General features: G+C 41.5%; 52 protein-coding genes, 6 tRNA genes, 1 other RNA gene, 3 pseudogenes and 1 riboswitch (2 of these 63 running past the window's edge). Of the genes and pseudogenes, 32 read left to right on the top strand and 30 right to left on the bottom strand.

Annotation, left to right across the window (positions count from 1 at the left end; all coding sequences use genetic code 11):
* The 4 genes from serS to WAE57_RS02300 all read left to right on the top strand — a co-directional run.
* Window positions 1-781, top strand: the 3' portion of a protein-coding gene (gene serS, locus WAE57_RS02315; protein WP_237786693.1) for a serine--tRNA ligase. 491 nt of this gene lie to the left of the window's left edge; 781 of the gene's 1,272 nt are visible here — the last part of the coding sequence; its start codon lies beyond the left edge, outside the window; it ends in the stop codon at window positions 779-781.
* Between the two features lie 90 nt (window positions 782-871).
* Complete coding sequence (gene cysG, locus WAE57_RS02310) at window positions 872-2,248, top strand: siroheme synthase CysG (RefSeq protein ID WP_337707857.1); 1,377 nt, start codon at window positions 872-874, stop codon at window positions 2,246-2,248.
* 37 nt (window positions 2,249-2,285) lie between these two features.
* Entirely contained in the window at window positions 2,286-2,765 is a 480-nt protein-coding gene (locus WAE57_RS02305) for a tRNA (cytidine(34)-2'-O)-methyltransferase (protein ID WP_337707855.1), read from the top strand.
* 198 nt (window positions 2,766-2,963) lie between these two features.
* A complete protein-coding gene (locus WAE57_RS02300; protein ID WP_337707853.1) occupies window positions 2,964-3,356 on the top strand; it encodes a hypothetical protein in 393 nt (130 codons plus the stop codon).
* 128 nt (window positions 3,357-3,484) lie between these two features.
* Here the strand turns inward: WAE57_RS02300 and WAE57_RS02295 are convergent, their stop codons facing one another.
* The 6 genes from WAE57_RS02295 to rpoD form a co-directional block, all read right to left on the bottom strand.
* The gene (locus tag WAE57_RS02295; RefSeq protein WP_337707852.1) at window positions 3,485-4,909 is read right to left on the bottom strand and encodes an APC family permease; all 1,425 of its coding nucleotides are present in this window, start codon (window positions 4,907-4,909) and stop codon (window positions 3,485-3,487) included.
* 267 nt (window positions 4,910-5,176) lie between these two features.
* Window positions 5,177-6,361, bottom strand: a complete 1,185-nt coding sequence (locus tag WAE57_RS02290) for an iron-containing alcohol dehydrogenase (RefSeq protein ID WP_337707849.1) — start codon at window positions 6,359-6,361, stop codon at window positions 5,177-5,179.
* A gap of 1 nt (window position 6,362) precedes the next feature.
* On the bottom strand, window positions 6,363-6,896 hold the full coding sequence (locus tag WAE57_RS02285; RefSeq protein ID WP_237786698.1) for a hypothetical protein: 534 nt from the start codon (window positions 6,894-6,896) through the stop codon (window positions 6,363-6,365).
* Window positions 6,897-6,973: 77 nt separating this feature from the next.
* The gene (gene lipB, locus WAE57_RS02280) at window positions 6,974-7,633 is read right to left on the bottom strand and encodes a lipoyl(octanoyl) transferase LipB (RefSeq protein ID WP_237786699.1); all 660 of its coding nucleotides are present in this window, start codon (window positions 7,631-7,633) and stop codon (window positions 6,974-6,976) included.
* 165 nt (window positions 7,634-7,798) lie between these two features.
* Window positions 7,799-8,086 (bottom strand): DUF493 domain-containing protein, encoded by a 288-nt coding sequence (locus WAE57_RS02275; RefSeq protein ID WP_237786812.1) that lies wholly within the window; start codon window positions 8,084-8,086, stop codon window positions 7,799-7,801.
* Window positions 8,087-8,200: 114 nt separating this feature from the next.
* Window positions 8,201-10,087, bottom strand: coding sequence for an RNA polymerase sigma factor RpoD (gene rpoD, locus WAE57_RS02270; protein ID WP_086176284.1), 1,887 nt, complete (start codon window positions 10,085-10,087; stop codon window positions 8,201-8,203).
* A gap of 374 nt (window positions 10,088-10,461) precedes the next feature.
* Between rpoD and WAE57_RS02265 the strand changes: the two genes are divergently transcribed.
* Together WAE57_RS02265 and WAE57_RS02260 are read left to right on the top strand one after the other, a co-directional pair.
* Window positions 10,462-10,671 (top strand): hypothetical protein, encoded by a 210-nt coding sequence (locus WAE57_RS02265; protein WP_086176283.1) that lies wholly within the window; start codon window positions 10,462-10,464, stop codon window positions 10,669-10,671.
* A 69-nt stretch (window positions 10,672-10,740) separates the two neighbouring features.
* Window positions 10,741-11,265 carry a YecA family protein gene (locus WAE57_RS02260; RefSeq protein WP_086176282.1) on the top strand — a complete coding sequence of 175 codons (525 nt, stop codon included), beginning with the start codon at window positions 10,741-10,743 and terminating at the stop codon, window positions 11,263-11,265.
* A 141-nt stretch (window positions 11,266-11,406) separates the two neighbouring features.
* On the opposite strand, the gene WAE57_RS02255 is transcribed toward WAE57_RS02260, so the two are convergent.
* The 4 genes from WAE57_RS02255 to WAE57_RS02240 form a co-directional block, all read right to left on the bottom strand.
* Window positions 11,407-11,820, bottom strand: coding sequence for an ABZJ_00895 family protein (locus tag WAE57_RS02255; protein ID WP_337707840.1), 414 nt, complete (start codon window positions 11,818-11,820; stop codon window positions 11,407-11,409).
* Between the two features lie 29 nt (window positions 11,821-11,849).
* Entirely contained in the window at window positions 11,850-12,467 is a 618-nt protein-coding gene (locus WAE57_RS02250) for a DedA family protein (RefSeq protein ID WP_337707838.1), read from the bottom strand.
* A gap of 83 nt (window positions 12,468-12,550) precedes the next feature.
* Window positions 12,551-12,835 carry an FUSC family protein gene (locus WAE57_RS02245; protein ID WP_337707835.1) on the bottom strand — a complete coding sequence of 95 codons (285 nt, stop codon included), beginning with the start codon at window positions 12,833-12,835 and terminating at the stop codon, window positions 12,551-12,553.
* A gap of 194 nt (window positions 12,836-13,029) precedes the next feature.
* Window positions 13,030-13,962 carry a rhodanese-related sulfurtransferase gene (locus WAE57_RS02240; RefSeq protein ID WP_086176278.1) on the bottom strand — a complete coding sequence of 311 codons (933 nt, stop codon included), beginning with the start codon at window positions 13,960-13,962 and terminating at the stop codon, window positions 13,030-13,032.
* Window positions 13,963-14,167: 205 nt separating this feature from the next.
* Here WAE57_RS02240 and WAE57_RS02235 point away from each other — a divergent pair, with 205 nt between their 5' ends.
* Both WAE57_RS02235 and WAE57_RS02230 read left to right on the top strand, forming a co-directional pair.
* Window positions 14,168-14,656: a DUF1289 domain-containing protein gene (locus WAE57_RS02235; protein ID WP_337707833.1), complete on the top strand. Its 489-nt coding sequence runs from the start codon at window positions 14,168-14,170 to the stop codon at window positions 14,654-14,656.
* A 58-nt stretch (window positions 14,657-14,714) separates the two neighbouring features.
* A pseudogene (locus WAE57_RS02230) lies at window positions 14,715-15,326 on the top strand (LysE family translocator).
* 53 nt (window positions 15,327-15,379) lie between these two features.
* Here WAE57_RS02230 and ribB read toward each other — a convergent pair.
* From ribB to WAE57_RS02170, 12 genes are all read right to left on the bottom strand, one after another.
* Window positions 15,380-16,039 carry a 3,4-dihydroxy-2-butanone-4-phosphate synthase gene (gene ribB, locus WAE57_RS02225; protein WP_337707831.1) on the bottom strand — a complete coding sequence of 220 codons (660 nt, stop codon included), beginning with the start codon at window positions 16,037-16,039 and terminating at the stop codon, window positions 15,380-15,382.
* A gap of 94 nt (window positions 16,040-16,133) precedes the next feature.
* Window positions 16,134-16,294, bottom strand: a riboswitch (FMN riboswitch).
* Window positions 16,295-16,443: 149 nt separating this feature from the next.
* A complete protein-coding gene (gene panD / locus WAE57_RS02220) occupies window positions 16,444-16,824 on the bottom strand; it encodes an aspartate 1-decarboxylase (protein ID WP_086176275.1) in 381 nt (126 codons plus the stop codon).
* A 143-nt stretch (window positions 16,825-16,967) separates the two neighbouring features.
* Window positions 16,968-17,549, bottom strand: a complete 582-nt coding sequence (gene pth, locus WAE57_RS02215; RefSeq protein ID WP_086176274.1) for an aminoacyl-tRNA hydrolase — start codon at window positions 17,547-17,549, stop codon at window positions 16,968-16,970.
* Between the two features lie 19 nt (window positions 17,550-17,568).
* A complete protein-coding gene (rplY, locus tag WAE57_RS02210) occupies window positions 17,569-17,862 on the bottom strand; it encodes a 50S ribosomal protein L25 (RefSeq protein WP_237786708.1) in 294 nt (97 codons plus the stop codon).
* 100 nt (window positions 17,863-17,962) lie between these two features.
* Complete coding sequence (locus tag WAE57_RS02205) at window positions 17,963-18,916, bottom strand: ribose-phosphate pyrophosphokinase (RefSeq protein ID WP_086176272.1); 954 nt, start codon at window positions 18,914-18,916, stop codon at window positions 17,963-17,965.
* A gap of 36 nt (window positions 18,917-18,952) precedes the next feature.
* Window positions 18,953-19,027, bottom strand: a tRNA-Gln gene (locus WAE57_RS02200).
* A gap of 91 nt (window positions 19,028-19,118) precedes the next feature.
* Window positions 19,119-19,193, bottom strand: a tRNA-Gln gene (locus WAE57_RS02195).
* A 41-nt stretch (window positions 19,194-19,234) separates the two neighbouring features.
* Window positions 19,235-19,309: transfer RNA gene (locus tag WAE57_RS02190), tRNA-Gln, on the bottom strand.
* A 27-nt stretch (window positions 19,310-19,336) separates the two neighbouring features.
* Window positions 19,337-19,411 (bottom strand) — tRNA-Gln (locus tag WAE57_RS02185).
* 1 nt (window position 19,412) lies between these two features.
* Entirely contained in the window at window positions 19,413-20,243 is an 831-nt protein-coding gene (ispE, locus tag WAE57_RS02180) for a 4-(cytidine 5'-diphospho)-2-C-methyl-D-erythritol kinase (protein WP_237786709.1), read from the bottom strand.
* Between the two features lie 25 nt (window positions 20,244-20,268).
* Window positions 20,269-20,850 carry a lipoprotein insertase outer membrane protein LolB gene (gene lolB / locus WAE57_RS02175; RefSeq protein ID WP_337707823.1) on the bottom strand — a complete coding sequence of 194 codons (582 nt, stop codon included), beginning with the start codon at window positions 20,848-20,850 and terminating at the stop codon, window positions 20,269-20,271.
* Window positions 20,851-20,858: 8 nt separating this feature from the next.
* Complete coding sequence (locus WAE57_RS02170; RefSeq protein WP_337707821.1) at window positions 20,859-22,571, bottom strand: tetratricopeptide repeat protein; 1,713 nt, start codon at window positions 22,569-22,571, stop codon at window positions 20,859-20,861.
* A gap of 78 nt (window positions 22,572-22,649) precedes the next feature.
* On the opposite strand from WAE57_RS02170, the gene hemA reads away from it, so the two are divergent.
* Window positions 22,650-23,939 carry a glutamyl-tRNA reductase gene (gene hemA / locus WAE57_RS02165; protein WP_337707818.1) on the top strand — a complete coding sequence of 430 codons (1,290 nt, stop codon included), beginning with the start codon at window positions 22,650-22,652 and terminating at the stop codon, window positions 23,937-23,939.
* 22 nt (window positions 23,940-23,961) lie between these two features.
* On the opposite strand, the gene WAE57_RS02160 is transcribed toward hemA, so the two are convergent.
* Window positions 23,962-25,869, bottom strand: coding sequence for a CHC2 zinc finger domain-containing protein (locus tag WAE57_RS02160; protein WP_337707816.1), 1,908 nt, complete (start codon window positions 25,867-25,869; stop codon window positions 23,962-23,964).
* A 201-nt stretch (window positions 25,870-26,070) separates the two neighbouring features.
* On the bottom strand, window positions 26,071-27,090 hold the full coding sequence (locus WAE57_RS02155; protein WP_337707814.1) for an outer membrane protein assembly factor BamD: 1,020 nt from the start codon (window positions 27,088-27,090) through the stop codon (window positions 26,071-26,073).
* A gap of 71 nt (window positions 27,091-27,161) precedes the next feature.
* On the opposite strand from WAE57_RS02155, the gene rluD reads away from it, so the two are divergent.
* The 3 genes from rluD to WAE57_RS02140 are packed head-to-tail and all read left to right on the top strand — an operon-like array spanning window position 27,162 to window position 29,597.
* The gene (gene rluD / locus WAE57_RS02150) at window positions 27,162-28,214 is read left to right on the top strand and encodes a 23S rRNA pseudouridine(1911/1915/1917) synthase RluD (protein WP_086176266.1); all 1,053 of its coding nucleotides are present in this window, start codon (window positions 27,162-27,164) and stop codon (window positions 28,212-28,214) included.
* A gap of 51 nt (window positions 28,215-28,265) precedes the next feature.
* The gene (pgeF, locus tag WAE57_RS02145; RefSeq protein WP_337707810.1) at window positions 28,266-29,006 is read left to right on the top strand and encodes a peptidoglycan editing factor PgeF; all 741 of its coding nucleotides are present in this window, start codon (window positions 28,266-28,268) and stop codon (window positions 29,004-29,006) included.
* Between the two features lie 39 nt (window positions 29,007-29,045).
* Entirely contained in the window at window positions 29,046-29,597 is a 552-nt protein-coding gene (locus tag WAE57_RS02140; RefSeq protein WP_337707808.1) for a flavodoxin family protein, read from the top strand.
* A gap of 60 nt (window positions 29,598-29,657) precedes the next feature.
* Here WAE57_RS02140 and smpB read toward each other — a convergent pair whose 3' ends face one another.
* The gene (smpB, locus tag WAE57_RS02135) at window positions 29,658-30,137 is read right to left on the bottom strand and encodes an SsrA-binding protein SmpB (RefSeq protein WP_131288808.1); all 480 of its coding nucleotides are present in this window, start codon (window positions 30,135-30,137) and stop codon (window positions 29,658-29,660) included.
* A gap of 138 nt (window positions 30,138-30,275) precedes the next feature.
* On the opposite strand from smpB, the gene coaD reads away from it, so the two are divergent.
* From coaD to WAE57_RS02115, 4 genes are all read left to right on the top strand, one after another.
* Window positions 30,276-30,767 carry a pantetheine-phosphate adenylyltransferase gene (gene coaD, locus WAE57_RS02130; protein ID WP_237786718.1) on the top strand — a complete coding sequence of 164 codons (492 nt, stop codon included), beginning with the start codon at window positions 30,276-30,278 and terminating at the stop codon, window positions 30,765-30,767.
* Between the two features lies 1 nt (window position 30,768).
* Window positions 30,769-31,032: a YfhL family 4Fe-4S dicluster ferredoxin gene (locus tag WAE57_RS02125; RefSeq protein ID WP_237786719.1), complete on the top strand. Its 264-nt coding sequence runs from the start codon at window positions 30,769-30,771 to the stop codon at window positions 31,030-31,032.
* 26 nt (window positions 31,033-31,058) lie between these two features.
* Window positions 31,059-31,442: RNase P RNA component class A (gene rnpB, locus WAE57_RS02120), an RNA gene on the top strand.
* Window positions 31,443-31,515: 73 nt separating this feature from the next.
* Window positions 31,516-31,592, top strand: a tRNA-Met gene (locus WAE57_RS02115).
* Between the two features lie 66 nt (window positions 31,593-31,658).
* On the opposite strand, the pseudogene WAE57_RS02110 reads toward WAE57_RS02115, so the two are convergent.
* Window positions 31,659-32,066 (bottom strand): annotated as a pseudogene (locus WAE57_RS02110) (hypothetical protein).
* Window positions 32,067-32,243: 177 nt separating this feature from the next.
* Here WAE57_RS02110 and WAE57_RS02105 point away from each other — a divergent pair.
* Window positions 32,244-32,320 (top strand) — tRNA-Met (locus WAE57_RS02105).
* 89 nt (window positions 32,321-32,409) lie between these two features.
* Here the strand turns inward: WAE57_RS02105 and WAE57_RS02100 are convergent.
* Both WAE57_RS02100 and WAE57_RS02095 read right to left on the bottom strand, forming a co-directional pair.
* Window positions 32,410-33,435: a hypothetical protein gene (locus WAE57_RS02100; RefSeq protein WP_337707803.1), complete on the bottom strand. Its 1,026-nt coding sequence runs from the start codon at window positions 33,433-33,435 to the stop codon at window positions 32,410-32,412.
* Window positions 33,428-35,053, bottom strand: a complete 1,626-nt coding sequence (locus WAE57_RS02095) for an NAD+ synthase (RefSeq protein ID WP_237786722.1) — start codon at window positions 35,051-35,053, stop codon at window positions 33,428-33,430. The genes WAE57_RS02100 and WAE57_RS02095 overlap by 8 nt, the downstream gene beginning before the upstream one ends.
* A 263-nt stretch (window positions 35,054-35,316) precedes the next feature.
* On the opposite strand from WAE57_RS02095, the gene WAE57_RS02090 reads away from it, so the two are divergent.
* Window positions 35,317-35,790 (top strand): type IV secretion protein Rhs, encoded by a 474-nt coding sequence (locus WAE57_RS02090; RefSeq protein WP_337707800.1) that lies wholly within the window; start codon window positions 35,317-35,319, stop codon window positions 35,788-35,790.
* 108 nt (window positions 35,791-35,898) lie between these two features.
* On the opposite strand, the gene gltA is transcribed toward WAE57_RS02090, so the two are convergent.
* On the bottom strand, window positions 35,899-37,176 hold the full coding sequence (gene gltA / locus WAE57_RS02085; protein WP_086176257.1) for a citrate synthase: 1,278 nt from the start codon (window positions 37,174-37,176) through the stop codon (window positions 35,899-35,901).
* A 1,016-nt stretch (window positions 37,177-38,192) separates the two neighbouring features.
* Here gltA and sdhC point away from each other — a divergent pair.
* The 14 genes and pseudogenes from sdhC to pgaD all read left to right on the top strand — a co-directional run bounded on the left by sdhC (window position 38,193) and on the right by pgaD (window position 56,683).
* On the top strand, window positions 38,193-38,591 hold the full coding sequence (gene sdhC, locus WAE57_RS02080; protein ID WP_143223892.1) for a succinate dehydrogenase, cytochrome b556 subunit: 399 nt from the start codon (window positions 38,193-38,195) through the stop codon (window positions 38,589-38,591).
* Window positions 38,591-38,956, top strand: a complete 366-nt coding sequence (sdhD, locus tag WAE57_RS02075; RefSeq protein ID WP_086176256.1) for a succinate dehydrogenase, hydrophobic membrane anchor protein — start codon at window positions 38,591-38,593, stop codon at window positions 38,954-38,956. Before sdhC ends, sdhD begins: the two co-directional genes overlap by 1 nt.
* A 12-nt stretch (window positions 38,957-38,968) precedes the next feature.
* Entirely contained in the window at window positions 38,969-40,867 is a 1,899-nt protein-coding gene (gene sdhA / locus WAE57_RS02070) for a succinate dehydrogenase flavoprotein subunit (RefSeq protein WP_237786724.1), read from the top strand.
* A 14-nt stretch (window positions 40,868-40,881) separates the two neighbouring features.
* Window positions 40,882-41,592: a succinate dehydrogenase iron-sulfur subunit gene (locus WAE57_RS02065; protein ID WP_086176254.1), complete on the top strand. Its 711-nt coding sequence runs from the start codon at window positions 40,882-40,884 to the stop codon at window positions 41,590-41,592.
* 586 nt (window positions 41,593-42,178) lie between these two features.
* Window positions 42,179-42,269: pseudogene (locus WAE57_RS02060) on the top strand (hypothetical protein); the annotation flags it as partial.
* 153 nt (window positions 42,270-42,422) lie between these two features.
* Window positions 42,423-45,263: a 2-oxoglutarate dehydrogenase E1 component gene (locus WAE57_RS02055; RefSeq protein ID WP_237786814.1), complete on the top strand. Its 2,841-nt coding sequence runs from the start codon at window positions 42,423-42,425 to the stop codon at window positions 45,261-45,263.
* Window positions 45,263-46,480, top strand: coding sequence for a 2-oxoglutarate dehydrogenase complex dihydrolipoyllysine-residue succinyltransferase (gene odhB, locus WAE57_RS02050; RefSeq protein ID WP_337707793.1), 1,218 nt, complete (start codon window positions 45,263-45,265; stop codon window positions 46,478-46,480). The genes WAE57_RS02055 and odhB overlap by 1 nt, the downstream gene beginning before the upstream one ends.
* Window positions 46,481-46,541: 61 nt before the next feature.
* Window positions 46,542-47,975, top strand: a complete 1,434-nt coding sequence (lpdA, locus tag WAE57_RS02045) for a dihydrolipoyl dehydrogenase (protein WP_086176251.1) — start codon at window positions 46,542-46,544, stop codon at window positions 47,973-47,975.
* Between the two features lie 184 nt (window positions 47,976-48,159).
* Complete coding sequence (sucC, locus tag WAE57_RS02040; protein WP_337707790.1) at window positions 48,160-49,326, top strand: ADP-forming succinate--CoA ligase subunit beta; 1,167 nt, start codon at window positions 48,160-48,162, stop codon at window positions 49,324-49,326.
* Window positions 49,327-49,339: 13 nt separating this feature from the next.
* Window positions 49,340-50,230: a succinate--CoA ligase subunit alpha gene (gene sucD, locus WAE57_RS02035; RefSeq protein WP_086176249.1), complete on the top strand. Its 891-nt coding sequence runs from the start codon at window positions 49,340-49,342 to the stop codon at window positions 50,228-50,230.
* A 373-nt stretch (window positions 50,231-50,603) separates the two neighbouring features.
* Window positions 50,604-53,081 carry a poly-beta-1,6 N-acetyl-D-glucosamine export porin PgaA gene (pgaA, locus tag WAE57_RS02030; protein WP_337707787.1) on the top strand — a complete coding sequence of 826 codons (2,478 nt, stop codon included), beginning with the start codon at window positions 50,604-50,606 and terminating at the stop codon, window positions 53,079-53,081.
* Window positions 53,081-54,913, top strand: coding sequence for a poly-beta-1,6-N-acetyl-D-glucosamine N-deacetylase PgaB (gene pgaB, locus WAE57_RS02025; protein WP_337707785.1), 1,833 nt, complete (start codon window positions 53,081-53,083; stop codon window positions 54,911-54,913). Before pgaA ends, pgaB (WAE57_RS02025) begins: the two co-directional genes overlap by 1 nt.
* A 2-nt stretch (window positions 54,914-54,915) precedes the next feature.
* A complete protein-coding gene (gene pgaC, locus WAE57_RS02020) occupies window positions 54,916-56,184 on the top strand; it encodes a poly-beta-1,6-N-acetyl-D-glucosamine synthase (protein ID WP_337707784.1) in 1,269 nt (422 codons plus the stop codon).
* The gene (gene pgaD, locus WAE57_RS02015; RefSeq protein WP_237786730.1) at window positions 56,177-56,683 is read left to right on the top strand and encodes a poly-beta-1,6-N-acetyl-D-glucosamine biosynthesis protein PgaD; all 507 of its coding nucleotides are present in this window, start codon (window positions 56,177-56,179) and stop codon (window positions 56,681-56,683) included. The genes pgaC and pgaD overlap by 8 nt, the downstream gene beginning before the upstream one ends.
* On the opposite strand, the gene pgaB (WAE57_RS02010) is transcribed toward pgaD, so the two are convergent.
* Window positions 56,649-57,671, bottom strand: the 3' portion of a protein-coding gene (pgaB, locus tag WAE57_RS02010; protein WP_337707780.1) for a poly-beta-1,6-N-acetyl-D-glucosamine N-deacetylase PgaB. 135 nt of this gene lie beyond the right edge of the window; the window shows 1,023 of its 1,158 coding nt (coding positions 136-1,158); the start codon falls outside the window, past its right edge — the gene reads right to left on this strand; it ends in the stop codon at window positions 56,649-56,651. The genes pgaD and pgaB (WAE57_RS02010) overlap by 35 nt on opposite strands.

Below are 57,671 nucleotides of genomic sequence, written 5' to 3'. Positions count from 1 at the left end.
TCTTAAAGGTCCATTGGCGCGTTTACAACGTGCGTTAACCCAATTCATGCTGGATACCCATACGCTTAAAAATGGTTATACTGAAGCGTATGTGCCTTATTTGGTGAATGCGGATTCTTTGCGTGGTACAGGTCAGTTGCCTAAATTTGAAGAAGATTTATTCAAATTGCAGGGTGAAAAAGAGTATTACCTGATTCCGACTGCCGAAGTGCCAGTGACCAATTTCGTGCGTGATGAAATTGTTGATCCAGACCGTTTACCACTAAAATATGCCGCGCATACGCCATGTTTCCGTAGTGAAGCAGGTTCATATGGCCGTGATACCCGTGGTTTAATCCGTCAACACCAGTTCGACAAAGTTGAGATGGTGCAGATTGTAAAACCTGAAGACTCTATGCAGGCTTTGGAAGAATTGACCGGTCATGCTGAAGGCATTTTGCAAGCCTTAGGTCTGCCATATCGTAAAATCATTCTTTGTGGTGGCGATATGGGCTTTGGCGCCATCAAGACTTACGATTTGGAAGTTTGGGTGCCGAGTCAAAATACTTACCGTGAAATTTCAAGCTGTTCATGCATGGGTGATTTCCAGGCACGCCGTATGAAAGCACGTTATCGTGTAGACCAAAAGAAAACTGAATTTGTGCATACTTTGAATGGTTCAGGTTTGGCAGTCGGTCGTACCTTGCTTGCCGTGATGGAAAATTATCAACGTGCAGACGGTTCGATTGAGATTCCTGAAGCACTTCGTCCATACATGGGTGGTGCAGAATTTATTGATTAATCCTCGGATTGATCAATAAATTGATAAACGGCACAGTTTTGTGCATAAAAATTGCTTAAGACAGTCAGATCTAAAATACTGAGGTAGTTCGTGGATATCTTTCCAATCTCTTTAAAGTTGCAACAGCAACCTTGTCTGATTGTCGGTGGTGGACATATTGCCTACCGGAAGGCAGTCCTTTTGGCAAAAGCAGGCGCAGTTATTCACGTGATTGCACCTGAAATTGAAAGTAATTTACTTGAGATTGTTGAATCAAGCCAAGGGCAATATGTCCAAGCCCCTTTTAGCCCAGATATTCCATTACGCCATTACCGTTTGGTGATTGCGGCAACCAATGATAAAGCGACCAATATCCAAGTTTTTGAAGCTTGTGAAGCTGAAAAAATTCTGGTGAATAGTGTCGATGATCCACCGCATTGTCGTTTTATGGTTCCTGCGATTATTGACCGTTCACCCTTGATGGTATCCATTGCCACCAATGGCACCTCACCCGTGTTATCACGTCAAATCCGAACCCAGCTGGAAGCTGCTATTCCTCATGGAATGGGTAAACTGGCAGATTTTTCTGGAAAATGGCGTGCTGCGGTGAAGGCAAAAATTGAAAATCCAGATGAGCGCCGTATTTTTTGGGAAGACTTATATGCCAGTCCGCTCAAAGAGCAGGTGTTTAATGACAACATTGCGGAAGCTGACCGTTTAATTGAACGAGCTTTAATGGAGTGGAAAGCGCCTAAAGGTGAAGTCTATTTGGTGGGTGCGGGGCCAGGTGATCCTGAGTTATTGACATTAAAAGCATTACGCTTGATGCAACAGGCAGATGTGATTATTTACGACCGTTTGGTTTCTCCTGCGATTATGGACTTGTGCCGCCGTGATGCAGAAAAGATTTATGTGGGTAAAGCCCGTTCCAATCATAGTGTTCCTCAAGAAGGGATTAATGCACTATTGGTGGAATACGCAGCGCAAGGTAAGCGTGTCTGCCGTTTAAAAGGCGGTGATCCATTTATCTTTGGTCGTGGTGGTGAAGAAATTCAGGAACTGTTTGCTGCCGGTGTGGCTTTTCAGGTGGTGCCGGGGATTACCGCTGCTTCTGGCTGTTCAGCCTATGCCGGTATTCCTTTAACCCATCGTGATTATGCTCAAAGTGTCCGTTTCCTTACTGGACATTTGAAGGAAGGTTCACCTGAGTTGCCTTGGAGTGAACTGGTTTATGAAAACCAGACCTTGGTGCTGTATATGGGCCTGGTTGGATTGGAAAAAATATGTGCGCAGCTGATTGCACATGGCCAGCGTCCAGATATGCCGGTTGCACTGATTTCTAAAGGTACTACACCAGAGCAAAAAGTGGTGGTGGGAACTTTAGCCGATATTGCATCGAAAGTGGCAGAACATCACATTCAAGCGCCGACCCTGACCATTATTGGTGAAGTGGTAAAATTGCGCGAACAATTACAGTGGCAAGGCTAATTCAGGCCTTGTTGCGTTGAAAGAGTAGAGAAATCCTGTGATTCATGTTGTTTTGTATGAGCCTGAAATTCCTGCAAATACTGGGAATATCATCCGTTTATGTGCCAATACCGGTGCGCAGTTGCACTTGGTAAAACCGCTTGGTTTTGAGCTGGATGACAAGAAGCTCAGACGTGCGGGTCTGGATTATCATGAATGGGCACATATGAAAGTGTGGGAAAACTTTACAGAATGTCTGGCGCATTTAAAGGAACAGGGGATTGAAAGTGATGCAATTTATCCTTTAACCACCAAAGGTTTTGAAACTCCGCATACTTCAGATTTAAACCGTCCGGTTGCCTTGTTGATGGGGCCAGAAACCCGAGGTTTGCCTGAAGATGTGCGCATGATGTTCCCGAAAGAACATTGGATTCGTTTACCGATGGCAGCAAATTCACGCAGTTTGAACTTATCCAATGCTACAGCAGTTATTTTGTATGAAGCTTGGCGCCAACAAGGCTTCCAAGAATTAAAATAAAGATTGAACTGATCATTAAAAACCACCTGAGGGTGGTTTTTTTTATGTAAGTTTGACTCATTTTATCTTCTCCATTTCATCAATTTTAGTTATAAAAAGAGAATAAATAAGAACTAAAGTGAGTACACTTTGAACCTGAGAAAGAAATATACATTTTTTATTACTGGGCTGATTGCTCTTGCAGTCGTTACAGTTATTATGCCAGCAACTTCTTTTGCAGAATCTCTAGTTGCTCATCAGGCAGCAACGGAAACAGTAAAACCGATTACTCAAGCCGAAATTCAGCAAGGCTTAAAAGACATGCAGCAACGAATGAATCAGCAAATTGAAGCATGGGGCAAGACTTTAACGAGTGATGATTTTGAATGGAGTTGGACTGGGCGGCAGCTTAAAAAAGAAAAACGTCAGCAAGTGTGTGGTATCTATCAAAATATCATTAATGACATCTATGGTCTGGCCGTTGAAAATAAAGCACGTTTGAGCGAGCAAGAGCAAAAACTGTTGCAGGATCGCAATGCCTTTATTCAGGCATTGGGTTATCAGGACAATCTTGTAGATAGCAAGATGGGATTTAATTGCCGGCTCAGATAGATTTGCGCTATACAAATGACTTGATGAATAGGTATAAAAGGGGGGAAGCCTAAAAAACTCCTGAAAAAAAATCAATGACCATAAAAAAGACGCATTAAGCGTCTTTTTTATTAAATCAAAACATTTATTTAGTGGTGAGTATCATCAAATTCATTATGTTGTGGAGCTGGGTGCTTAAAGCCTTTGGTTTTATACGCTAAATATGCAACTCCAATAACAGCCCAAGCCAATCCAAGTTTAAGAGCCATCTCATCAATTTCTAACCACATGAGGAATACGCTGGCAAAACCAAGAGTAGGGATAATTACATAGTTCATCACGTCTTTTAATGATTTAGTTCTTCCATCACGTAATGCATAACGTGAAATCACAGAAAAGTTAACAAAACTGAAAGCTGTTAAAGCACCAAAACTGATCAAATTGACAATATGTTCTAGATCGAGGAAGCCGGCAGTCAATGCAACTACACCAACAATCAAAATATTGTAGGTTGGTGTATAAAGTTTAGGGCTAATATGACTAAAAATTTTCTTATTGATTACACCATCACGCCCCATTACATACATCAAACGTGAAACACCTGCATGTGCTGAAATACCAGACGCAAGTACGGCAACAACTGCAAAATAAAGCACTAAATTTTTAAAAGCTAATCCAGTTATTGCAGTTAAAATAGTGGTAGTACCCAGAGCTTCTAACATTACTGGTTGAGATTCATCTAGTGGGTTGAAGTATAAGTTGGCATCGCTCGGGAAGAATAGTTGAATGAAGTAGGTGCTGAAAATAAAGATAATACCTGCAATTAATGCTGTCAGGAAGATGGCCTTTGGCAGTGTTTTTTCGGCATCTTTCGTTTCTTCTGCCAAAGAAGATAGGGCATCAAAACCTGTAAATGAGAAACATAAAATGGTCGCCCCACCAATCAAAGCGCTAATTGAAGTCATTTCATTCCAAAAAGGAGCAAGTGACCAAAGTTCGGCTTTGTCTGGATTTAGTGTACCGTTTGAATAGATGCCTTGTGTGAGAAGTAAATAAACTTCATAAATAAAATAAAAGATTACACCCAACTGTACAACGACAATCGTGCTGTTGAAACGTGCGACAAATCTTGAACCAAATAGATTGATTACAGTCATAATAACTGTAAGGCCAATGACCCAAATCCAATTGTTTACACCAGGAAAGAGGGCTCTTAAATAAATATCTGCCAAAATGATATTCACCAATGGCGATAATAAATAATCCAGCCAAGATGACCAGCCCACCATAAAACCGACATTCGGATGAATTGATTTTTGCGCATAAGTATAAGCAGAACCTGAAGATGGGTAACGCTTAATCATATGTCCATAGCTAATCGATGTTAGAAGAATAGCAACAAGTGCAAAAATATATGAAGTTGGAACATGTCCGTGACTTCCGTCTGATACTAAACCAAACGTATCGAATAATGTAAGTGGCTGAATATAGGCCAAACCAATAATGATGATATGCCACAATACAAGATTTTTCTTTAGTTTTGCTGTGGATGGAGTCCCAGAGATATTTGTCAACGGCGTTATCCTCTTATCGTTGATCAAGGATCAGTCATGTTTACAAGGATCGTTTGAGACGAACGATCCCCCCTAAATGAATAAAACAAAAGTGCGCCAATCTACTCTAGTTTGGTACGTTTTGCCAATATCTTTGTGAGTTTTTAATGCAGAAAATATGCCACTTGATATAAAAGACTCGCTTTAATTTTCTGTATAAAAGTAAAAGCCTGATGCTTAAAAAAACATCAGGCTAATTTTTAGCTATATTCGCTTAATTTTCAATACTTACCAAGCTTTTTCTAAAATCGCTTTTAAATCACTAAACGTGGCTTCTTTAGGATTATAAATAATGGAACCATCATTTAATGCTTTATCTGCTACTTCATCCAATTGTGCTTCTGAAACTTTGCTAGTTTCACGTAAAGTACGCGGCAATTTGGTTAATGCATATAAGCGATCACGCATGGTTAGAATAGTAGCAATAGCTTTGTCAGCACGTAAATGTGCAGGCGTTTGTGCATAAATATCCGCACCGGCCAAAGGCAGCAATAATTCTGCAATTTTGTCACCATTGACTTCCTTATTGTACTCAAGCACATAAGGCAGGAACAGGTTCATGCATAGACCATGGGGCAAATGAGCCACCGCACCTAAAGCATGCCCGAGCGAGTGTACCAAGCCAACCATGGAGTTAGAGAATGCAATGCCGGCCATAGTCGAAGCTTGTGCCAATTCCAGGCGGCCAAATTCATCTGTTGGATTATCCAGAACATTGAACAGGCTGTTGCTAACTTTTTTAATGGCAGCTGTAGCATAAGCATCACTGATTGGATTTGCTGCCATGCAGGTATAGGCTTCAACCGCGTGGGTCAATGCGTCCATAGCCGTCATGGCAGTTAAATGTGGCGGCAAAGTTTGCGTCATGCGCGGATCAAGAATCGCAGCATGCGGCATCAGGTAATACGATGCAAACGGCATTTTGACATTTTTTTCAAGGTCAGAAACCACAGCAACCATAGTCACTTCTGAACCTGTACCTGAGGTAGTCGGAATAACGAAGAATGGTTTTAATGGTTTTGGCAGGTTATGTGCGCCTGAATATTTAAGCAGGTCATCACCACCTTCAGTCACCAGGATATTGGTTGCTTTAGAGGTATCGATCACTGAACCACCACCCACGGCAATAATTGCATCACAACCATTGTCGCGGTAGGCTTGTGCTGCCTTACGTACGGTTTCTACGCTTGAATCGGGTGGAACATCATCAAAAATAGCACCAATCACCGCCTCTGTAGATTCAAAAGCAGCTTCAATTGGAGCAAGCAGGTTATTGCTGCGTACGCCTTTATCGGTAATGATCAGTGGACGTTTTGCACCTAAAGTGGCAAGTTCAAAAGGAATGTGCTCTAACGCGGCATGACCTGCGATCACTTTTACCGGACAGAAAAATTCGTAATAAGGCTTAGCCATGTTATGCACTCCGTTTAAAATATGATTGAGCTAGTTTCAAATAAATATTTGCAGCTCCAGTAAGTTTTTCTTTTAGGCTTAATTCTGTTGGATATTGTTTTACAGCAAGCTCAGCCAGGAGTTTAGGTAAAATGAGCGCTTCCATTTTGTTTAAGCAACGTACCAGACGAATGGCAAATGAAATATCTCCATCAGCAATCATGCGGTCGTGAGCAAAAGCCTGTGCCGTGCTTTCCTGAAAAGAAAACACTAAAAAAGCATGAGTTAAGTGCTTAAAAGTAATGGTAAGGTCAGGCTTGCTGTTTACAGATTGAAGTAATTGTAATTGATGGTCTTCCGTGACTTTTGCAATAAAAGCTGGGCCATTGGGAAATACTTTCATCGTTAGAACGAAACCCACCGGGAATTTTGCCACTTCCTGTTTGACTTCGGCGTCGACTTGACTCGCCATTACCAGACCTCTGCCAATCACATCCATCATGAGTTTGACGTAGGTCAGTTGTAAAGCGGGCTTAACGGATTTGGTTGAAATCACTCGTGTATCCCTTATCTAAAAAATATTTTATTAGTTTAGAGTAAATACTCTAATTTATTTTTATGTCAAAAGCAAAGTTATTGTTGCATGACTTGAACTTCATTAAAGTAACCGCTGTTGTGTAAAGTTTCAATGATATCGACGCATAAGTTCTCGAATTTAGGGTAGTCCTGCACTAAATCCTGAATGCGGACCATTTCCAGACCGGCATAACCACATGGATTAATGGTGTGGAAACCAAACAGGTCACAATCAATATTCAGTGCCAAACCATGATAGCTGCGCCCTTTACGGATTTTAAAGCCTAAAGACCCAATTTTGCGCTCGGCTACATAAACACCCGGTGCATCCGGCTTGGCATAGGCTTCAATGTCGTATTTTTTCAGCAGTCCAATCATTAAATTTTCAGCATAGGACACTAAAGTACGTACATTCCAGCCCAAACGGTTTAAATCAAACATGAAATAGGCCACCAGCTGACCAGGGCCATGCCATGTCACTTGTCCACCGCGGTCTGTTTGCACGACTGGAATATTACTCGGCAGCAGAATATGTTCCGGTTTACCTGCCTGTCCCTGGGTCAGTACATCATGATGCTGTAAAATCCACAGTTCATCCGGCGTGTTTTCATCGCGGTTTTCAGTTAGGTTTTTCATGTCCTGAAAACGGTCGAGGTAGGGAGTAAGCTGGTTAAATTGATGAATAATCAGTTTGGGTTTTAGAACAGCATCAGTCACGTGAAGTGCGTCCTTAAAAATTTTCAACAGGATAGAATGATTATAATGAAATCATACTGGGATAGGGGATGATCGCTGGACGATTTAAAGTTTTTTGCAGATTTAGTCATATTTTTATTGTTATATAAATAAAAAAAACACGCCTGAAGCGTGTTTTTTATGTTATTAAAGTGCTGTTTTAATCAATGGGCAGGCTGCCAAGTCAGCATATAATGCATGAACCTGTTCCAGCTCCACAAAGACAATCTGAGCAGTCAAAGAATGATATTTTCCGGTACGTGAAGGTTGTACCTTAATACTGGTACCATCGAAGTCGGGAAAATGTTTTACCAGGATTTCTACAACGGCAATATGTAATTCTGTGCTGGCTTCACCAATCAGTTTAATTGGATAATCCATTGGGAAGACCCATAGATCTTCTCGGAGTTCGCGAGATGGCGTACGGTCTAACATGGTCATAGTAGTCCCCTTATATCAAACGCCTGCATGAATGCAGGCGTTATATGTCTTGAATACTAGATGGAGATACTTGGCTGTTTTTCAAGTCTCCATCGGTATCACAATGGCTTAGTCATTTTCCAGGAATGAACGTAAGTGTTCAGAGCGGGAAGGGTGACGTAATTTGCGTAATGCTTTGGCTTCAATCTGACGGATACGTTCACGTGTTACGTCAAACTGTTTACCGACTTCTTCCAGAGTATGGTCAGTTGGCATATCAATACCAAAACGCATTTTCAAGACTTTCGCTTCACGTTCAGTCAAGTTTTCCAGTACTTCTCGAGTCGCTTCTTTTAAGCCTTCTGAGGTTGCAGCATCAATCGGAGAGGTGATGTTGCCATCTTCAATGAAGTCACCCAAATGCGAATCTTCATCATCACCAATCGGCGTTTCCATAGAAATCGGTTCTTTGGCAATTTTAAGCACTTTACGTACTTTGACTTCGTCCATTTCCAGACGTTCGCCCAATTCTTCAGGCGTCGGTTCACGCCCCATTTCTTGAAGCAATTGACGTGATACACGGTTGATCTTGTTAATGGTTTCGATCATGTGTACTGGAATACGAATGGTACGTGCCTGATCCGCAATTGATCGGGTAATCGCCTGACGAATCCACCAAGTTGCATAAGTCGAGAATTTATAACCACGACGGTATTCAAACTTGTCCACGGCTTTCATCAAGCCGATGTTACCTTCTTGAATCAAGTCAAGGAATTGCAAACCACGGTTGGTGTATTTTTTCGCAATCGAAATTACCAGACGCAAGTTGGCTTCAACCATTTCTTTTTTCGCACGACGGGCTTTTGCTTCACCAATCGACATACGTTTAGAAATGTCTTTAATGTCCTTAACATTCAAGCCCAATTCTTTTTCGATGTCGGCAATCTTTTGCTGGAATGCCAGTACATCTGGACGTACTTTTTCTAAATAAGCTTTTTGCTCGGCAGGTGCTTTGGCAATTTGCTCATCTAACCAGGCTGGATTCGACTCCTGACCCGGGAAAGAAGTACGGAACTGGGTACGGTCCATACGGCCACGACGTACCGCATACCGCATAACTTCACGTTCAGAAGTACGGATCTGTTCATGTGTACCACGAATCATTTCAGAAATAATGTCAAATAAACGCGGAGTAAATTTGAACATCATAAACACGGTTGCCAATGCTTGCAGTGCTTCTTCTGCCTGCTTGCTATTACGGCCATGCTTTTCAATTGCAGCTTTAGTTAGTTTCCATGCATCTTCCAATTCGGTGAAACGAATACGGGCAATTTCTGGATCAGGACCTGACTCGCCTTCAGAATCATCATCACTTTCAGACTCTTCTTCGTCATCATCGTCCAGTTTTACATCTTTGGTTGTTTTAGAACTTGCTTCTTCATCTTCATCGATTTCAGCTTCCTCTTCTAAAACTTCTGGAATTTCTTCATCAGATTCCGGGTCTAAATAACCCGATAAAATATCAGCAAGACGACGTTCACCTTCAGTGACATCGTTATATTCTTTTAATACAACTTCAACTGCATTTGGCCAATACGCAATAGAATGAAGAACGTCACGAATACCTTCTTCAATGCGTTTAGCAATGCTGATTTCACCTTCACGCGTTAATAGTTCAACCGTTCCCATTTCACGCATGTACATACGTACTGGATCGGTCGTGCGACCAGGTTCGCTTTCAACTGACGCAAGAACAGCGGCCGCTTCTTCTTCAGCAACTTCATCGGTTGTTTCAGTATTCGAGCCATCGAACATGGTGTCATCAGATTCAGGCGCACGTTCATGCACTGGAATGCCGACGTCTTGAAGCATCTGAATAATGTCTTCAATCTGTTCGCTTTCCGTGATCGAGTCCGGGAGATGATCGTTAACCTCAGCGTAAGTTAAGTAACCTTGCTCTTTGCCTCGGCTAATCAGAGCCGCTACTTGCGAAGTAGGGGAAGTCATATCGCTCATCTTTGCTTACTCTTCGTTGAATCTGTGGCAGTGAAAAACCGTGCATGATAGCACAATTCGATTAAAATTGTTTTGAATATTGATTGCTCAAGTCTCATTTAAAAAATATGAATTTGATTTAACAATTGTTTTCAATATGGGGCTGGAATTTTTTTTTTCAAGGCCGGGTGAGGGATCGCCTACAAAATATTTTGAGTTTGCTTTATCCGGCGTAATAAAAATTCTCAGCGTTCATAAATACACAATTTTAGAGGTAAAAAACAAGATAAAATGGTGTTTCTAAGATAAAAAAATAAAAATACTTGACAAAATGACATGGGTACGATAAATAGCGCCTAGGCCCATTCACTTTTTTTCACCATGAGGTAGTTTTAGTGTCTTCTACAGATTTTGAACTAGATGATAGCTACAGTGATGATGATGTTAGTTTTGATGAAGTATCAAGCAAAATTAGTGCTAAAGAGTCGTTAGAAAAACGTCGTCTCATTGATGACCTTCTCGCACAACGTCGTTTAGAGCGTGAACTGAAAGATTTTGATTATGATCTTGATGACGACGACGATTTTGATGATGAAGAAGACTAAAATAGGATTCTGCACAGCCAGCTAAAATGCTATGCTATGCGGTAGTTATTTTACAAACCTGGATTTTAAATGAGTGCTTTAGATTTAGACCTTTTGAGCGATTATCTAGATGGCGACCAAAATGAATATGGTCTGGATTTTGCGGCAACTCATGGTTTTCTGTGTGCAATTGCAGTTGGCCCTGCTTTTGATAAGTGGCTCGATGAACTCTTTGACAACAATCAAAAGAAAGTTCCGAGTGAAATTATTGCACAAGTAAAAGCCTGGTTAGAATCGATTCGTCAAAATTTGGCGAACGAAGAGGGAATTGAATTTCCTTTTGAAATTGAAGAAGCAGATGTGGATTCAAGTTTAGGCGACTGGAGCGTTGGTTTTGTCGATGCCATGTTCTTAAACGAAGATGCTTGGTTTACACCAGAACATGAAGAGCAACTGGTAGATTTAACTTTACCGATGATGGTCTTCAGTGGTGTAGATGAAGAAGATCCACAAATGGAATCTTTCCGCCGCAATGGTCAGCTCATGGATGAAATTGCTGAAGAAATTCCAGATAACTTGAATGAATTATATTTAATGTACCATACGCCAGCGTGATGGTGCGCCTTGCGCCGTTCCAATCGCGGCTTATGTATCACACAGCAAATTAATTCGTTAAATAAAAAAGCACCTTGGGGTGCTTTTTTTAGGCGCGAATTTCCATTTTTATAGTGGATAGAGAAAATTTCTCAGCAAAAGTTATTTATATTTATTCAAAGTGTATCGGGCATAACCATTATAAGCGATATGAAAGATCAGCCCATGTAAAGCAATGGCACCCGCCACCAGCAATGAATTGCGGGCTCTCCCAGCATAACCCATGGTCATGAGAATTTCCTCAGCACGTGGATGCATAAAAATCAAAATAAACATCACGATAAAGCCCATGGTCATGGCGATGATTGTTGATCCCCAAACCAGGGTATTTTTTTCTTTGGCATTCGGTAAGCGCTGTTCTTTTTTGACAAAATGTCTGGCGCTCAGAAAAGCAGAAGCGATCAAGCCAGGCAGCAGGGTGATGACACCGAGCTTTAGTGCATAAATCAAGATGCTGACCAACAGGATTAAGACAATACTATAAACGGCTGCAAAATATTTAAGATAATGCGACATCGTTTTAGTCTCCCTCGGGTAACCTTTGTTCAGGATGGGCGATTTTTACGCTGCTGTCTACGGTATACAATCCAGCCAATAATGATCACTACAATGACAATAATCACATCACTGACTTTACTGAAAATTTGCTGCATGAGCTGCTGATTTTCACCGAAGTAAAATCCGACACAGGCCAGAAAAGTGGTCCAGATGATGGTACCCAAGCTGCTATAAAACATAAATTTCCAAAAGGGCATGTGGCTCATGCCCGCTGGAATACTAATCAGGGAACGTACGGCGGGAATCATGCGGCCAAAGAATACGATGCGATGTCCATAATGCTCAAACCAGCCCAGTGACTTTTTCACATCTTCAGATTTGATAAACAGATATTTGCCATAACGGTCTATAAATCGAAAAATGCCTTCATGCTTGAACTGATAGCCAATCCAATATAGAAAAGCTGCAGCGAGCAGTGAACCGAAACAGCCTGCGATAATGACACCAAGGAGTATGAGCTGACCTTGTGAGGCTGAGTAACCTGCGGAAGGCATAATAATTTCAGAAGGAATCGGAGGAAATACATTGTCGAGAAACATGAGCAGGGCAATACCGAGGTAGCCCAGTTGTTCCATAATGGAAATAATCCACTCAGTCAGATTCATATGGTTATAAAAATAATAATGATATTTCAACCATCCTAAATATTATTCGGCTCAGGGTAAAGTATCCTTCTAAATACAGCAGATTATTCTTGGCTATGAATTAAGGTATGGATATAAACTTTTCTTAAACTATAGGCTAGTGCAAAAGGAACCGCACTGAGCAGGGCGTATTCTATAAAATTAGGTGTAAGGTGATAGGCGATGAATATAGACAAGATACTGCCGATCATGGCACCTAATACCACAATAAAAAGATGTGATTCTTGCTCTAAAATCTGTTTTTGTTGTTCTATTTTTAGGTGATTTTTTTCCCGAATCTGGTGAAAACGACGGGTATAATCAATTGAACGGCTAATTGCTCTAGGCATAATTTTTATCCTTTTTCACGTTAAATATGAATAAGTTAGCTCTTATTGTGTGTTGCAGTTCTCAGATTAACAGATTATTGATGATTATATATACATTATTTGTGTGTCTTGGTATCTTTTTTTATCTTTTGTTTTTTAGTAAATAAAAAAAGTCCTCTAAAGAGAACTTTTTTAAAAGATTTTCTTGGTTTGAATTACAGACGTTTACGTTTAGCCGCTGCAATCTGCGATTGACGCATACGGAATCCGGCTTTCTGCTGTTCTGTGGTTTTGTCAATGCAGTATTTGCATGATACGCCATGTTCATAACTTGGAAGTTCAACTTCTTGAGGAAGTAGAGGCCAACCACAAGCATGACACTTAACGTTCTGACCTTCTTCTACACCGTGGGTAACTGCGGTACGGCCATCAAATACGAAACATTCACCTTCCCACAGACTTTCTTCAGCAGGGGTTTCTTCCAGGTATTTTAAGATACCGCCTTTTAAATGATAGACCTCATTAAAACCTTCTTGCAGTAATAATGAAGTTGATTTTTCACAGCGAATCCCACCGGTACAGAACATGGCAATTTTCTTGTCTTTGTGCTGTTCAAGGTTCTGTTTGACGTATTCCGGAAATTCACGGAAAGTTTCAGTTTTAGGATCAACCGCGCCTTTAAACGTACCTGCTTTATATTCGTAGTCGTTACGCGTATCAATCAAGATCACGTCATCACGTGCAATCAGTTCATTCCATTCTTTAGGATCAAGATAGTGACCGACTAAGTCGCGTGGTTTAACTTCCACACCCAAAGTCACAATTTCAGTTTTTAGTTTAATTTTCATTTTACGGAATGGTTTGTCAGAGCTGTGAGACTCTTTGTATTCCATTGCGTTAAAACCTTCATTCAGTAGAAATTGATGGATGGTATCAATCGCTGCACGGTCGCCCGCTACAGTTCCGTTAATGCCTTCACCAGCCACAATTAGAGTTCCACAAAGATTGATGGTTTTTACCAAATCAAGTAAGCGTTGTTGAAGATCGGCAGGATCTTGAACTTCTTTGAATTGATAAAGTGCTGCAACAACCCATTCAGTGGTCGCTTGCTGTTCTACAGGTGCAAGCTGTTCTACAGTAGCGTTCATGGAATACTCCAAATGTATTTAAGATAGGACAAAATTTAAGGCGCGTATTCTAACGTGAATTGCCTAAATTTGCGAGAAAACCATGTATGAAATATGGTTTTTAATTTGCTGTTTGGAGATGTATTATGCCTGTGCAAATTGAATGTTAAATATAAAGTGGTCTTCATCTGTCAGACCTGAATATTATTGAATTTCGGAGTTTATTTTGAATACTGATCGTCGAATTGCCTCTTTGACTCCATGTGCAGGGCGCTGCTCTACGGTGTTTGGTGATTCGGTATGTCGTGGTTGCCGTCGTTTTAATCATGAAGTGATTAAATGGAATACTTATACAGCAGAACAGCAAACGGCTGTTTGGAAACGTCTTGATGTTCAGCTGGATCAAATTTTAGTGCCGATGTTGCCATTTGCCGATATTCGGCATGTCGAAGGCTTTGTATTATCTAAACGGGTTCGTTTGCGTGATGATGCCTCGAAGGGTCGTAAGCTGTATCACGCTTTAAAAATCTGTGAAAAGAATCGACATTTTACTGATGATAGTGGTTTAGGCATTCATTACAAAGATGTACGTCCTTTGTGGCAGGAGTTTGAGCGTCGTGTACTGGCGCTGGCGACAGCAAGCTACGATTTTGCCTTTTTACGTGCCGATGGGATTAGTCATCACTTATTGCGTGAAGTGGAAGAGGATGACTAAGTCCTTTTTGTTATGTGGGTTTAAAAATAATAAAAGATCAAATCAAGCGAGTTAGCCCATGAATATTGGAGAATTCCTGCTGTATGTTGTTGCAGTCATTATTATGATTGCAACCCCAAGGCCGGTAAATGTTACGGGTAAGCAAGTGCTGGATTAAAAGGCGGCTATCGCAAAGCATTAAAAACCATTTTTGGAACCAATTTCGCTTCATTGATCCTGATCACTATTTCTATTTTAATATTAAAAGGTTTTCTGGAGCTTAATCAGCAATGGTTTAACAGCATTAAAATTTTAGGCTGTATTTATATTGCTTATCTGGGTTTTCAGATTTTAAAAGAAGCCTTCTCAAACTCAGTTAAGGGTTATTCAGCACAATTAAAAGCAGCGGATGGCGGTTTTAAACGGGGTTTTCTGTGGGCATTTCCAATCTAAAAGACATTCTTTTCTTGGCTGCATTTTCCCTCAATTTATACAGATCACTCCTGATTTAGATATTAGTCTGGGGATTCTAACTTTGAGTTGGATTATTCTAGATTTTGCCACTTTATCATTGGTTTATTTGAGTTTTAATCGGTTATCTCGGTCCAAGATTTACAGTCAATTACTGGGGGCGTGTGGTGCAATACTAATTTTAATAGCCGGATATGGTCTGTATTCCAGCTTGTTCTAAATATTCCGAATAATAAAAAAGCCCCGACTTTAGGGGCTTTTATTTTTTTAATCTTAAAGATTATGCGCTAAGCGATATTGCACAATTTCTTCAATGGTAATCACGGTTAATTGATGGGTTTGCGCATAAGACAACACCTGAATGCCTGAAGCCATAGTGCCATCCGGATTGGTCAATTCACATAAAACACCAGCAGGTTTAAGGCCGGCTAAACGTGCTAAATCAATTGTACCTTCAGTATGGCCGCGACGAGTCAAGACACCACCTTCACGAGCACGCAAGGGGAACACATGGCCTGGGCGATTGAGGTCGCTGGCTACGGCACCTTCTTTAATTGCTGCTTTAATGGTAGTTGTGCGGTCTTTGGCTGAAACACCGGTAGTTACGCCTTCCGCAGCTTCAATCGTCACCGTAAAGGCGGTTTTAAACTGGCTTGAGTTATCAGCCACCATCGGAGGAAGTTCTAGATGATTAGCCAATTCATCGGTTAGACATAAACAGACAATACCTGAACCATCACGAATCATGCGTGCCATGGTTTCTACCGTTAATGTGTCTGCAGCTACAATCAGGTCAGCTTCATTTTCACGGTCAAAGTCATCCATGACCAAAACAGGTTTGCCTTGGCGGATATCTTCTAATGCTTTTTGAATACGTTGTTCAGCTGGGGGAAGGGCTGAGAAGAAAATTTCGGGTTGAATCAAACTAGACATTGAAACGCTCTCGTAAAATAAACATACGGTTGAACATTTCAGGACTGATGCAGAAATGGGGTCGCAGCGATATATCAAATATAAATATCCGTTACGTCGTCTTCTTTCATCCGGACTATACCGTCGGCTTTGGCTTTTCACCAAATCTGCGAGTAAACCATTTTTAGTTTACAGGCTCGTGGGCTGATTAAATGCTATAAAAATATAGTTTTAATTTACCACCGGTGGGGAATTACACCCCGCCCTGAAGCGATGTGCAATAAGTATAGACCTGTTTTGCAAGGATGACTTAAGTTTCTATAGATGAATCAGTCATATGGTTAGTCAAACTAGGCATAAATTAAAATGTGAAAAGTCGCGCATAAAAAAGCCCGCATGATTGCGGGCTTTCATATCTTTAAATCTTAAGCCACTTGAACAGGAATACAGTTCGCAGTGTGATTTACAGTATTATTCGGGTTGGCATAAACCAGACGTGGTTTATGGGCATTTGCTTCCGCTTCGGTGAAATCACCAAATGTAGCAATGATCATCAGATCACCAACATCAGCTTGCAGGGCAGCACCGCCATTGACTGAAATAATGCCAGAGTTTTCTTCACCACGGATGGCATAAGTGGTAAAACGCTTACCATTAGTCACGTTCCACATATGAATTTCTTCATATTCGCGGATACCAGCTAAATCCATTAACACGCCGTCAATTGCACAAGAACCTTCATAATGTAATTCTGCTTGTGTAACGACACAACGGTGAATTTTAGCTTTTAATAAACGAGAAAGCATGGCTAGCGTCTCCTTAGTTGACCTAAGATTTTATCTTAGTTAAATCAAATCACTTCTTACTGGATCAATAATCCGCAGAAAGCGCATTTTGCTCCGAAAAAAGCAACATGGCAAGAAGGAAAATTCAATTATTTGTAGAATGATCAGTTCGGTTTGTGAGCATTAATTTGATTCATGGCTTGCTGTATGTCACCGTTTACCAGCAATTTAATGCGAGATAAAGCGTGGGCAATGGCATCATCCATTAAATCTTGTTCGCTGCTCGGTGCTTTGCTGAGTACATGACCCGATACACGTTCTTTGGAACCAGGATGACCAATACCGATACGCAAGCGATGGAAATTAGGGCCTGTATGAGGAACGATATCGCGTAAACCATTATGACCACCGTGACCACCGCCGGTTTTCAGGCGGATAACACCGGGATTCATATCCAGTTCATCATGTGCAATGAGCATTGCTTCGGGAGCAACTTGATAGAATTTGGCGAAGGGAACAACACTTTTGCCTGAGGCATTCATAAAGGTTGTGGGTAACAGCAGACGGACGTCTTGACCTTCAATATTACCTCGACCACTGATTCCGTAGAATTTAGGATCGGCTTTGAGAGAAATGCCATATTGTTCTGCAAGGCGTTCAACGAACCAAAAGCCTGCATTATGGCGGGTTTGGGCGTATTCCTTACCAGGATTGCCCAAACCAACAATTAGCGAAAGTTTTGACACTAATTTACACCATCAACACTTATGCGCGTTTGAAGTCAGCGTGCATTGGAGTGTTTTTAGCTGGGTGACGTTGTAAAGCTTGGATTTTAACGCTTTCAACTTTGTCGCCAACTTTGATTTCTACAACTTCTTCAAAGAAAGCATTGTTTTCTAAAGCTTTAATTAATTCGCGAAGTTCTAAAGTTACTGCAACAGGCTCACCTGAACCGTAGATGATTGCTGGAACTTTGTTTTGAAGACGAAGGCGGCGGCTCGAACCTTTCCCTTGAACTGCTTCTTCACGTGCTACTGCATTTAATACGAAGTTTGCCATGATAGACATTCCTAATTTAAGTTTAATTGACTAGGCCTTCGACCAGCCTAGTGATAGAAAACCCTGCCACAGGGCAGGGTTTTGAAAATTCAGCGCTATATTATAGATAAGAATCGAACATTGCGCTAATAGATTCTTCGTTGTTAATACGACGAATTGTTTCAGCAACCATGCTGGCTACTGAAACTTGGCGAATCTTACCAAGTTCTTGGGCTTCTTGAGAAAGCGGAATAGTATCTGTTACAACAAGTTCGTCGATTACAGAGTTTTTCAAGTTCTCAATAGCTTTACCAGAAAGTACTGGGTGAGTTGCATAAGCAACAACGCGGCGAGCACCAAATTGTTTGAGTGCATCAGCGGCTTTACACAAAGTACCTGCAGTATCCACCATGTCATCTACGATGACGCAGTCACGATCTTTGACATCGCCAATCAAATGCATCACTTGTGATTCATTTGCTTTTTGACGACGTTTGTCGATGATTGCAAGATCGATATCACCCATTTGTTTCGCTACAGCACGGGCACGAACTACACCGCCTACGTCTGGAGAAACAACCATAAGGTTATGGTGTTGCTGTTGACGAAGGTCAGCAAGTAATGCAGGAGTGCCGTAGATGTTGTCTACAGGGATATCGAAGAAACCTTGAATCTGGTCGGCATGAAGGTCGATCATTACAACGCGGTCAATACCTACAGTAGTGAGCATGTCTGCTACAACTTTTGCAGTAATTGGTACACGGCTTGAACGAGGACGACGGTCTTGACGAGCATATCCGAAGTAAGGAATAACAGCGGTAATACGACCTGCACTTGCACGACGTAAAGCGTCAGCCATAACAAGGACTTCCATCAGGTTGTCATTGGTTGGCGCACAAGTAGGCTGTACAACGAATACGTCTTTACCACGAACATTTTCAGTAATTTCGACAGCGATTTCACCGTCAGAAAATTGACCTACAGATGCTGCACCTAAAGGAATGTGCAGGTGGCTTACGACTTTTTGGGCGAATTGTGGATGTGCAGTTCCACTAAAAACGACAAGATTGGGCATGAAGCACCCTTGGCGGTTGGAATGTTTGAAAATAGATGGCAGGGGCGGCTGGATTCGAACCAACGGATGCCGAGATCAAAACCCGGTGCCTTACCACTTGGCGACGCCCCTAATGCGGCAGAACTTTAATAGTTTTGCTGCTCTATGTCAAGGTGAATTAACAAATGAACAAGCAAATACTGTACTGTCTTTTTTGAGAAAATGGCAGGGGCGGCTGGATTCGAACCAACGGATGCCGAGATCAAAACCCGGTGCCTTACCACTTGGCGACGCCCCTAAATTTGATCACTGTAATATTAATTTAAACGACTGTTTAAATGGCAGGGGCGGCTGGATTCGAACCAACGGATGCCGAGATCAAAACCCGGTGCCTTACCACTTGGCGACGCCCCTAATACAGTAATCTACAGATGAAAATGATGGCAGGGGCGGCTGGATTCGAACCAACGGATGCCGAGATCAAAACCCGGTGCCTTACCACTTGGCGACGCCCCTATCATATAACCTTGAAATGACGTAATGGTGATTCATTTAAACTATTAACCAAGTAAGCTTTACAAGGTGAATGAGCTAAAATCTCATCAATATTCATATCGGCAGTTACTTCAGTAAAAACACAAGCACCTGTACCCGTAAGTTTTGCAATACCGAACTGGTCTAAATACTGCATCGCTTCATTTACTTCCGGATATAAGCTTCTTGCCAAAGGCTCAAAGTTATTTCCAAAGTTAAATGGCTTTAACTGATAGGCGCAAAATTTAGTAGGCTTCGTGTCTCTTGTCAACGTTTTTTGTGAAAAAAGCAGTTGAGTGCTGATAAAACAGTCAGGTTTTAACACGATGTATTGTTTTTGATCTAAGTCTATGAATGTTAAGTGTTCACCAATGCCTTCTGCCCAGGCATTACGGCCATGAACAAAAATGGGCACATCGGCACCCAGTTTTAAACCCAGTTCTGCCAATTGCTCAATATTTAAACCACATTGCCATAATTGGTTTACCACAATCAGGGTGGTGGCGGCATCGGATGAACCTCCGCCCAGTCCAGCACCCATGGGAATGTTTTTTTCAATGCTGATATTTAAGCCCGAATACATTTTTGCATAAGGTTTTAAAATCTGCGTGGCCTTGAAAATGAGGTTTTGTTCCAAATCGACGCTGCTTAATCCATCAATACTAATTTCAGGACTGACTGTTTGGCTAAATTCCAGCCAGTCACACAAGTCAATCAGCTGAAAAATGCTTTGCAATTCATGATAGCCGTCGTCACGACGACTGGTGATATGCAAAAAAAGATTGAGCTTGGCAGGAGAGGGAACACGAATCATAGAATTTTGGACTTTTTAAATAGACTTAACGATTTTGAATGAGCATTGTAATACGGTTTTCCTGACCTGACTCAAGTGTCTGTTTTAAAATCAGCTTGTTCGGTAACTGGGCTTGTGCATTATAACTCAGGTCGACGGTCCAGCCCTCTTCCAGAAACTGGATGGGACGATTTTGCTCGTCTTTACTGATTTTTGCTTGTGTCGTTGCCGGTCGGGCCTGAACCCAGTCGACTAAATGGGTGATTGGTGCTTGCCAGCCGGTTGCACGTTCCAGTAATTCTTCAGGCGTACCAGCTTGAATCAGACCTGTTTTGGCACTGTTGAGGCTGACATTACCCGGTTGACCTGAAATCTGGGTTTTACCGACACCTAAAATTCCGCTTAACTCGATGTCAAATTCATCCTGCTCTTGTACCCAGGTGAAAAAAGCACTCCCTGATTGTCCGGGTGTTTTTACCCCAATTTTACCTTGCAGATTGAAATGATTGGCGGCTACCGGAAGTTGAGAAACGCCGGGTGCCTGAGGCTGGGTATATTGCTGGCAACCGCTTAGGATCAAGGTGCTTGTGGCAATCAGGCTTAAGCTCAATTTTGAAAAAATGTGCATACAGATAATTAACTCTTTTTCATTTGTTGCGGTAACACTAACGATTTCAATTGCTCTAATTGCGGATCATTAGGATGATTTTTTTGTAATTGTTGTAACACTTTACTAAATTTTGTCAGATCACCTTGCATGTATAATGATTTTGCATAGCGCACCCCAATTTTCACGCTTTGACTCAATTGATAAGCCTGTTCTAACACCTGAGCCGAGGTTTTAAAGTCGTTTTGTAAAAAGGTGATATAGCCCAGGGTATCTAAAATAGACGCTTGTTCGGGAGCAAATTCCAAGGCATGTTCAACATACTTGCGGGCTTCATCCAGACGCCGGTTTTGCAGCGCAAGGGTATAGGCATAGGCATTCAGATAGGTTGGGCTATTAGGCTCAATTTCCAGCAATTTTTGTAATAATTTATCAAGTTTGTCCCGATCTTGATAAGGATCGAGTAATAGCACTTCTGAGTAAATCAGTTCCGGATCATCCGGGACATTTTTGATGGCTTCATCGAGCAGGCGTATGGCTGCCTTTTTATTGTCCATACGTTTTAAAATATCGGCCTGCGCCTGATATAAAAAACTGGCATATTGCGGATAATTGACCCGTTCTTGGGTCAGAAAGCGCAGTGCATCGGCAAGCTGATTTTGGGCAGAAAAAATATTAATCATGTTGCGGCGTGAAACCGTGTACAGGCTACCATCTACCAGCCGGTAATAGGCTTTTGCTGTTTCAAAATGCTGCTTTCTTTCGGCATTAACTGCCAGATAGTAATAGGCTTCATTCTGGTATTGGTTGGAAGAACGCAGTTCTACCAAATATTTTTCTGCTTGTTCATATTCTTTTAAGTCAATACTGGTCAAGCCGGCAATAAATAGCGCTTCTTCTTCATGAGGCCATTTTTTTAGTAAGCCTTGTAATTTACTGAGGGCTTTCCCCGACTGATTGAGTTTAATCAGATATTTAATTTCGGCCAAACGCACTTCTAAATTGTTTTTATGTTTACGGCTAGCTTTATCATACCATTTTAAGGTTTCTTCTTCATTTCCCAAGGCACTAAGCAAATTGGCCTTCATTAAAATGAAGGCTGTGACATTAGAACGCTTCCTTAATGCACGGTTAATGGTGGTCAGTGCCTGTTCCAGCTGTCCGTTTTGTGCTTCTAGGCCTGCAATCAGTACCAGTACCGAGGGATTGTCCTGTTCTTTACTTTTGCGCAAGGCCTCAATCAATACTTCGCGATCTTCTGGCTGTTCCGGGGCAATACCGACGAGAATTTTTTCCAGGTCTGCATCTGGGTCGATGTTTAAAATCTTGTCCAGCGTCTCCGCAGCCAGTTCATACTCATGCGATTTCAGGGCAATATGTGAAAGATAAAATAAAGCTGGAACGTCGGTTGGTTCTTGAACCACCCAATGGGTGGCAATATCCAGTGCCGCCTTCAAGTCATTTTGTTCTAAAGCAACATTTAATGCGCGCTGTTTAACCGTGCTTGAATTGCTTTTAATTGCCAGCACCGTGTAGTTGTGCAATGCTGTGGGAATGTCATGATAGGTCAATGCAAATTCAGCAATCATGCTTTGTTTTATGGCATTATAGTTTGAATTGGCATGATAAATTTCTCCAGATGCTCTAATATGAGCACTGGAAGCCATGCTACCCACAAGTAAGAATGTGGTAGAATATTGCTTAATTGTCATGCCGTTAATCCGGCCATTTGTTTGACGCAATTTTTCTTGATCCAAGTAATGCTTTTTATGACACCAATACCGCACAATAGCATAAATTTAGCGAAATGATGATCTGATATGTCTTTCTTTGCATTGGGTGTCAACCATCAAACCGCTTCTGTAGAACTGCGTGAGCAGATTGCATTTAATCCTGAAAAATTAATGCAATTGCTTAGCCTACAAAGCCAAAAACATGACCTGAACGATATGGTCGTGGTGTCTACCTGTAACCGCACCGAAGTTTATGCCATGTCTGAAAATGCAGATATGGTAATGAATTGGCTCGCCCAAGCAAATGGCATAGATGCTAAACAATTATTTAATCATGTCTATCGCTATGAAAATGCACAGGCTGTAACGCATCTGATGCGAGTTGCCAGTGGATTGGATTCCTTGATGCTGGGTGAACCGCAAATTTTAGGACAAGTAAAGTCTGCACTTTCTCTGGCTAAAGATGCAAATACTGTTTCTGCAAACTTGAACGGTATTTTTGAATATGCCTTTTATGCAGCGAAACGTGTGCGCTCGGAAACTGCTGTGGGTAGCCATGCGGTTTCTATGGGCTATGCGGTTGCCCAGTTGGCCTTACAAGTATTTAGCAAACCAGAAAAGCTGACCGTGATGGTGGTTGCTGCAGGTGAAATGAATAGTCTGGTGGCGAAACATCTGGCGGAAATGGGCGTGGGTAAAGTTTTGATTTGCAATCGGACCCGTGCTCGTGCTGAAACCTTGGCACAAGAAATTGCGCATCGTGTCGATGTAGAAATTATTGAATTTTCTGAACTGGCTGCAAATTTGCACCGTGCAGATGTCATTTCCAGCTGTACCGGTAGTTTGCATCAGGTCATTTCATATCAAGATGTCAAGACGGCTTTAAAAAAACGTCGCTATCAACAAATGCTGTTGGTTGATTTGGCTGTTCCGCGCGATATCGATCCCAAAGTTGAATCTCTAGATGGCGTCTATCTTTATGGCGTCGATGATTTACAGAGCGTGATTGATGACAATCTGGCCCAACGTCGCCAGGCTGCAGTTGAAGCAGAGGTAATGGTCAATCAGTTAGCTACAGAGTTACTGACCCAGCAAAAAATTAAAAAAGCTGGTAGTACCATTCAAGCTTATCGTGAACAGGGTGAAGCACTTCGACAAGAAGAACTGGCTTTGGCGATGTCTCGTATGGCCAGTGGTGACAATCCGGAGCAGGTTTTACAGGAATTGTCGCATCGCCTGACACAAAAATTACTGCATCCGACGTCTATCTTATTGCGACAAGCCGCCAAGGCTGAAGATCCGGGTTATTTCGAATCGCTGCGTGATCAATTAGATGATGTATTTGCCAAACGGCGTAACACCAAGCACGAATCATAAGCAGTAAGTGACTGCCGCTCGCTTATTCTTCTAACAGGGTCAGCGAGCGTTTTTTATCAATCTCATAAATCTTCTGTTTCAGATTGCGCATTTCGGCAATGCTGGCAAATTTCTTCGATTTAAGTTTTTGTTGCAGGCATTGGTATTGCAGTTTAATGGAGAAATCTTCCGCCAGTTTATCGGCCTGCTCAGGTGAAGAGGTGTAATCACTGATATTGGCTTGCAGTAAAATATGTTGCAAGTCATGGTGATAAGCTGCGCATGCCCCTAATACATAATACTGCGACAGCTCGGTATCATCGGGTAAATCATCAAAAATAATATTCAAGATATTTAAAATTTTAAACAGCAGTTGATCAGGTGAAATCAATGCCCGCAGAGGTTCAAAATGAATATACAGATAGGGGTGATTCATCAAAATCGCAATCACATATTCTTCAGCATCAATCTTGGTGCTAAAGCTTAAGGATGCATCATTGTTGACTTGCGGCTGCCATTTGCGACTATAACCGAGCTTTTCACGGAAATATTGCTGTAGTAAATAACGATAAGAGCCATGTTTTGGTAGCAGTTCAGTGAGCTGTTTTAACTCACCCATGACCTGACTTTTACCTTCAGGCGATGTGCTGTTATGATTTTGAGTTAAATGCGCAAAAACAAACTCGGATAATAAAGGCGCGGCTTGCAACATGCGTTGAAAGCTTTCTAAGCCTTCACGGCGAATCAGAGAATCCGGATCGTGATCATTGGGCAGCACAAAAAACTTCAGTTCACGGCCATCATTCAGCAGCGGCAGGGCTATTTCCAAAGTACGACGGGCAGCTTTTTGTCCAGCTGTATCTCCATCAAAAGCAATCGTGATACGGTTATTCTGCTTGAATAAAATATTCAGGTGTTCGGTGTTACTTGCAGTACCTAGTGTTGCGACGGCTCCAGCAATACCATATTGCTGCAAGGCAATCACATCCATATAACCTTCAACCATCAGCCAGTCTTGGGCTTTCTGCTTGCGGCCTTCATATAAACCATAGAGTAACTGGTTTTTATGGAACACTTCAGAGTCAGGCGAGTTGATGTACTTGGGCTTGATTTCGTCATTTAAGGCACGACCACCAAAACCGACTACACGTCCTTTAGCATCTCGAATCGGGAAAATCACCCGGTCACGCAGTAGGTCAAAATCACGGCCATTGTCACTGGTACGGATCAGACCCAGCAGTTTTAAGCCTTCGAGATCTTGTGGAAAGGCCTTTTCAAGGTGTTGCCAATCCTCTGGTGCATAGCCTAAGCGCCAATAATCAATGGTCTCTGCGCTTAAGCCACGCTGCTTAAAATACTGCTGTGCACTGGCACTTTGCGGTAATTGACGTTGGTAATACTGGGCAATATTTTCCAGTAAATCAAACAGGTTGCCGTCTTGTGCGGTTTCTTCCATTGGCATCTGTTCAAAGGATGCAAAGGGATCGCCATAGTATTCGGTTTCTTGAGCCTGAAATTCTGCAAAAGGATCAAAATTCGCTACAGGTGCTGCATCTACCGTTTGATCGGCGGTGCTTTTCGGCTTTTCTTGCACCTGTACTGTGGGAGCAGGTTTTGTTGCTTCACGTTTATATTTGATTTTATTGCTGTCGTTATTGTCTTTCGGCAGTTCAATCCCGGTTCGGCTCGACAGATCCTTCATCACGTCGATAAAGTTACGACCGTCAATGTCCATTAAAAAGCGAATGGCGTTGCCGTTGGCCTGGCAGCCAAAACAATGAAAATATTGCTTGTCGCGATAGACATGAAAAGATGGCGATTTTTCCTGATGAAAAGGGCAGCATCCTGAATAGGTGCGACCGGTTTTCTTAAGTTTCACGCGCTGACCAATCAGATCGACAATATCGGTACGATCCAGGATTTGATCAATCGTGTGTTGAGGAATAGCCATAGGTATGCAATCGGGTTGTGATCTATCTATAAATGACTGACAAATAAGCTGTCAGAATGTACGCAAGTTTAAATTGCGTGATTCGGTTAAAAGTTAATTTGTATACCTTTTGCGCAAAATGATCAATATGACGCATTGAAATAACAAAAGGGCAAGTATGATAACTTGCCCTTCATGAAAATGCGACCGATTAAGCTACGCTTATTTTGCGGTTGGTGTTTCTTGTTGAGGTTGTTGTTCTGGTGCAGGAGGGATGCTGCTTTCAGTTTTAGGACGATCCAGCAAACCAAAACTTAAACGATTGGTGAGACTGCGCTTTTCAGACTGTTCTGAAATTTGCTGTTGCTCTGCTTCGGTAGAGTTTTGCGCTTCACGACCAAAAACACCTAAAGTAGCGCGGTTAAACCAGCTACCTTCACCATGCGCGGCACGCATATTCACGCTACCATCTGCTTTAACCAGATGTGGATAATTCAGCTTTAACACTTCAACGTATTGCTGTGAAGTTTGCGTATCGCCTAGCTTGTCATAGCCATAAGCCATGGTCGCTAAAGCTTCAGGAACTTGCGGGGTTTGTGGATAGTGTTCGACTACCCATTGTGAACGTTCAATAGCCGCTAGCCAGGCTTTACGTTTAATATTAAAACGTGCTGCGTTCATTTCACTTTCAGCCAGCTCGTTACCAATAAACTTCATACGCTGTGCTGCATCTACCGCATAGGTACTCGATGGGAAACGACGGATGAAATCGACAAAGTTCTGATAAGCGACTTTTAAATAGCTCACATCACGGTGAGCCTGCTTTAATGAGGTATAACGTAACAGACTATCGTAATTCTGTTCCATATTCGCCACGCCACGAACATAGTAGGCATAGTCCACATTTGGATGTTGCGGATTTAAACGAATAAAACGTTCGGCAAGGGCAATTGCACCCTCATAATCTTTTTGTTGAAATTTAACGTACAACAATTCTAATTGTGCTTGTTGCGCATATTCACCTGTAGGGTAATAGGTATCTATGGCTTCTAAATGTTTGGCCGCGTCGGTATATTGACCACGTTCAAGGGCTTTTTCAGCTTTTTGAATATAAACTTGCTCGCTAGACTGCGGTCCTGTGTCCACCACATCTTTCTTTGGATTACTGCTACAGCCCACTATTGCCGACGCAACGCCTAAAGATAAAGCAAGCATTGTCATTTTATAACGTGGTAACGACATAAAAATTCCTCTGTTAATACGGGCAATGAGCTACAATTGCACTATTAAACCACTTTTGTCTGAATGAGCAAATGAGTCAAGCACAATCTTCTAATTCTAATGTCCCTGAAACTGATTTCAATTTACTTGAAGATTCTGAGGATGCAGATAACCATACTTCAGACTCAACTGCAACACGTTTATCGTTGCAATTTCAATTGGATGAAAGCTATTTGGGGCAACGTATCGATCAGGTTGCAGCGTTAATCTGGAATGATTTTTCCCGTGAAAAATTAAAGCAGTGGCTGAAAGATGGTCATTTGTTGGTAAATGGTAACACTGTTAAACCTAAGTATAAATGTGAAGGCAATGAGCTGTTAACGCTCGATGTTGAGCTGGAAGTTCAAACCACAAGCCAGCCGGAAAATATTCCCTTAAATGTGGTGTATGAAGATGACGATATTATTGTCATTAACAAACCGGTCGGCATGGTGGTTCATCCGGGTGCTGGAAACAGCTCGGGTACTTTGGTCAATGCCTTGCTTTATCATTATCCAAAATCTGCCGAATTGTCACGCGCCGGTCTGGTGCACCGTATTGATAAAGACACCAGCGGTTTGCTGGTGGTGGCAAAAAATCTGGAAGCGCAATTTTCTTTAAGCAAGCAATTGGCGAAGAAATCGGTTTACCGGGTCTATGACCTGATTGTTTACGGCAATATTATTGCTGGCGGTACCATTGATGAGCCAATCAAGCGCCATCCGGTAGATCGCGTGAAAATGGCAGTTTTGCCAGGTGGTCGAGATGCGGTCACTCATTACAATGTGAAAGAGCGTTTCCAGCATTTTACCCGTGTGCAGGCGCGTCTGGAAACCGGTCGTACCCATCAGATTCGTGTACATTTTAGTTATTTGGGCTTTGGTCTGGTTGGTGATCCGGTCTATATGAACCGTGTTCGTGTACCGGCAGGTGCTTCAGAATTGCTGGGTGATACTTTACGTAACTTTAGACGTCAGGCCTTGCATGCAGCCAAACTTGGCCTAGTTCATCCTCGTAGCGGTGAGGAAATGATGTTTGAAGCGCCATGGTCAGATGACTTCGCACAACTGGTTGAGGTATTGCGCAGTGAAAATAAAGCCTATTAAGCCGTTTTAAGGCTTGATATGAATCATAGGGAAAAGCACAAGGAAATAGACATGCAATTTGTTCAAGGGCTTCCACTAGGTGTATATGTTGGGCAGACCCGCGTGCATCATGAGAAAACGCTGGCCTCAGCTCAACCTGAACTGGCTGGATTTAACCTGGCATTGCATGTCCATGATGACGCAAAACGTGTACAGCAGCACCGTATGGCCTTGCTGCAACAGTTTGCTGAATTTGGCGTCGATAAAGTCACCTGGATGACACAAACGCATAGCACCATCTGCCATAGTATCAATGAAGAAATTTCTTTTCTGGCTTTGGAGGGAGATGGTCTGGTCACACAGCGTAAAGCACATGCTTTAATGATGATGACGGCTGATTGCCTGCCTGTCGTGCTTGGCAATGCAGATGGCACGGAAATCGCGAATCTCCATGCCGGTTGGCGTGGTCTGGCGGGTGGTATTGTGGAAAATACTATTGCGACCATGCAAACTCAGCCGACGTGGGCATGGTTAGGCGCTGCGATCAGTCAGCCTTGTTTTGAAATTGGTGAAGAAGTCAAAACGGCTTTTTGCTCCAAATATCCTGAACTGGACAGTGCTTTTAAAGCCGGTGAAAAAGCGGGTAAGTTTTATGCAGACTTATACGCTATTGCACGGTTTATCTTAAAGCAACACGGTGTTGAGTTGGTGCTGGGAGGCGATCAATGCAGCTATCAGCAGACAGGGGAATATTTTTCCTATCGCCGTGAAGCCAAAACAGGACGCATGGCGACATTCGTGTTTATGGCTTGAAACTGTTAAACTTGATTAAAATTTATTGTTTTTATTGATATGTCTTTATCTTCTAAATCGCTTGCCATCGTTTATCACAGCCCATATGGTCATACCGCAAAGGTTGCTTCTTTTATTACACAAGGTGCCAAGCAAGCGGGTATTCATGTGCACTGCATGAACATTGAACAGGTGGATTGGGATGTATTGGATCAGGCCGATGCGATCATGTTGGGTTGTCCTACCTATATGGGCAGTATTACCTCGGGTTTGAAACAGTTTATGGAGCAATCTTCCAAACGCTGGTTAGCACGCACCTGGCAAGGCAAGATCGCGGCCGGTTTCACCAATGGTGGTGGTTTAAGCGGAGATAAGCTGGCAGTGTTGCAACAGATTAACCTGTTTGCCATGCAGCATGGCATGTTATGGACAGGCCTGCCGATGATGCCCACCGGACGCAGTACACAGGATCTAAACCGCATGTCGAGCTTTCTGGGACTCATGACCCAATCCGATAATGCGCCGGTTGAAGTGACTCCTCCACAAGGTGACTTGGATACGGCAATCTGGTTTGGTGAATACATTGCCTTGTTGTTAAATAAATTCAAATAATCATTTTTGAATATCAATAAAAAAACCTCCTTAGTTGGAGGTTTTTTTATTGATGTAAAATTATTTATGGAAAATCCGAGCCTTATCGCGTTGCCAGTCACGATCTTTTTCTGTGGCACGCTTGTCGTGTAACTGCTTACCTTTAACCAAGGCAATTTCCAGCTTGGCATTTGGACCTTTCCAATAACATGCCAATGGCACACACGAATAACCTTTTTGGTTAATCGCACCCATGAGCTTTTCAATTTCACGGCGGTTCAGCAAAAGTTTACGTGTACGCGTTGCTTCAGGAACGACGTGTGTGGATGCACTCAGCAAAGGCTGAACTTGTGCACCAAACAAGAAGGCTTCACCATTTTTAAAGGTAATATAGCTTTCTACAATGGTCATGCGACCTGCACGCATTGATTTGACTTCCCAACCTTGTAAAGAAAGCCCCGCTTCAAATTTTTCTTCAATAAAATAATCGTGGCGTGCACGTTTGTTGAGTGCAATCGTGCCGCCGTTATTTTTTTTAACTACAATACTTGCTTTCGCCATAATCTGATACTTCCAAACTTACTACTATTGTACCGCATCTTGAATTGAGTTGAAGTTTTTAAATTAATGGAGTTTCTTCACCAATAAATCAAGATTTTGCTAAAATACAGTTCTACATAACAAACAGGGTACAAATGGATGTCTAAAACTCGCGTGATTTATCCGGGAACTTTTGATCCAATCACCAACGGCCATATTGACCTTGTGACACGTGCATCAAAAATGTTTGATGAAGTCGTGGTCGCGATTGCCATTGGTCATCATAAAAACCCGGTGTTTAGTTTGCAAGAACGCGTAGAGTTGGCAAAAGCATCGCTTAGCCATTTGGACAATGTTGAATTTGTAGGCTTTGATGGTTTGTTGGTCAATTTCTTTAATGAACAAAAAGCTACAGCAGTGCTTCGTGGTTTGCGTGCAGTATCTGACTTTGAATACGAATTTCAATTGGCCAATATGAATCGTCGCCTTGATTCGAATTTTGAAGCGGTGTTTTTAACCCCTTCAGAGCAATATTCTTTTATTTCATCTACGTTGGTACGTGAAATAGCACGTTTAAATGGTGATGTGACCCAGTTTGTACCGCAAGCTGTGGTTGAAGCCTTTAAGCGGAAACAGCAGCAAGGTTGGTAGCGTGTCTTTATATATTACCGATGAATGCATCAATTGTGATGTCTGTGAGCCGGTGTGCCCGAATGAGGCAATATTTATGGGTGAAGTCATTTATGAAATTCACCCGGATTTGTGTACCGAATGTGTCGGGCATCATGATCAACCGCAGTGTCAATTATTCTGTCCTGTCGATTGTATTCCGCATGATCCCCAGCATGTGGAATCGCAAGATGAGCTGATGGAAAAATATAAAAAGCTGATTGCACAAAAAAGCACCAGTAATTAATGCTGAAATTTGTTAGCATACGCCCCGAAGTGAGCCAGACGATCGCTGCTGTGGAAATCTCCGTGATTGAAGCAGGGGAGGAAAGTCCGGGCTTCATAGGGCAGGGTGCCAGGTAACGCCTGGGCGGTGAAAGCCGACGGCAAGTGCAGCAGAGAGTAGACCGCCATCTTTGCAATTTCCTTTCGGGGAGACCAAGAGAGATGGTAAGGGTGAAAGGGTGCGGTAAGAGCGCACCGCGTGTCTGGTAACAGTTCACGGCAAGGTAAACCCCACCAGAAGCAAGACCAAATAGGAATCCTTCAGGCACGGCCCGTGCTGGATTCGGGTAGGTCGCTTGAGCGTACGAGTGATTGTACGCCTAGAGGAATGATCGTTCACGACAGAACCCGGCTTATCGGCTCACTTCACCAGATTTTTTTACAATTATTGCGTGATATTTCTTGACATAAGATTGCTTGAAATAGATAATACGCGCACAGTTTTGGCTATGTAGCTCAGTTGGTTAGAGCACCGCACTCATAATGCGGGGGTCACAGGTTCAAGTCCCGTCATAGCCACCATTTTAATAGACCACGCTTCTAAAAGCGTGGTCTTTTTTTATGCTTAAAATTTATCTTAAAAAATTATTATTCACATTGAATTACACTAGCCTCGAGTTTTACTTTCGGAAATTCTTGATCATGTTTTTCCAGAATCTGTTGCTTTTTATCTTTGCCAAATACAATCAGTTGCAGTTGATTTATTTTATGTTCTGAAACATAGAGTCGGGCGCAATGTAAGGCAATCTGGTTTTGCGTAGCAATGGCTAATTTCTGATCTTGCGGAATCTGTTCAATTCGATAAAGTTTTTGTTGTGCTTTACTCAGCTGGGCAAGACTGCGTTTTTGTTACATGCTCAGGAGTTGTTGATTGTTGGTCCAGCGTGCTACATCCATTCGTACCCCATTGTAGTTCACAAACAAGGGTGAAATCAGTTGGCAGGCTGTGGTAGTCAGGGCGATTAAACTGATAGCGATGAATTTGAATTGAGGCATCTTTATCTCGACTCTTAAATGCTTTTTTGATGAGATTAAAGAAAAAATAGCATGAATAAATGGTGGTTTTGCTTAAATATTAACTGAAAGGAAATAAAGTGCTCAAACTCTGAACACTCATCAAATAAAGGGCTTGACGCTAATCTCTGAAATTTAGATAATGCGCACACAGTTTACGGCTATGTAGCTCAGTTGGTTAGAGCACCGCACTCATAATGCGGGGGTCACAAGTTCAAGTCTCGTCATAGCCACCATTTTTATAGACCATGCTCTCAGCATGGTCTCTTTTTTTGTGGGTTAAAAAAGTGAGTGCCATAACTAAATGGCCACATATAAAAGAAACTTACAATTTTTCCTGAATGAACTGCTCAATAAATTGATGGGTGCTTTCACTTGAATAGAAGGGTGAAATCAATTCCTGAATAATGCCATCCAATAAACCCTGTTGTTCCAAAGCCTGAAGAGTGTAGGGTAAAAAGCGTCGTGCTTCTTGATATAAATCTTCTTCATTCAATCCTACAGATTGCAACAGTTCCTGTAGGTTGTAGTCGGCAAAGTAATCGTAAAAACCTGCAACCACATCCAGAACTACTTGCTGTAGGTATTCACCTTGTCTGAGCTGTCGCCATGTTTCATAGACCAAGATGAAGAACTCTTCAAAGTCGATGGCCTGAAATTGAGAAAAAGCTTCTTGTAGGGTTCTTTGCTTAATATCTTCCCATAAATGCAGGCTGATATCTGCCAGCTCTTCATTCGGCAGTAAAAACAGGTTGGCAAGCTGTTTGACCAGAGCGTGAGCAAGTTGCTGCTCCAGTTTGAGCTCAATAGCCTGTTGCTGGTCTTGAATAAAACTGAGTATTTTAGAACCCAAACCTTGTTGATGGGTATTGAGCTTGCGTAGATGATCCAGCCATGGCGTATTGCTTTCAAGAATCTGATTGGCCAGTTGTAAGCTGACATGCTTGACTTGCGGATTGTGCTGCAAGCTGTCATGGATGTAATGACGCAATTGGTCCAGTTCAAGAATCTTGTACATCCATAATTCAAAATTTTCATCTGAAAGCAGCGCGTTGATTTGAGTCTGGCTGTTCATTGCCAGCTGATGAATTCTTTGAGAAACAACCCCGATGAACTCTAAAATTTCAGCACCTAGATTCAATTCAAAGGCATATTTTTGAACCACCTCTTGTAAAGACTGAAATGTGATGACCTGTTTTAACAAAACCTGTTCGGAATGGGTATAAAGATAATGAACAAATTTTTCGATATAGGGATTATTTTGTTCTGCTAATAATTGTTTTTTTATAAAAAGGGTTTGCTCAAGCATAAGTGCTTGAGCAAACTGTTGGGCTAGGTCCTGCTTAGACACCTGGTGCCCATCCATTCATGATTGGATAGCGGCGTTCGCGGCCAAATGTACGTGGACTAATACGTGGACCAATCGCAGCTTGACGGCGTTTATATTCGTTACGGTCTACCAAACGAATCACTTTCTTGACCACCTCTGCATCAAAACCTTTGGCAATGATGTCATCCTGACTCATATCTTCTTCAATATAAGCATAAAGAATAGCATCAAGCACTTCATACGCCGGTAATGAATCCTGGTCTTTCTGGTCAGGACGAAGTTCTGCAGAAGGTGGACGGGTAATCACACGTTCCGGAATGACTGGCGCATCGGCAATGCTGTTACGGTATTTAGCCAGTTCAAACACAATGGTTTTATATACATCTTTAAGAACTGCATAACCACCGACCATATCGCCGTACAGGGTGCAGTATCCTACAGAAAGTTCAGATTTGTTGCCGGTAGACAGTACCATATTGCCAAACTTGTTCGACAAGCCCATCAACAAAGTGCCACGAGCGCGCGCTTGCAGGTTTTCTTCAGTCGCATCAGCAGGGCTATTGCCAAAGAATGGATACAGGGTTTGCATGAAGCTGTTCACAATAGGGTTGATTTCGGCAATACCAAAAGTCACACCCATATTTTTCGCCTGTGCAGCTGCATCTTCCACACTGATTTGCGCAGTATAGGTATAGGGCATCATCACCGCCTGGACTTTATCTGCACCAATGGCATCTACGGCGATCGCCAGTGTTAATGCAGAGTCGATCCCGCCGGATAAACCAAGAATGACGCCAGGAAAACCAGAGCGCTGAACATAATCACGGGTTGCCAAAACCAGACCTTGATAAATTTCGGCCATGGTATCCAGCACAGGGGTAACTTGCCCAACAGTGAAGGCTTTTTGTTCAGCTTCGTATTCCGCGTAATAAAGATCTTCTTTAAAGCTTGGCGCTTGTAAGGCAATACCGCCATCTTTATTGATCACGAAACTGGTGCCGTCAAAGATTAGATCATCTTGACCACCAACCTGGTTGGCATAAACCAGATTAATGTTCAATTGTTTAGCCAGCTCACTCATGGTGCTCAGACGGTGCTGAGGTTTGCCGACTTCATAAGGTGAAGCATTTAACACTAAAGCAGTTTCAACATTGAGCTGAGACAATTGGTGTACAGTGTTGAGTGACCAGATATCTTCACAAATCAGCACACCAAACTTATGACCTAGGTATTCAAATACCAGATGCTGATGTCCTTCATTAAAATAGCGTTTTTCATCAAATACACTGTAGTTTGGCAAGTTTTGCTTGTTATAGATTCCAAGAACTTGACCATCTTTCATTACGGCAGCTGCGTTATAACGCTGACCATCTTCAGTTTGATTAACGAAACCAAACACCATCACAATATCTTTGACTTGGCTTAATTGTTCAAATGCTTTCTGTGTACGTTTCACCAAGCTAGGGCGAAGTAACAAGTCTTCTGCAGGGTAGCCTAATGTTGAAAGCTCTGGGAAGATAATTAAATCAGCTTTTTGTTTTTTGGCTTCATTCACCTGTTCAAGCATTTTTTGAGCATTTGCTTCGATATTGCCAATATGCGGAGAGAATTGTGCAAGGGCAATTTTAAAACTTTTCATTCCAACTTAATCCTATACCTATAGGGATGTATACACAGACTGATGATTGTTTATGGTTATTGATTCAACGCTGTGTATGCGATAATAAACAAAACAAAAAGAAGAATTAATCAATAATTAGCAATCCGATACTATATACGAATTGAGTCATTTGTAGAGAAAAAAACAAAAAAAAATCCGAATTTAGACAAAAAGCTACAGCGATCATGAGAAAATGAACAAGCGGTTCATTTGTAGTGGTGACGAGGCACAATGACATTTTTATGAAAGCTATTTGGCAAAGATTTAATCGCTTGTTTGAAATTAAAAGCCGAAAGCTGAGCGCAGGTGAGAGAAGGCTTGCGGAGTCTGTTTTTGGGCCTCATTTGCAGCTGGATGCTATTTGCATCGTGGCACATCGCGCTGTTTTGAAGAATTATGCAATCAGCCCGAACGGGCATATTTATTTCAATCCGAAGAACTGGTGTGAAGATTTCTCCAAAATGCCGCTGGGGCAACAATCCTGGTTTATTCATGAGTTAACCCATGTTTGGCAAATTCAGCAAGGTGTGGCGGTGGTGCGTAAAGCGCTATTTGACCGTAAATATCATTATGTTCTTGAGCAGGGTAAACAGTTTTTGCAATATGGAGTAGAGCAGCAGGCGCAGATGGTGCAGGACTATTTTATTAAAAAAACGCGTGGCGAAGAGTGCGGTGCATATGAAGCCTGTATTCCCTTTTTGATGCAAAAAACCTGATTTCATCTTGTTCATCAAAAAACGTATCAAATACTTTAAATTATTTTATTTCAGGTATTAAAAAACCACCCGAAAGGGTGGTTTTTTAAATCATTAATTCTTGAAGAATTAACGACCTTGGATGTCACGTTGAACTTCACCAGTGTAAAGCTGACGTGGACGACCGATTTTGTAAGGGCCGCTGTGCATTTCTAACCAGTGGCTGATCCAGCCAACAGTACGTGCAAGAGCGAAGATTACAGTAAACATTTCAGTCGGGATACCAATCGCTTTAAGGATGATACCTGAGTAGAAGTCTACGTTAGGGTATAAGTTACGTTTGATGAAGTATTCGTCAGAAAGCGCGATACGTTCAAGTTCCATAGCCAAAGCAAGTTGTGGATCGTTAATGCCTAGAGCAGCAAGAACTTCATCACAAGTTTCTTTCATTACTTTCGCACGTGGATCGAAGTTTTTATAAACTCGGTGACCGAAGCCCATAAGTTTAACTTCTTTAGTTTTCACTTTTTCCATGAAGCCAGCAACGTTTTCTACAGTGCCGATTTCATCAAGCATCTTAAGAACAGCTTCGTTCGCACCACCGTGAGCAGGACCCCAAAGTGCAGAAATACCTGCAGCGATACATGCGTAAGGGTTAGCGCCAGTAGAACCCGCTAAACGTACTGTAGAAGTAGACGCGTTTTGTTCGTGGTCAGCATGAAGCGTAAAGATACGGTCCATTGCTTTAGCAAGAATTGGGTTAACTTTGTAGTCTTTGTCTGCAGGAGTAGCAAACATCATGTACAAGAAGTTTTCAGCGTAGCTCAAGTCATTACGTGGATAAACGAATGGTTGACCAACTGTATATTTGTAGCTCCAAGCTGCTAGCGTAGGAACTTTAGCAATCAAGCGGATTGCAGTAATTTCACGGTGGTTAACATCTTCGATGTCCAAGTTGTTGTGATAGAACGCAGAAAGCGCACCAACTACACCAACCATAATTGCCATCGGGTGAGCGTCACGACGGAAACCATTGAAGAAACGGCTAACTTGGTCGTGAACCATCGTATGGTTACGAACTTTAGCATCAAATTCTACTTTTTGTTCAGCTGTTGGAAGTTCGCCGTTTAACAATAAGTAGCAAGTTTCTAGATAGTCTGCTTTAGTTGCAAGCTGGTCGATTGGGTAACCGCGGTGTAGAAGAACACCTTTGTTACCATCGATGAATGTGATTTTAGATTCACATGCAGCTGTTGCCATAAAACCAGGATCAAAAGTAAAGTGACCTGCGGCCAACACATCTTTAACGTCGATTACATCTGGGCCCAATGTGCCGCTGTAAATTGGTAATTCAATTTCTTTGCCATCAAGCTGTAAAACGGCTTTTTTGCCAGTTGCTTCAGACATTCAATAGATCTCCTGTCCTGGTGAATGTTTTATCTGACTCGTAGTACTAATCTTTTAATGCGCGAATCAGACGGGTCAAAAATTTGCTATAAGATTAGTGAGTACTGAAATTTTGTCAATTATACTTATGGATAAAAAGAGACGCTCTCACGGGGATTTGGTCAAAAATAATCCAGTAGCGAAAAGGAAAATATCAGTATCGACGCAGTATAATATGTCAAATGAAAATAAGTTGCAGAAAAAAATATGCATGTTGTTTGAATTGTAAGCAATTTTTAATTCTTAAAAACTCTGATAAATCCCAGTTATTTGTTGGTTTTTATATTCTAAATGATTAGAATTTTCGTAACTTACCTCTTTCTGGTGTTTTTGTTGTTGTTTTCTTGGTCATAATTAAAAGCGATAAGTGAAGAGTAAAATAAAGTTTGTTTGGTTAAAAAATAGCTGCTGAATATGTACTGAAATGCTGTTTATTTGTTCAAAAGATGAAAAATATCCCATAATTTTGCTGAAGAATTAAGCGTGATTTTGCTATGTAGGGAGGTTATACACAGATTAAGTGGTTATTTCGTTTCATGATATTTAATGAGTATAATTTTAGTAAATGTTGTATATTTATATTAAAAATAAAATCTATTATAGAGAGTGTGAATGTAGCTAATGGTGTTGTAAAATATAGTAATTACTTGTTCATCTTTAGTCTAAATAAATTATTTAAATTATTAAAGTAAAAAACGATCAGTAAATTTAAACTTTAATTAATAAAAACCAACTATATAGGTTAATTTTGTTAGATTTATTTTGTCTGCATATATTGAACAATTAATGTTAATGATTCTTATTTAATGGTTTTTTATAGAAAAGCTAAATGTGACTGTTTGTGTTTTGATAGTTCACGTTTTATAATTCAGTGTCGTTTTAAATTTAGGTATTGCTAGATATAGTAATAGCCTAAAAATGCTAGCTTTCCTTCGAATTAATTCCAACAAACTCCGGATGGAGTTTTTACTTACAGGATGCCCGCTGTGAAAAGCAACAGACCTGTCAATTTGTCCATGGGTCAAGTTTTAGAAGTAAACTTAAAATCCCCTGTGGCTATTGCATCAATTCTACACCGTCTTTCTGGTGTGATCGTATTTTTACTTGTACCGGTACTTTTGTGGCTTTTAGACAAATCATTGTCTTCTGCTGAAGGTTTTGCTGAAGTTCAGGCAATCTTTGGCGGCTTCATTGTACGTTTTATCGTATGGGTATTTGTAGCCGGCTTACTTTTCCATTTCATTATGGGTGTTAAGCATTTACTTGCAGACCTTGGTTTTGCTGAAGAACTGCAAAGTGGTCGTGTAGCAGCTACTATTTCATTGATCTTGGCTGCGATTTCAATTGTCGCATCATTTGTATGGATTGTTCTCTAATGAAAAGTGCTACAGGTTTAACGGGTTCAGGTTCTCGCGATTGGTATATCCAACGTGTAAGTGCTGTTGTATTAGCTGTTTATACTGTTGTGGTATTGGGTTGGATCCTTTTTCATGGTGGATTCAATTACGAACAATGGTACGGCTTCATGATGACATTACCAATGAAGATTTTATCTTTATTGGCAGTCTTATCTCTTGTCACACACGCTTGGATCGGCATGTGGCAGGTATTCACTGATTATGTGACTACTCGTCAAATGGGTCCTTCAGCTTCAGGCTTGCGTTTGGTGCTGACTTCAGCAGTGATCATTGCTGTATTTGCATATGCAATCTGGGCGATCCAGATTTTTTGGGCGAATTGATAGGAAACAATCATGGGCGCTATAACCCCTAAAGAAGATTACACAAATATTCCACATCAAACTTTCGATGCAGTCATCGTTGGTGGTGGTGGTTCAGGCATGCGCGCTTCTTACCAACTTGCTCAAGCGGGTTTGAAAGTTGCAGTACTGACTAAAGTATTCCCAACACGTTCACACACTGTTGCGGCACAGGGTGGTATTGGTGCATCTCTTGGTAATATGCAAGAAGATAACTGGCACTATCACTTCTATGACACAGTGAAAGGTTCTGACTGGTTAGGTGACCAAGACGCGATCGAGTTCATGACACGTGAAGCGCCTCAAGTTGTTTATGAACTTGAACACCTTGGTATGCCATTTGACCGTAACGCGGACGGTACAATTTACCAACGTCCATTCGGTGGTCACTCTGCGAACTACGGTGAAAAAGCTGTTCCTCGCGCATGTGCTGCTGCCGACCGTACTGGTCACGCGCTTCTTCACACGCTTTATCAAAGCAATGTGAAAATGGGTACTCAATTCTTTGTTGAATGGATCGCGCTTGATTTGATCCGTAATGAAGCAGGCGATGTACTTGGTGTAACTGCAATTGACCAAGAAACCGGTAAAATCGCAGTATTCCAAGCCAAAGCAACATTATTCGCTACTGGTGGTGCTGGTCGTGTTTACCGTGCATCTACAAACGCTTATATCAACACTGGTGACGGTCTTGGTATGGCAGCTCGTGCGGGTATTCCATTACAAGATATGGAATTCTGGCAGTTCCACCCTACAGGTGTTGCGGGCGCAGGCGTATTGTTGACTGAAGGTTGTCGTGGTGAAGGTGCAATCCTTCGTAACAAAGACGGCGAACCGTTCATGGAACGTTATGCTCCAACTTTGAAAGACTTGGCGCCACGTGACTTCGTATCACGTTCTATGGACCAGGAAATCAAAGAAGGTCGCGGTTGTGGTCCTAAAGGTGATTATATCCTTCTTGATATGACTCACTTGGGTGCTGACACCATCATGAAACGTCTTCCATCTGTATTCGAGATTGGTAAGAAATTCGCGAACGTTGACATCACTAAAGAGCCAATTCCAGTAGTACCAACAATCCATTACCAAATGGGTGGTATTCCTACCAATATTCATGGTCAGGTTGTTGTACCTGAAAGCCGCGAAACTACGCCGCTTGAAGCACATTACAACAAAGAAACTGATGTTTATTCTACCAATGCTGAAGGTCGTAACTTCACTAAACCTGTAAAAGGTTTTTATGCAATTGGTGAGTGTTCATGTGTATCTGTACACGGTGCAAACCGTTTAGGTACTAACTCACTGCTTGACTTGGTTGTATTTGGTAAAGCTGCTGGTGAACACATCATTGACTACGTGACTAAACACCACGGCGATGAATATGCACCGCTTCCAACGACTGTACTTGAGCAAACTGTTGCACGTATTCGTAAACTAGACGAATCAGCTACAGGTGAAAACGCTCAAGAAGTTGCTGATGCAATCCGTGATATCGTTCAAGATCATGCGGGTGTATTCCGTACATCTGCGCTTCTTGATGAAGGTGTTAAGCAAATTCTTGCGATCGAGCCACGTGTTCGTAACATTCATTTGAAAGACAAATCTAAAGTATTCAACACGGCGCGTATTGAAGCTCTAGAAGTTGAAAACTTGTATGAAGTTGCTAAAGCGACCTTGATTTCAGCTGCTGCTCGTAAAGAGTGTCGTGGTGCGCATACAGTGGTAGACTTTGAATTGTCACCTGATCATGCTGACTACCCATATGGTCGTCGTGATGATGAGTGGATGAAGCACACATTATGGTTCTCAACAGATAACCATCTTGAGTATAAGCCAGTGCGTTACCGTCCATTGTCGGTTGATGCTATTCCACCTAAACCACGTACGTTCTAATTAGGAGAAGTAAGATGAGTAGAGGTACTCGTACATTTAATATCTACCGCTACGATCCTGATAAGGATAAAGCACCGTACATGCAAACTTTTAAACTTGAGTTGACTGACAAGCACCGTATGTTGCTTGATGCTCTTCTTGCGTTGAAAGTACAAGACGAATCTTTGACATTCCGTCGTTCATGCCGCGAAGGTATTTGTGGTTCTGATGGTGTGAACATCAATGGTAAAAATGGTTTGGCGTGTCTTTGGAACCTGAACGATTTACCGGAAGTGATTACGGTTCGTCCTTTACCTGGTTTACCCGTGGTAAAAGATTTAGTTGTGGATATGAATCAGTTCTACGATCAGTACGACAAGATTCATCCATTCTTGATCAATAACCAGCCTGCACCAGCGAAAGAGCGTTTACAGTCTCCTGAAGAACGTGAACACTTAGATGGTTTGTATGAATGTATTCTTTGTGCATGTTGTTCAACTTCATGCCCATCATTCTGGTGGAACCCGGACAAGTTCTTGGGTCCTTCAGCATTGTTGAATGCATACCGCTTCATCATTGACTCTCGCGATACTGCAACTCAAGATCGTTTGGCTCGTCTTGACGACCCATTCAGCTTGTTCCGTTGTAAAGGCATCATGAACTGTGTATCGGTTTGTCCTAAAGGTCTTAACCCAACTAAAGCAATCGGTCACATCCGTAGCATGTTGTTAGACCAAGCAGGTTAATCTGTACCTAGTCAAAAAAAAGCACACCTAGGGGTGTGCTTTTTTTATGCTGATCATAGTTGCGTGGTATGAATGAGATATGAAATATCAATGTAAATAACTTGCGGAGAGGCTGATAGTGATTTTTTAAAGAGATATGACTGATTAAAATAAAAACGAAAATGTGCTTAAAAATGATCTGTTTGTTGTAAGACTGTTTTATTCGACAATTTAAGCGCTAATTGCAAGTTTGAATCTGCAAAGTTGAGATTAAGATGTTATCATATAACGTATATAAAGAGGGCTCAGTGTAAAAATTGTGCTCTCTTTTGTTATATGTGGTGGTGAGGCTAGGACTATGGTCTACATTGAATCTAATTTTTAGATAAAGCACCATATGTTAGAGGAAAATGATATCTATGTATTTCGCCAAGTTATGGAGGGTATGTGTCAAAAAAATCAATTGTAACTGGAGAACATGTTACGATTTGACACAAAGCTATATTTAAAAAAAGCCCTGTATTTACGTACATTTTTTCAACATTTGAAATTATGTATAAGGTTTATAAATAGATATAAATCGCTTTAGAAAAATTAAGTCGCGTAGTTATTTTTTCTAAGTCGATTTGCAAAAAATTGCTCGGTCTTGGTCGAGTATTTAAATGAGTGATGATGCCAATGAGGGCGTTATGATTCATTATTCACATTGGGTTATTCCTAATGTAGTGATAACGCCTCATGGCTTATGCCTGATGGGGACTAATGTCATATTACCAATTTGGCATTATTAATCATGGGTTCGCTTAAAAAGCATCCTGAAAATGTTTTTGCAATAGGAAATGGGTCCACAAATGCAAGAAGTTGCTGACGCACTGCGTCTTGACACTGAACTAAGCGCTGACAGTGCAGCGTATATTGAAGAACTTTATGAGCAGTATTTAACGTCACCAGACTCAGTTGGAGCTGACTGGCAGGAATACTTCGGTAAATTCCCTAAAGGTGATCAACCCCACAGCAATGTACGTGAGCAATTCCTTTTATTAGGTCGCAATTCAAGTCGCGTGCAACCTGTTGTGCAAAGTGCTGTAAGTTCTGAGCATGAACGTCGTCAAATTGGCGTTTTACAACTGATTGCTGCTTATCGTAACCGTGGTCACCAAAAAGCAAAATTAGATCCACTAGGTTTGGCTAAGCGTGAAATCGTGCCTGATCTAGATCTTGCTGCGCATGGTTTGACTCAATCTGACCTAGACACAGTATTTAACACGGGTAATCTTGCAATCGGTAAGACTGAAGCGACTTTGGCTGAAATGGTCAATGCCATGGAAGCAACATACTGTGCTTCTATTGGTGCTGAATACATGCACATTGTTGATACCAAAGAAAAACGCTGGATTCAACAACGTCTAGAAGGCGCTAAAGGTCAATTTGGTTTCTCTGCTGAGCAAAAGAAACACGTATTAGAGCGTTTAACTGCAGCTGAAGGCCTAGAAAAATACCTCGGTAATAAATACGTAGGTGCAAAACGCTTTGGTGTTGAAGGTGGTGAATCTTTCATCCCGATGGTAAACGAACTGATTCAACGTGCAGGTTCTGTAGGTTGTAAAGAAGTTGTGATCGGTATGCCTCACCGCGGCCGTTTAAACCTTCTTGTCAACATCATGGGTAAAAACCCGGCTGACCTGTTTGGTGAGTTTGAAGGGAAATCACTGACCAAAAAAGGTTCTGGCGACGTTAAATATCACCAAGGTTTCTCATCTAACGTAATGACTCCAGGTGGTGAAGTTCACTTGGCATTGGCATTTAACCCATCACACCTGGAAATTGTTGGACCTGTAGTAGAAGGTTCAGTACGTGCGCGTCAAGTACGTCGTCGTGACATTGGTGGTGATGATGTATTACCAGTCATCGTTCACGGTGATGCTGCATTTGCGGGTCAAGGTGTAAACCAAGAAACCTTCCAAATGTCACAAACTCGTGGTTACACAGTGGGTGGTACGGTTCATATTGTTGTAAACAACCAAGTTGGTTTCACAACATCTGATCCGCGTGATGCACGTTCAACAGAATACTGTACTGACATCGCGAAAATGATCCAGGCGCCGATCTTCCATGTAAATGGCGATGATCCTGAAGCAGTACTGTTTGTTTCTCAATTGGCACATGACTTCCGTCATACTTTCCGTAAAGACGTAGTGATTGACATGTTCTGTTACCGTCGCCGCGGTCACAACGAAGCTGATGAGCCAGCTGCAACTCAGCCAATGATGTACCAAATCATCAACAAGAAAACCACGACTCGTACCTTGTACGCTGATCAACTGGTACAACAGGGTATTCTTGATCGTGCTGCAGCTGATGCAATGGTTGAACAGTACCGTTCAGACCTTGAAGCGGGTAAACACGTTGCCAATGCCTTGGTATTGGAACCAAACACCAAAATGTTTGTAGACTGGACTCCATACTTGGGTCATGACTACACTGACATTTGGGATACGACTTTCCCTATCGAGCGTTTAAAAGAACTTGGCACTAAAATGCGTGAGCTTCCAGAAGGCTTCGTAATGCAACGCCAAGTGGCTAAAGTGATTGATGATCGCTTGAAAATGCAAACAGGCGAAATGCCACTGAACTGGGGTGCTGCTGAAACTTTAGCCTATGCCACCATTCTTGATGAAGGCTTCCTTGTGCGTTTAACGGGTGAAGACGTGGGTCGTGGTACTTTCTCACACCGTCATGCAAAATTGCATAATCAGGTAGATGGTTCGACATACATTCCACTTTGTCATATCAAAGAAAACCAGCCACGTACTGCAATTTATGACTCATTGTTGTCAGAAATGGCGGTTCTTGCGTTTGAATACGGTTATGCAACCACATTACCGAAAAGCTTGGTGATTTGGGAAGCTCAGTTCGGTGACTTCGCAAACTGTGCGCAAGTGGTGATTGACCAGTTCATCTCATCTGGTGAAACCAAATGGGAACGTGTATGTGGTTTAACACTGCTTCTTCCACACGGTTTTGAAGGTCAGGGTCCAGAGCATTCATCTGCACGTTTAGAACGTTTCTTGCAGCTATGTGCTGAAGACAACATGCAAGTGATTACGCCAACTACACCGGCTCAGATTTTCCATGCTATGCGTCGTCAGGCAATCCGTCCAATCCGTAAACCAATGATCGTGACTTCACCGAAGTCATTGCTTCGTCACAAACTTGCAACTTCTACATTAGAAGAACTTGCAACTGGTACATTCCAGACTGTGATTGATGAAATCGATCAAATCAATAAAGCAGACGTTACTCGTCTGGTACTCTGTGGTGGTAAGGTTTATTACGACTTGCTTGAAAAACGTCGCGAGCAAGAACTTAATAACACTGCAATCGTTCGTATTGAACAATTGTATCCATATCCAGAACAACGTATCGCTGAAGTACTTGCTTCTTATCCAAATGTTAAAGAAGTAGTTTGGACTCAAGAAGAACCGAAAAACCAAGGTGCTTGGTTGTTCATTGCGCCGCGTTTATATGACGATGTAATGAAAACAGGTAAACAAGTACGTATTAGCTTCGCAGGCCGTCCAGCATCTGCTGCGCCAGCTTGTGGTTCACCATATTTGCATGCAAAACAACAAGCTCAGCTGGTAAATGACGCATTAGCGATTGCAGCTGAACAATCAGGAGATTCTAAATAATGGCAACCGAAATTAAAGCACCGGTATTCCCAGAGTCAGTTGCAGACGGTACGATCGCAACTTGGCACAAACAACCAGGTGAAGCTGTATCACGCGATGAAGTGATCTGCGATATTGAAACTGATAAAGTTGTTTTAGAGGTTGTTGCTCCTGCTGACGGTACAATTGCATCAATTATCAAAAATGAAGGCGAGACTGTACTTTCGAATGAAGTGATTGCACAGTTTGAAGAGGGTGCTGTTTCTGGCGCTGCTCAAACTCAAGCAGTTCAATCTGAAGGTCAGGTAGAACAAGCCGCTGCTCAAACTGAAGCGGGTGCTGCACCTGTAGTTGAACGTAGCCAACCTGTTCAAGATCAAGCGCCTGCAGTTCGTAAGGCGTTGGCTGAAACTGGTATTGCTGCAAGTGATGTTGCTGGTACAGGCCGTGGTGGTCGCATCACTAAAGAAGATGTTGCAAGCCATCAAGCTAAACCAGCTGCTCCTGCTGCTGCGCCTTTAAGCGTTGCTGTAGGTGAGCGTATTGAAAAACGCGTTCCAATGACTCGTTTACGTAAACGTGTTGCTGAACGTCTACTTGCTGCTACTCAATCAACAGCAATGTTAACGACGTTCAATGAAGTGAACATGAAACCAATCATGGAAATGCGTGCTCAATACAAAGATGCATTCGAGAAACGTCATGGTGCACGTCTAGGCTTTATGTCATTCTTCGTTAAAGCGGCGACTGAAGCACTTAAACGCTACCCAGCGGTAAATGCTTCTATTGATGGCGACGATATCGTTTACCACGGTTTCTATGACATCGGTGTAGCGGTTTCTTCTGAACGTGGTCTTGTGGTTCCTGTTCTTCGTGATACAGACCGCATGAACTATGCTGAAGTTGAAAATGGTATCCGTGCTTACGCTGCGAAAGCGCGTGATGGCAAATTGGGCATTGAAGACATGACTGGCGGTACATTCACCATTACTAATGGTGGTACATTCGGTTCATTGCTTTCTACTCCAATCTTGAATACACCACAAACTGCAATCTTGGGTATGCACAAAATCCAGGAACGTCCGATGGCTGTAAATGGTCAAGTAGAAATCTTGCCAATGATGTATTTAGCGCTTTCTTATGACCATCGTTTAATCGACGGTAAAGAGGCGGTAGGTTTCCTTGTAGCGATCAAAGAATTGTTAGAAGAACCTGCTCGTCTTATCCTTGATCTTTAATTCTAAAGAATAAATCCATGGGCTTAGGGCGATCCTCTAAGCCCATTTTTTGGAGATAAACATGTCTCAACAATTTGACTTAGTTGTAATTGGCGGTGGACCAGGTGGTTATGAAGCAGCAATTCGTGCGGCTCAACTTGGTTTCAAAGTTGCTTGTATCGAAAAGCGTATTCATAAAGGCAAACCATCTTTAGGTGGTACTTGCTTAAACGTGGGTTGTATCCCGTCTAAAGCTTTACTTGATTCTTCACATCGCTATGAAGATACCGTTCAGCATTTAGATGACCATGGTATTACTACCGGTGAAGTTAAATTTGATCTTTCTAAAATGCTGGCTCGTAAAGACAAAGTTGTAGATCAATTGACTGGCGGTATCGATCAATTACTTAAAGGTAATGGCATCGAGTGGTTAAAAGGTACGGGTAAATTACTTGCAGGTAAAAAAGTAGAATTTGTTTCTCACGAAGGTGAAACTCAAGTTTTAGAGCCTAAATACGTGATTCTTGCGACGGGTTCTGTTCCTGTAAATATTCCAGTGGCTCCTGTAGATCAAGACTTAATCGTTGATTCTACAGGCGCTCTTGAATTCCCAGAAGTACCTAAGCGTTTAGGTGTGATTGGTGCTGGTGTAATCGGTCTTGAGCTTGGTTCAGTATGGCGTCGTCTGGGTGCGGAAGTTGTTGTATTTGAAGCAATGGATGCATTCTTGCCAATGGCTGATAAAGCTTTGGCAAAAGACTTCCAAAAACTGTTGACCAAGCAAGGTATGGATATCCGTATCGGTGCAAAAGTTGCAGGTACTGAAATCAACGGTCGTGAAGTAACAGTTAAATATAACCAGGCTGGCGAAGACAAAACTGAAACTTTCGATAAATTAATTGTTTGTGTAGGTCGTCGTGCCTATGCTGAAGGTTTATTGGCTGATGATTCAGGCATTAAATTGACTGAACGCGGTCTGGTTGAAGTAAATGATTGGTGTGCAACTTCTGTTGAAGGTGTATATGCAATTGGTGACTTGGTACGTGGTCCAATGCTTGCTCATAAAGCAATGGAAGAAGGCGTAATGGCAGTTGAACGTATTCACGGTCATGCTGCACAAGTGAACTATGACACGATCATTTCTGTAATTTACACACACCCAGAAGCGGCGTGGGTAGGTTTAACAGAACAGCAAGCGACTGAAAAAGGTCACGAAGTTAAAACGGGTCAATTCGGTTTTGCTGTGAACGGTCGTGCTTTAGCTGCGGGCGAAGGTGCTGGTTTCGTTAAGTTTGTTGCTGATGCAAAAACGGATCGTTTATTGGGTATGCACGTGATTGGACCTGCTGCGTCTGATATCGTTCACCAAGGGATGATTGCGCTTGAGTTTGTATCTTCAGTTGAAGATCTACAGTTGATGACTTTCGGTCACCCAACTTTCTCTGAAGTGGTACATGAAGCTGCACTGGCAGTCGATGGACGCGCAATTCACGCGATTCAACGTAAGCGCAAGTAATTCGAAAAAAGAGCGACTTAGGTCGCTCTTTTTACATTTGATAGTTGTTTTTATTAGAACAATCATCTAAAAATAAAGATAAGAATCATTTTTAAATTCTCAAACTACCAATATTGATTGATGTGAACCAAAAGATATTGGTGAACGTAATAACAAAGTCAAATAAGTACTAAAAGGTTGTTTAATGAATTTACATGAGTATCAAGCAAAAGCGTTATTAAAAAAATATGGTATGCCAGTTCAAGAGGGTGTACTGGCAACCAATGCAGCAGAAGCTGTAGCAGCATTTGAGCAACTCGGCGGTAAATTTGCCGTAATGAAGGCTCAAGTTCATGCGGGGGGACGTGGTAAAGCAGGTGGGGTTAAAGTCGTAAAATCAAGCAATGAAGCCGCTGAATATGTAAATGGCATTATTGGTACACGCCTTGTGACTTACCAAACCGATGCCAATGGTCAGCCGGTAAATAGTGTTCTTGTGTGTGAAGATGTCTATCCCGTTGAACATGAATTGTATCTAGGTGCAGTGGTCGACCGTTCTAGCCGCCGCGTAACTTTTATGGCATCCACCGAAGGTGGTGTCGAAATTGAAAAAGTGGCAGAAGAAACCCCAGAAAAAATTATTAAGGTAGAAGTAGATCCTTTGGTGGGATTAATGCCTTTTCAAGCGCGTGAAGTGGCCTTTGCACTTAATTTAAAAGATGGACAAATCAACCAATTTGTCAAAATTATGACGGCTGCTTATCAGGCATTTATTGAAAATGATTTTGCCCTATTTGAAATTAATCCACTTTCAGTCCGTGAAAATGGTGACATCTTATGTGTTGATGCCAAAGTAGGCATCGACTCTAATGCATTGTACCGTTTACCAGAGATTGCAGCGATGCGCGATAAGTCTCAGGAAAATGAACGTGAGTTGAAAGCTTCAGAACATGACCTGAATTATGTAGCCCTAGAAGGTAACATCGGTTGTATGGTCAATGGAGCTGGTCTTGCCATGGCAACCATGGACATCATCAAACTGTATGGTGGTCAGCCTGCAAACTTCCTGGATGTTGGCGGTGGTGCCACCAAGGAACGTGTGATTGAAGCCTTTAAAATTATTTTGGCAGACAGTTCGGTACAAGGGATTTTAATTAATATTTTTGGTGGAATTGTACGTTGTGACATGATTGCTGAAGCCATTATTGCAGCGGTTCAGGAAGTTCACGTAGCCGTACCGGTTGTTGTGCGTTTGGAAGGAAATAATGCAGAACTGGGCGCCCAGCTATTGGATGAATCTGGACTAACGTTAATTTCTGCATCAGGTTTGGCTGATGCTGCAGAAAAAATTGTTGCTGCTGTAAAAGCTTAAGGGAGTATCAAACATGAGCGTATTAATCAATAAAGACACCACTGTATTGGTACAAGGCTTTACAGGTAAAAATGGTACTTTCCATTCAGAACAATCCATTGCCTATGGCACCAAAGTCGTTGGTGGCGTAACCCCAGGTAAAGGTGGGCAGCAGCATTTAGGGCTTCCGGTTTTTAATACCATGAAAGAAGCTGTTAAAGAAACAGGAGCAACAGCAACTTCCATTTATGTTCCGGCACCTTTTGTTTTAGATTCGATTATTGAATCAATTGATTCAGGAATTGAGTTAATTGTGGTGATTACTGAAGGCGTCCCAACCTTGGACATGCTGAAAGCAAAACGCTATCTAGAAACTTATGGTAATAATGCACGTTTAATTGGGCCAAACTGTCCAGGCATTATTACACCGGGTGAATGCAAGATCGGCATTATGCCAGGGCATATTCATCAACCTGGTAAAATTGGCATTATTTCTCGTTCAGGCACATTGACCTATGAAGCAGTCGCGCAAACGACTAAATTAGGCTTGGGTCAGTCAACCTGTATTGGTATTGGGGGTGACCCGATTCCAGGCATGAACCAGATTGATTGCTTGAAGTTATTCCAGGAAGATCCGCAAACCGAAGCTATTATCATGATTGGTGAGATTGGTGGTACCGCAGAAGAAGAAGCAGCAGAATATATTCAGTCGCATGTGACTAAGCCGGTTGTGGGCTATATTGCAGGCGTGACTGCACCGAAAGGCAAGCGTATGGGACATGCGGGTGCGATTATTTCTGGCGGTAAAGGCACAGCTGAAGAAAAATTTGCAGCCTTTGAAAAAGCGGGTATGGCATATACCCGTAGCCCGGCAGAACTTGGCTCAACCATGTTTGAAGTATTAAAGAGCAAAGGTATGGCTTAACACAAACCTGGCAATTGTAATAAAAAGCCCTCGATAGAGGGTTTTTTTATTGAGTACTATTTGATGGCTTAGCAATGATTGGCCATTAAAAAATTCAATATTGAAAAATGATGGATTGTAAGAGATGATTTTTTTGTAGTTAAAATTAAATATTGAACAAAAAATATACTGATTAAATAAAGAAAATATCATAATTAAAGTAAAGCAATAAGTTAAAAACAATATAGTTTATAATTTAAATAACGTGATATATATCACATAAAATAATAAAAACACAAAACGAAACACAATATTTTGTTAATTGGTTATTTTAAGCACATATTGTGGACTACAATATGACCATTAATAACAATGAATAAAGAATATTTTAATTATGAACTTTAAACTCAATATACTTTTTCTATCTTGTGGAACTTTACTGTTTTCTACATTGTCATATGCAGAATTGATCTATAACGACGTTGTCGATCAACAACGTGAAAAGATTGTACCTTTAATTAAACAAGGCCAGGTGGATAGTGGATTACAAAAACTCAGACAATTATTGATCCGTTATCCCAATAATCAGAAATTGATCGCTGATTTTGTGGTGCTAGCCTATGAAAATAAAAAATTTACAGAATCAGATATTCAGTACCTTAAGGGTATAAAAAGCCAACAATTTCCAGATTATGCAAAGGTGAATGTGCTTAAGGCCTTGCGTGATTTAAAAAAATTTGAATTAGGAGAATTTTGGGCAAAAAAATTCGCCCAAACAGATCAAAATCAGATGTGGACAGTATGGACGGGTGTCTTGCAAGCGGAAGCAGGCAAAACTGCTCAAGCAAAAAATACTCTAAAGCCGATTGATATCAACTATGTAGAGGCCGATTATTTGGCACAACTTGCATATACCTATCGACTTTTAAACATGCCGATCGATGCAATCAATGCAGCGACTCTGGCCATTGAGAAAAATAAAGATTTAAGTACCGATGAACAATATGTATTGGCACTTATGGCGAATTCAAATTATGCCAAAGCTGAACAGTACCTGAGCCGTAATGAAATAAGTCAAAAACAGCCGCAATTGGGAACCACGGTAAAAATCAGTGAATTTACCCAACGTATTCAAAATGCGGAGCAATATATTAAATTAGCCAATTATCGTGCTCGTGGCAGTAATCCTTATCAGCCTCTAGATCGTGTTCTTACCGATATGGAAAGCTATGAAGCCCAGATCCCTAATAATGACGTCAATTTAAAACGTCGATTTTACTATGAATATATATATGCATTAAATGTAAGAAATCGATCAAAAAAAGTTATTGAGCAGATCCCCAAAGTTGGTTTGCCGGTTGAGCAAATGCCAGCTTATGTACGTCAAGCGATTGCAGAAGCATATTTGAGTGATCATCAACCTAAAGTGGCTGAAGTGCATTATAAAAATTTGCTCAAGGATAAAAAGAATGCAAATTATAAAATTTATGCAGGTTTGTATTACGCTTTAATTGAACAGGAAAAATATAAGGAAGCGGATCAGTTCCTCAAAAGTCTGGATAAATTGTTGCCGACTTATTTCTATAGTAGTGCCAAAGGGGTAGATAAAGTTACCCATGATGACCGTGCTGAATATTTGGGACTTGTGGGTCTTAATTATTTATATCGCAATGAAAATAGTAAAGCAGAAAAATATTTTGATGAGTTAGTGGCGAAGGCACCCAATAACGTGGTGTATCAAACTTATCGTGCACAAGTGCAACGCGCGCGTGAAAATCCTCAGCAGGCTGAAATGATATTGTCGCAGTGGGATAGTATGACCCCAGTTGATAGTAGTGTAAAAATCAATCATATGCTGAATATGCAGGCCTTGGGTGATATTCAACAATGGCGTGCTCAAAATGCTGAGCTCATGCGCACCTTACCTGAAGATACCGGGGTGGTAAAAAGTAAAAAAGAACTTGATGATCGTGATCATGCATCTATTCAGCACCAAAGTCTTTTTTCAAAAAGTGAATCTGACAATGCAGCTTTGCTGGATCGTTTGAAGGGTAGTCGTGAACAGGAAAACTGGACACGTATAAATACGCCTTGGTTTTATGACAATTTCCGAGCTTATGTCGATCATAGTATTCGATCCGCTGATTACGATGACGGCAAGGTGGACGATCAGCGCGTAGGTTTGGGGCTGGAATGGGAGTCGCGTCGTAAAGCTGCAAATATCCTGCTGTCCCAGAGTATAGATGATGCATTGGGAAATGACCGCTTTGGTGTACTGGTGAATTGGTCACAATGGTTAAATGATCATTGGCAATACGCTTTAGGCTATAACAGTCAAGCCAATATTCCCTTGCAAGCGGTTAAAAATGGTAATGAAGGTCAGTCCTATAGTTTAGGCCTAAATTGGCAGCAGCATGAATCTCGCGAAGCTGGGATGAACTATCAACTGACCGATATCGATGATAACAATACCCGTCATGAAGCGACGGCCTATTTAAAACAGCGGATTTTAAAAGGACCTCACCATATTACAAGTTTGTCTTTAGGGGGGTATTACAGTCAAAACGATCAGGTTGCGGTGAATTATTTTAATCCTAAAGAAAGTTATAGTGCGGAACTGACCTTACAGCATGACTGGAACACCTGGCGTAATTATGATGCATATTTCAACCAGCATTTTGAATTCAGTGCTGGAGCTTTTGGGCAAAATGGATTTTCCTCCAAGGCTATATATAACGTTTTTTATCAGCACGATTGGCATTTTTCTCGAACCTGGAGTTTGAACTATGGCATAGGCTGGGGAGTCCATCCTTATGATGGGGAAAATGAAAAAAGAACTTATGGATCGGTAGGTCTGAAGGGGCGTTTTTAATGAAAAAAATCGTAAAATTTTTACTTGCTAACTTGTTTATTGCTGCTTGGTTTATACCTACGATAAGTATGGCGCAAAATGTGACAAACGCTAAAAATGAACTACCCGATAATTTATTTGTGACGATTACCTTTCATGATGTAAGAGACGATGTTACTTCTGGCGACCACGATCTGTATGCTATTAGTACTAAAAATTTGGCCCAATATTTTGCATGGTTGCAGCAAGAAGGATGGGTACCCATACGTTTGCAAGATGTCTGGCTGGCACGACAGAAGAAAAAGCACTTACCACCAAAATCGGTATTGCTGACCTTCGATGATGGTGCACTCAGCAGTTATACCCGGGTATTTCCTTTATTAAAACAATATAACTTTCCTGCAGTATTTGCCATTTCTACGAGCTGGATTAATGGTAATACCAAAGATCCCTATGAAGCTTATGGCAAAAACAATTTGATGAATTGGGATCAGATGCGTGAAATGCAACAATCTGGCTTAGCGGAGTTTGGTTCCCATTCAGATAATATGCATAAAGGTATAGTTGCCAACCCTCAACAAAGTATGGAGCCCGCTGCAATTACCCGTACATATTTACCCCAATTAAAACGTTATGAAACAGATGCAGCCTATCAAAAACGTATCATAGAAGATTTAAAAAAATCGAAGGAAATTTTAGATTTCCAATTAGGTATCAAGACTTTGGCCATTTTCTGGCCTTATGGAGCAGTGACCAAGGAAAGTGAAGAGCTTGCATTAAAAGCAGGATTACCTATGTCATTTAGTTTGGGTAGCATGTCGACACTTGCAGATGCAGGTACCACATATCAACGTGCGTTAGTCATGGGTAATCCTACCCCTGAAATGCTACATACAGAAATGCTGGATTTTTTAACTTTCGCCAATGAAGAATACAAGCAACGTAAGAGCTTTGTCGGTTTTGATCTGGCTGAAATGGTCAGTCCCAATAATAAAATTTTTAATCAGAAACTGGGGCAGTTGCTGGATCAAATTAATGCATTAAAAAGCAATACACTGCTATTAAAAGTTGTAGCTGATGAGAATCGTGATGGAAAAATAGATGTTGCTTATTTTCCAAACTCGCAATTAAGTATGCGACGAGATTTGCTCAACCGTACGGTTTGGCAAGCGCGTACCCGTATTGATAACCGTGTATATGCAGAGTTGCCGATTAGTATAGAAACGAAACAAGGATTGAATCTGGCTACATTAACTGGAGATCTGGTTAAGAACAATACTTCTATTGAAGGCTTGATGATTGAAGTGGGAGATGAATTCTCGTGTGCTGTAGAAAATAAAAGCTGGGATGCGGCATGTGCTCAAAAAGTGAAACGCGTCTTACAAATCAAAGAACGGACTAAACAACAGGCAAATTACTATGCCAATATTAGTAATAATTACCAAACCGCTTTGAAAATAAGTTTAAAGAATAAACATATTGGTGGTCTAAAACCCTTAATTGAGCAGGGCTTGGCATACAGCGACTTCCTTTATATTGAATTTGATCCTGTGGAACATCCTGAAATATTTAGGGCTGTGCAAAAACAGTTGAAAAAATTAAATGCTGAACAAAAGCAGCGTCTGATTTTTAGTTTTACCGTTAATCCAAATTCCAGTAAACGTGAATGGAAACATTATCAAGAAAATTATGAAACATTAAAAAATTTAGCGATACAAAAAGTTGGAATTAATAACTATCAGTTAAAAGCAGGACAGCAGATTCAGGAAAATCTTTATAGGGAGTTAAGCAACAATGATAGTCCGTTAACTTATCGCAATCCTTATAAGAATAATACTGCGAAAAGGAGGTAATAATGGGTGAATTCAGTTTGATAAGTGTGAGTGATTTATACTTTGGTTTTGCATTTTTCTATCCATTATTTATGGCTTGGATTTGGATTGCCGGCGGAATCTGGTTTTATCTAAAGCATGAACACAAGAAACCGCCATTGCCTCATCCTAGCGAACACGGATGCAGTATCGTGATTCCTTGTTTTAATGAGGCAGCACAGGTTAGAGATACCATAAAATTTGTCATGCAAACTCAGTATCCGGATTTTGAGGTCATTGCAGTGAATGACGGTAGTCAGGATAAAACTGCTGAAATTCTGGATGAGCTTTTGCAAAAATATCCGAAACTCAGAGTTGTCCATTTGGCTGAAAACCAAGGCAAGGCCTATGCCTTACGTGCCGGGGCAATGGTGAGTCAAAATGAATATCTGGTTTGTATAGATGGTGATGCCTTAATACATCCGCATGCAGTGTTATGGATGATGCATCATTTAACCAGTTACCCACGGGTTGGGGCAGTCACCGGGAATCCACGTATTTTGAACCGTTCCAGTATACTGGGCAAAATTCAGGTCGGCGAATTCTCTTCTATTATTGGATTAATTAAACGTGCACAACGCACCTATGGACGAATCTTTACTGTCTCAGGCGCAATAGTCGGTTTTCGTAAAACGGCCCTAGACCGGATAGGATATTGGCGTGATGACATGATCACAGAGGATATCGATGTATCATGGCGTTTACAGTTTGATCATTGGGATTTGCAATATGTCCCACGAGCATTGTGTTACATCTATATGCCTGAAACCTTCAAAGGCTTGTGGAAACAGCGTTTACGTTGGGCACAAGGAGGAGTAGAGGTTTTATTTGCTTATTTACCGAGCTTATTTAAATGGAATCGACGCCGTATGTGGCTTATTGCGCTGGAGTCTATTATCAGTGTGGTTTGGGCGTATGTGATGTTTGGTATTATTATCTTATATCTATATGGTCTGTTTTTTTCTTTACCAGGAGAGTGGGCAATTCAATCTCTCTTTCCACAATGGTACGGGATTATTTTGGGTTTAACTTGTCTGATCCAATTCTTTGTCAGTTTATGGATCGATAAACCCTATGATAAAGCCCGAATCTTCAGGAACTATTTTTGGGTCATTTGGTATCCACTGTTCTTCTGGATTCTAACTATGTTGACGACAGTGGTTGCATTACCTAAAACGATTTTCAAGACTCAAAAACGTGCGCGCTGGGTAAGCCCAGATCGTGGATTTAGAGGAGAGCCAGAAAATGACTAAAGTATATAAATTTTATTTAATTGAAGATGAGTCAAAATTGGAGCTGCCAGAATATATTGATCAACCTGAATATGTACGTAATAAAAGCATGGGTTACAGTTTGCAAATCGTAGGTTGGTTTGTATTTATGTGGTTATTTATGCCAGCGTTGACCATGCTGTTTTGGTGGTTTGAAGGTCAAACCATTTATCAGCAACTGGTCACAGAGGCTCAACCGGATAGCCAATTAAGTTTAATGAATATTATTGTACTGATTTTAAGCTTTATTAGTGTGCTATTTCTTTGGGCAACTTATAACTGGGTCCGCTTTTCAGGTAAGGAGCGTAGAAAAACCCCATTAGCAATCGCGGTACCCCAACTTGCCAGTAGTTTTAAGGTGAATACGGCAGATATTATCAATATGCAACAGGCCAGGAATTTAACCCTTTATTATAACAATAAAGGGTTACTGGAGTTTTTTGAGACTAATCACCAGTTAAAAAAGCGGATTTCAGCTTAGAAGGCTGAGGATGTTCATGGACAAAATCATCGGGGTAATAACCAATATGTTTTACCCCGTGTTTTTCTAAAAACTTGATGGTATCCACAATTTCTTCGGTGGAAAGCTTCTGATCGTTTATCCAATTCAATGCTTGAAGTTCAAAGATCGTATGACTTAAATCTGGGTCGTATTTTTTTGACTGTCGTATCAGGTCTAAATAAAACTGTTGATGGTCATCCGCTTCTTCCATATAAGGCATGGCCATAATGGCATTGTAGTCATAATATTGATAAGTACTAGGCATGGATTGGCTAAACCAGTTTTCGCTATGTGGCTCTAATACTACTGGTGCATACATATTGCGTGCAGTCAGAAGATTAGGCTGTTGCTGTTTAATGATTTTGGTAATGCCTGCAGCAAACTGATCCAGATAGGCTGTTTTGAATTTTGCAAATTCCAACTGTTTAGATTGCCGAGGTTGTTTTAATAGTTGATCTGCACCGAATCCCCAAGCCCGGTACATGCTTTGTGCCGGAGCAGAGCTATCTTCATAATCGTTGAGCGTGACATCATCGTGGTAGAGCACGCCATCCACCGTATTTGATTTTATAAAGTCTAAATAAATTTCGGAAACATATTTGAGATTTTTAGGATCAAAGGGTGAAACCCGAATATAACCATGTTTTCCACCGGCGTTGTGTGAAACATAGGTCAGTTTGTAACTTTTGGGAAACTCCCAAGCCATTAACGGTAGCCAGGCATAAATATGCTTAACCTGGGTCTTGCTACGAATCTGGCTGACCAGAACAGGGAAAAGATTATCCCTGGTCGGAATATGGCGGTTTTTAAAATACACCTGATCGGCTGAACCATTGGCATCGGGGTCGGCAAAGGCTTGCAAGAAAATGGTATTCGGTTGAATCTGGATAATCCGTTGGATTAAATCTTGAATATTTCGTTGCTGCTGTTTTTTATCTTTATCATAAACGTAGTCAATATCGATATG

Origin of the sequence: Acinetobacter sp. NS-4, assembly GCF_037402435.1 — a bacterium.
Lineage (GTDB): Bacteria > Pseudomonadota > Gammaproteobacteria > Pseudomonadales > Moraxellaceae > Acinetobacter.
Note: the sequence above shows the minus strand (reverse complement) of the source record. Positions and strands in the feature narration are given on the sequence as shown.

Coding starts and splice junctions, on each gene's coding strand:
- WAE57_RS02300 (WP_337707853.1), top strand. CDS start 2,964: ATGCCAGCAACTTCTTTTGCAGAATCTCTAGTTGCTCATCAGGCAGCA.
- WAE57_RS02290 (WP_337707849.1), bottom strand. CDS start 6,361: ATGGCTAAGCCTTATTACGAATTTTTCTGTCCGGTAAAAGTGATCGCA.
- WAE57_RS02275 (WP_237786812.1), bottom strand. CDS start 8,086: ATGTTAGACCGTACGCCATCTCGCGAACTCCGAGAAGATCTATGGGTC.
- rpoD (WP_086176284.1), bottom strand. CDS start 10,087: ATGAGCGATATGACTTCCCCTACTTCGCAAGTAGCGGCTCTGATTAGC.
- WAE57_RS02260 (WP_086176282.1), top strand. CDS start 10,741: ATGAGTGCTTTAGATTTAGACCTTTTGAGCGATTATCTAGATGGCGAC.
- WAE57_RS02255 (WP_337707840.1), bottom strand. CDS start 11,820: ATGTCGCATTATCTTAAATATTTTGCAGCCGTTTATAGTATTGTCTTA.
- WAE57_RS02250 (WP_337707838.1), bottom strand. CDS start 12,467: ATGAATCTGACTGAGTGGATTATTTCCATTATGGAACAACTGGGCTAC.
- WAE57_RS02245 (WP_337707835.1), bottom strand. CDS start 12,835: ATGCCTAGAGCAATTAGCCGTTCAATTGATTATACCCGTCGTTTTCAC.
- WAE57_RS02240 (WP_086176278.1), bottom strand. CDS start 13,962: ATGAACGCTACTGTAGAACAGCTTGCACCTGTAGAACAGCAAGCGACC.
- ribB (WP_337707831.1), bottom strand. CDS start 16,039: ATGTCTAGTTTGATTCAACCCGAAATTTTCTTCTCAGCCCTTCCCCCA.
- panD (WP_086176275.1), bottom strand. CDS start 16,824: ATGCTTTCTCGTTTATTAAAAGCTAAAATTCACCGTTGTGTCGTTACA.
- rplY (WP_237786708.1), bottom strand. CDS start 17,862: ATGGCAAACTTCGTATTAAATGCAGTAGCACGTGAAGAAGCAGTTCAA.
- WAE57_RS02205 (WP_086176272.1), bottom strand. CDS start 18,916: ATGCCCAATCTTGTCGTTTTTAGTGGAACTGCACATCCACAATTCGCC.
- ispE (WP_237786709.1), bottom strand. CDS start 20,243: ATGATTCGTGTTCCCTCTCCTGCCAAGCTCAATCTTTTTTTGCATATC.
- lolB (WP_337707823.1), bottom strand. CDS start 20,850: ATGCACATTTTTTCAAAATTGAGCTTAAGCCTGATTGCCACAAGCACC.
- hemA (WP_337707818.1), top strand. CDS start 22,650: ATGTCTTTCTTTGCATTGGGTGTCAACCATCAAACCGCTTCTGTAGAA.
- WAE57_RS02160 (WP_337707816.1), bottom strand. CDS start 25,869: ATGGCTATTCCTCAACACACGATTGATCAAATCCTGGATCGTACCGAT.
- WAE57_RS02155 (WP_337707814.1), bottom strand. CDS start 27,090: ATGTCGTTACCACGTTATAAAATGACAATGCTTGCTTTATCTTTAGGC.
- rluD (WP_086176266.1), top strand. CDS start 27,162: ATGAGTCAAGCACAATCTTCTAATTCTAATGTCCCTGAAACTGATTTC.
- pgeF (WP_337707810.1), top strand. CDS start 28,266: ATGCAATTTGTTCAAGGGCTTCCACTAGGTGTATATGTTGGGCAGACC.
- WAE57_RS02140 (WP_337707808.1), top strand. CDS start 29,046: ATGTCTTTATCTTCTAAATCGCTTGCCATCGTTTATCACAGCCCATAT.
- smpB (WP_131288808.1), bottom strand. CDS start 30,137: ATGGCGAAAGCAAGTATTGTAGTTAAAAAAAATAACGGCGGCACGATT.
- coaD (WP_237786718.1), top strand. CDS start 30,276: ATGTCTAAAACTCGCGTGATTTATCCGGGAACTTTTGATCCAATCACC.
- WAE57_RS02095 (WP_237786722.1), bottom strand. CDS start 35,053: ATGAAAAGTTTTAAAATTGCCCTTGCACAATTCTCTCCGCATATTGGC.
- WAE57_RS02090 (WP_337707800.1), top strand. CDS start 35,317: ATGAAAGCTATTTGGCAAAGATTTAATCGCTTGTTTGAAATTAAAAGC.
- gltA (WP_086176257.1), bottom strand. CDS start 37,176: ATGTCTGAAGCAACTGGCAAAAAAGCCGTTTTACAGCTTGATGGCAAA.
- sdhC (WP_143223892.1), top strand. CDS start 38,193: ATGCCCGCTGTGAAAAGCAACAGACCTGTCAATTTGTCCATGGGTCAA.
- sdhD (WP_086176256.1), top strand. CDS start 38,591: ATGAAAAGTGCTACAGGTTTAACGGGTTCAGGTTCTCGCGATTGGTAT.
- sdhA (WP_237786724.1), top strand. CDS start 38,969: ATGGGCGCTATAACCCCTAAAGAAGATTACACAAATATTCCACATCAA.
- WAE57_RS02065 (WP_086176254.1), top strand. CDS start 40,882: ATGAGTAGAGGTACTCGTACATTTAATATCTACCGCTACGATCCTGAT.
- WAE57_RS02055 (WP_237786814.1), top strand. CDS start 42,423: ATGCAAGAAGTTGCTGACGCACTGCGTCTTGACACTGAACTAAGCGCT.
- odhB (WP_337707793.1), top strand. CDS start 45,263: ATGGCAACCGAAATTAAAGCACCGGTATTCCCAGAGTCAGTTGCAGAC.
- lpdA (WP_086176251.1), top strand. CDS start 46,542: ATGTCTCAACAATTTGACTTAGTTGTAATTGGCGGTGGACCAGGTGGT.
- sucC (WP_337707790.1), top strand. CDS start 48,160: ATGAATTTACATGAGTATCAAGCAAAAGCGTTATTAAAAAAATATGGT.
- sucD (WP_086176249.1), top strand. CDS start 49,340: ATGAGCGTATTAATCAATAAAGACACCACTGTATTGGTACAAGGCTTT.
- pgaA (WP_337707787.1), top strand. CDS start 50,604: ATGAACTTTAAACTCAATATACTTTTTCTATCTTGTGGAACTTTACTG.
- pgaB (WP_337707785.1), top strand. CDS start 53,081: ATGAAAAAAATCGTAAAATTTTTACTTGCTAACTTGTTTATTGCTGCT.
- pgaC (WP_337707784.1), top strand. CDS start 54,916: ATGGGTGAATTCAGTTTGATAAGTGTGAGTGATTTATACTTTGGTTTT.
- pgaD (WP_237786730.1), top strand. CDS start 56,177: ATGACTAAAGTATATAAATTTTATTTAATTGAAGATGAGTCAAAATTG.